Below are 57,671 nucleotides of genomic sequence, written 5' to 3' on the forward strand. Positions count from 1 at the left end.
CAGGATCTATGCACATAGTAATTTGTTTTTTATTTTTTAGATATTTTTTTTCTTTTAGAGTTAGTTCTTTTACTTTTACATCTGGAGTTATAAAAAACCATTTTTGCTTTAGTCTTATTCTTTCATGATGAGAGATAGTTGATAATCCTTTGTTTAAAATACTTATGGCTTTTGGCCAATCTTTTCTTATGCTAAAAACCAAGTCTAATTTATGTTTAAGTGGATAAGCAAAGTCTAGGTAAGGAAGTCCCATTTTACTGAGCATATAACTTGTTGAGCCATTTCCAAAGGTAGCATCTGCTTCTCCATATATAACTTCATTTAGCATTTGTTTTATACTATTTTTAAATATAATTTTTGAATTTTTAAACTTTTTTGCGATTCTTGCATCAACAAGATTTCCTTTGTTTATAACAATAGTTTTGCCATCTAAATCTTTGTTAGATTTTATATTTTTAGGATTCCTATGTTTTACTAGTACCATTTTCTCTAAAGAAATATAAATATTTGAAAAATTAAACCATTTTTTTCTCTCTTGAGATACGGCTATAGTACTAAGACCATCAATTTCTTTGTTTTTTGCTTTTGTCTGCATCTCTGCCCAGTTTCCTGTAACTTGAATAAAGTTTGCTCCAGTAGCTTTATTTACGCGGTTTAAAATATCATTATCGTAGCCAACCATTTTACCATTTACATCTTTCATGATATAAGGATCCCAATTATCTCCAGTCCCTAAAACTATTGTAGGATGTTTTTTTAAAAAAGTTTTTTCTTTTTGTGTGAGAGATACTGTATGTGCATGGATAGAAATAATTAATAATAAAACAATAAAAATAATTTTTTTCATTATAAATTATTATATCATTTATTTAATGATTTATCTCTGAAATACATTATTTAAAACAAATAAATCTTTTGAGTTTTCTTCTAAGTTGTTTTGTATGTCAGAGAATTTTATTTATACTCTCTTACTTAGTTATAGCTTTTCCCAAAAAGTACCTTGAGCTGTATCCATAATACTAATTCCAAAAGCTAAAATCTCGTCACGAAGTTTGTCAGAGGCTTCAAAGTTTTTCTCTTTTTTGGCTTCATTTCTTAAAGTTATGAGTTCATCTATTTTTTGTTTAGTTTTTTCATCTATACCAAATTGAAAATATTCAAATGGATTTTTAACTCCAAAACCTAAAATTTCTTCAATAAAAAAGAGATTTGAAATAGTTTCTTTTTTTAGAAGTTTATGCTTTCCAACAGTGTCTAAAGCTTCGTTCGTGCTTGAAACAAACGCTTCTATAAGAGCAAGAGCAGAAGACACATTCATGTCATCGCTTAGAGCTTTTAGTAAAGCTTCTTTAAATGGAGTAGCATCTGTGTTGTAAGAGAGTCCAAAAAGTCTCTTTTTAAGTCTGTATATTTTGTCAAGTCTCTTTTTAGCACTAGCTAAGTCTTCAGTATTGAAGTTGAAATTACTTCTGTAGTGAGTGCTTAAAAGATAAAAGCGTAAAACTTCCCCATCATACTCTTTTAGTGCATCTTTTAAGAAGAAGCTGTTTCCTAAACTTTTAGACATTTTTTCGCCATTAATGTTTACAAAACCATTATGCATCCAGTAGTTTGCAAGTGCGTGATTAGTTCCGCATCTAGTCTGTGCAGCTTCGTTTTCATGGTGAGGGAAAAGTAAGTCAGCCCCACCGCCATGAATATCAACTGCAAAAGGAGCATCTGTAGATGCTAGATGTTTCTCTATCATTGCTGAACACTCTAGATGCCAACCAGGACGACCTTTTCCAAAGGGAGAGTTAAAAGTTATACTTCCATCTTTTACACTCTTCCAAAGAGCAAAATCAGCACTATTTTTTTTACTTGTTGAACTTTGAATTCTTTGTTGTTTGTCCTCTTCATCTTGAACTCTAGCAGAAAGCTTTAGGTATTGGTTATCGCTTGAAGTATCGAAGTATACATCACCTTCTGGAGTGGTATAAGCATGATTTGTATCTATGAGTTTTTGTATAAGTTTATACATAGCATCTAGACTTTGTGTAGCCTTAGGTTCTATATCTGGTCGAGCAACTCCTATGGCTTGCATCTCTTTGTGAAATGCATTTGTATAAAAATCAGTTATCTCTTTTATATCTTTCTTTTGTTCTATGGCCTTTTTGATGATTTTATCATCTATATCTGTAATATTTCTAGCATAAGTGACATCGAAACCATTTGCTTTAAAAATGCGAGTTAAAAGGTCAAAAACTAAAGCACTTTTTGCATGACCTAGATGTGCATCATCATAAACAGTTGGTCCACAAACATAAAGAGAAATTTTTCCCTCTTGCATTGGAGTAAACTTTCGTTTTATTTTTTGTACTGAATCGTATATATACATTTAAGTTTTTCCTATATATTTTGTAAATATTTATTATTTTATCAAAATTTTAGTGAATTTTACTTAAGTTTTATTTCTTTCACTTTTTAACTTTAATTCCTTTTATAGCATTAAGAAGTATACCGACTGTTGTACCATTATGCAAAACAGCTGTTGTAATAGGATTAATATACCCCATGGTAGCTGAGGCTAAAATAGCACTGTTTGCAGCTACTGTAATATTGAAATTTGATTTTATAAGTTTCATAGTATCTTGTGCTAATTCTAAAGCATTACTAATACAAGCAATATCATCTTTAAGTAAAGAAATATCAGCAGATGCTTTTGCAATCTGAGCACCTTTACTCATACTTATGCCAACATTTGCTTCAACTAAAGCAGGTGCATCATTTATTCCATCTCCAACAAAAACAACTTTCTTGCCATTAGCGACCAGTTCTTTTACAATGTCTGCTTTTTGAGTAGGAAGAAGTTGGGCAAAAACTGTATCAATTCCGATTTCTTTAGCTACTTCATCTGCTTTTTGTTGCTTATCTCCAGTTAGCATAATAATTTCTTTAATTCCTAACTTGTGAAGTTTATCAATAGTTGTTTTAGTATTATGCCGAACTGTATCTATCATTGTTATCATACCGAGAAGTTTATAATCATATCCGATACAAAGGATAGTTTTACCTTCATCTTCATGTTTTTGTATAGTAGGAATATGACCATTGAAGTCTATACCTTCATCATCTTCTAAGAAGTGTTGAGAGCCTATATGGACTTTCTTACCAGCCACTTCAGTGATTACTCCATGTGCAACAATAAATTCTACTTCTTCATGATGAATATGTTCAAATGATTGCTCATTTGCGGCTCTTACTACGGCTTCTGCAACAGGATGAAAGTAATGCTCCTCTGTTGAAGCTGCAAGTGATAAAATTTTATTTTCATCCCATTCATCATTAAAGGATATTACATCTGAAACATATAACTCCCCTTTAGTAAGTGTGCCTGTTTTGTCAAATATAACCGTATCTGCTTCACTTAAATTTTCTAATGCTTGAGCATTTTTAATCATAATGCCATTTTTTCCAGCTTTATGAAGAGAACTTTTAAATGCAACAGGGGTAGCAAGTTTTAAAGCACAAGAATAATCAGCTTGTAATACAGCAGCAACTCTCTCCCAGTCTTTAGTAGTAATATATGCAAAAGCACTCAATCCTAGTGTTAAAGGAACTAGCTTATCTGCTAGTTTTAGAGCCTTAAGTGCAGAAGAAGATTTAGATGAGAGTGACTCTTCTATATATTTAGTAACTTGAGCAGCCGAGGTATCATCTCCGACATGTTCAGCCCAAATTTTTATTCGTCCCTCTTCCACTATCGTTCCAGCCATTACTCTATCGCCATAGGCTTTAGTGACAGATACGCTTTCTCCTGTCATACTAGATTGATTTATCAATGCTTCGCCTTGTATGATATGCCCATCAACACTTATCATATCTCCAACAGCGACAATAACAATATCACCTATTTTCACAAGCTTATAACTAATTTTTTCTTCAATTCCATTTTTTTCAATCCAGACCTCTTCTACATTAGGACGAATTAGTTCACGAAGTAAGTTATCAGAGCGATCGGATGTACTTTCTTCTATATATTCACCAGCTTCAAGTAAAAGACTTGTAAAATTAGCTGCAGTGTAATCTTTTCTTAAAAGAGATACTCCGACAGCTAAGGATTCTAAAACATGAGAAGTAATTCCATTTTTGTATAAATCTTTTAATCCTGATATCATCATTGGTGTGTTAGTCGCTATGCTTAGCGGTGCATTAACAATATTTGGTAGAATAAAACCAGCACCAGTAACACTAGCTATAGTTATAAGCCCTTGTTTGGAAATATGAACTTCACCTCTCTCAACTCTACAACTTGAATCACACTTAGTTGTTTTGAAATCAGTTATAATTTTTTCAATTTCTTTTTGAATTTGAGAGTTGGTTATTTCTATTATTAAACTTTTTGCTCTAATATTTACTCTAGCATTTTTAACACCTTCACACTTTTGAATACTTTCTATTAATGGTCTTGCATCATTTTTAGATGATATATCAAATATCTTGTATCTTAATCGGTTTGGGAGTTTATGAACTAAATTAAATTTATTCATTAAGCTTCTTTTGCTGCTTCATGTTCTGCTTTGGCATCTTCGAAACGCTCTTTCATTTCATCCATTCCACCAGTGATAACATCACCCATAGACACCATACCTTTAAAGATAGTTTTTTGAACATTCTCATTTGTTAGTATATAGGTAGCTGCTGCACCAATTAAAAGACCTGCTAATACTTCTGAAGTGCTAAATCCCATGCTGTTTTTATTTAAATATGGGTTTTGATTATTCATATTATTTGAGTTTTGCATCTGCTTGTTTGCTCTATTACCTCTGTTACTCATATTACCTTGAATATTGCTATTATTCATATATGGATTACTATCGTTTGTTTGGTATTTTTTCATTATTTCTCTCCATCAGTAATAAGTTTATTTTTTTGATATATTGCGCTTTTTTCTATCGTATATATAGCTCCTGCACCTAAAACTAAAGAACCAATAGTCTGAAAAAATGATTTTCTAGGATCACCTAGATTATTTGCAACTGATATAGCAGTTGCAGTTGCAATTCCACCAATAAGAGAGTCTTTTAGTGTATCTCTTATGGCCTCGGTTTTATCTTTTTCATTCTCTTTAACTTTTTTTGCATTACCTATTGCAGAGATAACTCCAACAGCAACAGCACCACTTACTCCATGACCAACTACATGTCTTGGAGTACCTGTTTGTACAGTAAAGTTACTTATCATTAGCAACTTCTTTTTTAGTTGTTGCTTTTTTGGTGGTAGTCTTACTTACTTTAGCAGTAGCTGTTTTTCGTGCATCTTTTTTTTCTTGATTTTTTTCTTTTATAGTTTCTACTGTAGATTTTACAGTATCAACAGTTGTTATTGCTACTTCATTAACAGCTTCTGCACCACTCTTTACGCTATCTGTTACAACACTAACGAAAGTTTTTTCTTTATTTTTTCTTTTTATATAAAGTGTTACGCCTGCGCCTATTGCTGCGCCTATTAAATATGGTATCATGATTTATCCTTATCATTAAAAATTTTATCAAATACATCTTTTGATGCATCTGAACTTAGTGCCATCGCTATTGCAGCACCTGCTGCCATGCCTAACATCATATCTCTGCTTCCCAAAGAAGCAAGTGTTTGTGTGATTTTAGTACTGTCTATTTCACCCTTCATTAAACCTTGAACCATATTATATATATCATGGTGTTGAGGATTGTTCTCTTGATTACTTTGAGAGCATGCTTGAAAAGCAGGTAGATGATTATTATAAGAAGCTGCTTGTTCTCTATAAAAGACATCTCTTATATCATCTTGTGTAACAAAAGGTAAAAGATTGTCATACATCTCTATGTTTGCCATTTCAGCATCTGCTCCATCTTGACAACATTCAGCTAGGCTAGAGCCTATTTGAATTTTGTCATACCAATCATTTATTGGTGGCGTAACATCATAGTTTTTACATAGTTGCTCTAATGCAGTGTAGTGTCTTACCTCTGCTTGAACAATGTTTGAAAAAGGTATAACTGAGCCATAAGTATCTATGACTTTTTGGTAATAAGCATTTGCTTTATACTCATCATAACAAGCGATGCGTAATAACTGTTCTACAACATTAGCATTCACATCTACTTGTTGAGATAGTAGTTGTTCTTCATCTGGATTCATTAATCCTCCTTAATTTGAGATTGTAGTTTATTGATTAACTCAATGTTCTCATCTATGTTTACACCATCTATAATATCATTCCAAATAGTTGGTGCAAAAATTGAAGCATCATAAAGTATAGTAGCTGTTGCCATTATTTTATTAACTTTCACATCTTTTAGTCCATCAATATATTTAGGTAAAGAGTGAATATCATCAAGTGATATATTTTTAACTTCATCTAAAATTGCCTTATCGATTTTAACTCTTAATCTACCAGGCGTATGATGGATTTTAGAAAAATATGAGGATATTTTCAATATATCTTCAGTTTTAATCATCTACTGTCCTTTATTTCTTTATAATAGTAGTGTATTTATTAGATACATTTTATAATTTTTACTAATTATCAATATCACATTTCTCACATAAGCCATAAAGTGCTATATCTAGTTTATTAGTTTTAAAATTCTTTTTAATTGCTAGACTATCAATAAGCTCAATTAATTCAGAGTCAGAAAATTCTACATGTTCACAGCATCTTGAACAAATAAGATGATAATGGTCATTTCCTCTAGTAAGCTCATAAAAAATATTTTTATTAGATGTTTGCTTTGTGATTATTTTATATGATAGAAGAAGTTTTAAAGTTGAATAAACTGATTGTTTAGATGCTTTTACTTGATTCAAAATTTCTTCAATACTAAGATGCCCACTTTTAAAAAAAGCTCTTAAAATATCTTGTCGAATAGGTGTACATTTTAATTTGTCACTTTTTAGCATTGAACAAAAAAGATCAATGTATCGTTCAGTACTTTCAAGAGGCATCTATGCTACTTGTGTTTAAAGTGACGAAAACGATTGATTTCTCCTTTAGCAGAGTCCATCACTATTTTTAATACTAAGGCATCGTCAACCCAACCCATTAATGGGATAAAATCAGGTACAACATCAGTAGGAAGTACAACATAAGCCAAGGCTCCACCGACACTAAGCATAGTTGTTGATTGAAGCTTAAAGCTACTATCAGTCATCATTGAAAAAAGTAGCTTGAAATCACTGTACCAAGATTTATTTTCATGTTGTTGTACAGCAACAGCAGTTTGATTTGCATTATATGTGTTAGAAAGTTCGGAAATAGAATCTAAATCAGGAGGATTGGAACTCATAATGATTACCTTTATCAAAATATAATAGAAGTATAGTACAATATTAAAGCTTAAGATATATTGAGAGTTGTTATCAGTATCATATATATTTAGTATTTAAAATAAATTTATATTTCCACAAAAATTGTGGAAATATAGTTAATCAATAAAATATGGTGTAATTTGTTTTACCCAAGTACTGACGCGTTCATCACTTAAATCGGATTGGTTGTCCTCATCAAGTGCCAAGCCAATAAATTTGCCATCTCTTATAGCATTTGATTCATCGTGTTCATAACCATCTGTTGACCATGAACCTACAACTGTAGCCTCTTGTTTAACAACTTCATCATATAAAGTTCCCATAGCATCTACAAAATTATCACAATATTCTTCTTGATCACCAAGACCAAAAAATGCAACAGTTTTTGAAGAGAAATCAGTTGCAGAAATATTAGAAAAGAAATCTTCCCAATCATCTTGAAGATCTCCTTCTCCCCATGTAGAAGTTCCCATAATTATAAACTTATATTGCTCCATTGCATTGTCTGTACAATCTGCTACATTATGTAGCTCTATTTGGGCTTCTGACATTTTATCTTTAATCAAAGAAGCTATATCTTGTGTATTTCCAGTTGAGCTAGCATAAAATACTCCTATTTTTGACATTGTTTAATCCTTTTATTTTTATTTCTATTACAAAATGTAAATGAATATGGAATCATCTTCAGTTGATTTGATGATTCTCCTTTAACCAGTATATGGCGCTTAAAATTATTTGTCTTTGGATAAACCAAATAGCATTTATCAATCTCCTCATTATTTAATTGTGCAAAACCATCATTTATATCTTTATATCTTTTATGTAGGTTTTTTGGGTCGATATGTTTCCATCTAGGGTATAGTCTTGTTCGTATTCCATCTTGGTCTATATGAATATATGGAGCATCAAGGGAAACAGTTTTATTTTTCTCTTGTTTAATACGACGATAAATAGTCTTCGTAAATATTTCGTTCAAATCAAGCATCATTTCAATTTCTTTGCCATTAAAGATTAGTTGAATTAAATCTGAGGCTGGATGTGCATAGTTAAAGAAGGCGTGAAAATCTGATTTACAGTGCGTATGTTTAGCAAAATATTTCATTTTAAGATTTTTACTATGTTTAAAGTAATTATTAAAAAGTATAGAATCATGAGCATAAATACGAACTATTTTTTGGCTTTTCTCAGGTTTTAGCTTGTTAATTTGAAAAAATGATTCTATTTTGTTATCAAACATAGAAAGAAGATTGTTTTCAAATAGAAGTGCTTTTTTAAGAGAAAATTGTGCTTCCTTACAAAGAAATTCATTTATCATAGTACAAAACATTTTTCGTTGGGATTGCTTGTCATTAACTTGATAAGTTTTTGGTAAAATCTCTTTAGTTTTATTTTTATACTGCGTAAAGCCTATTTTTCTCACAGCTAATCCTTAGTTGATAATTAATATCACAATTGTATGCTAATAAGTCTTAATAGTATATTAATAATCATTATCATAATAAATTAAGCTTCATTTTTGTATTATTTCTTTAAAAATGGAGTTTGGATGCATCTGAACAATAATATTATTACAACAATAATGGCTAATGGAGATTATGGAATTTGTTACGAGCCAATTATTTGCGTAGAAGATATGCAGATAATTGGCTACGAAGCCTTAAGTAGATTTAAATTTTTTGAAAGATTAGTATCTCCTGATGACTTTTTTAAAAGCATTCATAGTGATAAAGAACTTTTTTTTTATGTGGAAACAATTTTAAAAAAATTTCAGTTAGACAATAGACCATGTGATAAAAAGCTTTTTTTAAATTTAGATCCGGATGTAGCCATTGATTCTAATCATATAGCTTTTTGGGTTAAATTATTTAATACAAGTGAAAAAATTATTATAGAAATTATAGAAAATTCTGATGAAGAAAGTGCAGAAGATATTGAATATTTTATGGACTGGTTAGATGAGTATAATATTCATTATGCTTATGATGACTATGCAAAACCAAATAGTATGTTTTTTACTTCTCTCTTGCACAGAGCAGATACTATAAAATTAGATATAGATTTTCTAAGAACTATTAAAGAAAATAATGCTTACATAGAAATTGCGAAAGGTGTAGTTAATTATGCTAAATTAACACAAAAACATACAGTTTTAGAAGGGGTTGAAACTAAGTCAGATTTAGAGTTGGCAAAAGAAATAGGTGTAGATTTTGTTCAGGGTTATTTATTTAAACAAGAATTTATTACAGTATGGAAAAATTAGATTTAAAGTAAATTTTTTTAGGCTGAATAATTATTTTTTCTTATAGTTTAATAAATAATCATCAACCATTTTTAACTTCAAGCTTTTGCTTAATCCTCTGTGGATTTTAATGAGTATTTTCAATGGAGAAAAAGTTCCACCATCGAGAGTATTTGTTGTGTTTGGAATCTTGAAATTTATACTACCCCAATATGTCAAGACAACTTTTTCAAAAATCTAATTCCCTAAATACCTGTTACCCTATGCTACATTTTCACTAGATTTAGTGTAATTCTCATCATTGATTTTTAAACTATCATAATAAACATTCATAGGTTTTTTATATTTCAATGTCTCATGAAATCTTCTATGATTATAAAATTCTATATAATCCTTAACATCACTTTTGAGAATTGATACTCTCTCATATTCATTGAGGTATATTTTTTCAACTTTAGCACTTCTCCAGAACCTCTCAATACAAATATTATCTGTTGCTCTACCTTTACCATCCATAGAGATAATTATGTCATTATCTTTTAATGTTTGAGTGTGGATACAGCTTGTATATTGTGACCCTTGATCAGTATTAAATATCTCAGGCTTACCATAGAGTGCGAGTGCTTCATCTAGTACACCCATGACTAAATCTGTATCCATTGTGTTGGATATTCGCCAAGATAATATTGCTTTAGAATACCAATCAATTATGGCAGCCATATAGACCATACCACCTTTAATTTTAATATAGGTTATATCTGTTGACCATACTTGGTTTGCTCTTACGATATCTAATCCTCTTATTTTGTAAGAGTATTTATGATGTTGCTTGTCCGCCCAGCTTGTATTTGGTGGTCTTACAGCTAAAACAGCCTGTAAACCTAACTCTCTACGGTATGCCAGCACTGTGTTGGGACTGACACGAAAACCATCCTCTAGTAGTTGATGATACACTTTCATATAGCCATAGCTTGGTATCTCTTCAAATACTTTTTCTATATGTTTTTTAATATACTACCCCAATATGTCAAGACAACTTTTTCAAAAATCTAATTCCCTAAATACCTGTTACCCTATGCTACATTTTCACTAGATTTAGTGTAATTCTCATCATTTATTTTTAAACTATCATAATAAACATTCATAGGTTTTTTATATTTCAATGTCTCATGAAATCTTCTGTGATTATAAAATTCTATATAATCCTTAACATCACTTTTGAGAATTGATACTCTCTCATATTCATTGAGGTATATTTTTTCAACTTTAGCACTTCTCCAGAATCTCTCGATACAGATATTATCTGTTGCTCTTCCTTTACCATCCATAGAGATAATTATGTCATTATCTTTTAATGTTTGAGTGTGGATACAGCTTGTATATTGTGACCCTTGATCAGTATTAAATATCTCAGGCTTACCATAGAGTGCGAGTGCTTCATCTAGTACACCCATGACTAAATCTGTATCCATTGTGTTGGATATTCGCCAAGATAATATTGCTTTAGAATACCAATCAATTATGGCAGCCATATAGACCATACCACCTTTAATTTTAATATAGGTTATATCTGTTGACCATACTTGGTTTGCTCTTACGATATCTAATCCTCTTATTTTGTAAGAGTATTTATGATGTTGCTTGTCCGCCCAGCTTGTATTTGGTGGTCTTACAGCTAAAACAGCCTGTAAACCTAACTCTCTACGGTATGCCAGCACTGTGTTGGGACTGACACGAAAACCATCCTCTAGTAGTTGATGATACACTTTCATATAGCCATAGCTTGGTATCTCTTCAAATACTTTTTCTATATGTTTTTTAATTACATTTTTAGCAAGATTTACCATTGGTGCATAGAACAAATTACTTCTGTTATAGTTAATAAGATTACATTGTTTTACAACTGATAATGCCTTATTTTCATCTCTATCAATCAACTCCTTTTTATAGCTAGAGTCCAAGCTGCTTAACTTTCCCACCGCCCAGTCCTTCTCTACTGTTAGTTGACCTACAACCTTTGCATATTCATCAAGTTTAGCTTGTAATCTTACATTCTCTTCTTTGTACTCTTTAATTACTTTTGCAGGTTCCATCGCAACTTCTGCATTTTCCAAAAATATCTTCTTCCAATTTTGTAAGTTTTTTGGTGTGATATTATTTACACTTGCTATTTCATTTAGTGTCTTATCTTCTTTTAAAACTTCTAAAACTAACTTTGTCTTGAATTCTGCTGTATATGTTGTTCTTTTTCGACTCATAAGATTACCTTCTATTTTTATTGTTTAATTTTACTCTTTTAAGAATTAAACTTTAGAAATAGTTGTTTGATTTTCTTGGGGTAGTATATTTTTATATTTATTTCTTGTAAAAAGATATGAAAGATTAGCTCTTAAACTTCTATATGCAGCTCTAACTTTTTGATGAGTGTAATATGATTTACCAGTATCATTATTGATACTTTTTTCTTCTATAAAATTTTTATATGTTTCATACCATTCATCAAGCTTTTTAGTAAATTTTTTTTCATTAGTTTGAGTGAGTCGATACATGATTTTCTTCAAATCTTTTCCAGCTTGTAGTCTTGGTCTTTTAGTTATATATCTTCTCACAGTCTTTGCCTGATGGAAGTGACACATTTGTAGTGGAAAGTCTTTAAAAACCTTTTGTAAGCCTCTTTTGCCATCTATTGTGACTGATAGAACTGTATAGCCAAGCTCTAAAAGTTGATTGAGTAATAGTTTATAGTCAGCTGATAGTTCACTTTGAATATGTTTGGATAAAAGTATCTCTTTGGTAATGTCATCTTTAAAAACTAGCGTTCCAAGTTTATCTTTGCGTTTGCCATAAAAAGTAGCATCACAGATAAGAACTATCGCTCTAGGTTTATGATATTTTATATTTGGTTCATATTCAAATATTTGCTTCTGAACCCATCGAGAACTTTTCTTATATTCCTCTGCTAAATCACTTAGTGTTTGTCTCTTATAAATATACTTTTTAAAAATAATTTCTTGTAATTTATCTGGTCGTCTTTTTGATGAAAAATAACTATTACAACTTGAGCATTTATATCTCTGAATTCCACCTAATTTACCATTTTTTTTAGTCTTTTTTGATGTACAGTGTGGACAGATTTTTGCATTTTTTTACAGCTCATTGTAAATAAAACCTTTTTAACCATTACTATACAGTAGTTTCAAGCACTTTTCAGCCTAAAAAATTTTACTTTAAATCAAAAATTAAGGCTTTACTCTTTTGAAGATATTAGATAATAATTATCTTCTCCCAAAAATCTTCCCTTAAATGTTTCAAATACTTTTTTAATTGGTTTTTTAGAAGTTATTTCATAATATGCACGACTTTGTTTATAGTAAGTGGAACTATCTTTATAATAGTTGTCAAAGACTGTTGTGTTTAAGTTATTTTTTAATATATTTATAGACCTATTACTAAATATTATTCTGTCAGTAGTTTTTATCTTTGATATTATTTGCTCAATTGGTGATATATTTACTCGGTATGATAAAGTATATGTTAGATTAAAGCAGACAAGTATGTATAGCATTAGTTTTTGATTTTGTAAGATAGTGGATAAGAGTATATTTGCTATGAAAACAAGAGGAACTAAGTGTCTTGTATTATCTGGATTTTGTGCTAATAAAATCCATAATAAATATGAAAAAAAAAGAATGTATAAAAGTGAATATTTTTCTTTGTGTTTTAGAAAAAAGGTTTTAAAGAAAAAGATTAAAAAGGTAAAAGGAAAGTTTTCTATTATAAAAATTCTATTTAGCCATGACAATTCACTATATTGTCCTGTCCCCCAAATGCCAAAATGTCCTATAATAAATCTTTTTGCTTCGTAAAAATATAGCATCCCATTTGATAGATAAATGAAAATTAGAAATAAAATAGCTGTGAAGATATAAGGTATGAGAACATCTTTTATAGAATCTTTTTTATAAAAATATAAATATGCTAAACCAGCTAAATAGAAAATTAAATAAGATGGACGGGCAAAAAAAGCCACTGCTAATATAATTCCTGATAGTTTATACTTTTGTACTTCTAAAAGGTATAAGGATAAAAAGAAAAAGAATAATCCTACACTCTCACTTAACATACTTAAAGATATATTTAGTAAATATACTGAACTAATGCTTAGTAGAAAAGTAAAAAAAGCTACCTTTATATTTTTAATAGTTTTAACATATAAGAATAAAATTATAGGTAGTAAAATTCCTGCTCCAGCACTTAAGGCAAATAATGAATATTTATGATTATCAAAAAAAAAGTTTAAAGCTTTTCCTAAAATTATAATAGTTGGATAGCCAGGAAATTGCGGAGAAAAATCTACGACAGAAAAGTTTAAAATTCCATTTGCTAAAAATAGAGAGTCATCATTAAAGTATGATGGAGGATATGAGAATATAAATAGACCATAGATAAGAGTAACTATGGCTATTGAGATATTATAAAAACTGAATGACTTCAATTATAATTTTTTGATTTTTGATATAGTCATTTTTGTTTGCAGGTTTACTTCCAACACCAAAAAGTCCAGGATTTCCTATGGCCCTAATACAATTATTTATAGCGGACTCTAATCTTTTGTTAGTTTTATTATCTAAACTTACTGCTAAGAGATTATAAAACTTTTTAGCTTTTAGTACCATCACTTTTGCTACATTATAAGTTTTAATGTTTTGTAAACCACCGTCTATTCTTCTTTGTATTTCAGCGGCTAAGGATAGTTCAAGATACTTCATCGTCTTTTTTTTATCTTTATTTTGTATTGATATCTCTAAACCATTGTAGAGTGATGGAATAAATTCTTTTGTAAGATATTTATAATTTTTTTCATTTTCTTTAAATATCTTCAATGCTTCTTTGAAATTATCTTCATTCAGAGCTTTTGTTATTTGCTCTTTTGCATCTATTGTTGGCTCTTTTCCTGCTGCTGCATAAGAGTACGCTTGTAAATTAGTTATAGCAAAAAGCATAACCATTATTAGTATTGTTTTTTTCATTTTATTCTCCTATATTATTTGTTTCGATAACAATTTTTTCATTTCTGTGATTGTATATTTGTTCTTTTGTTATATTTTTACCTAATACTAAATCAGCTGCCATTAGTCCAGTTTCCATCGCAGTATCAAGAAAAATATATCTAAAAGTACCCTGTCTTCCTGCCATTATTAGGTTTTTGAATTTATTTAAATACTTTATGGTTTCATCTCTTTTTTTATTATAATTGATATCCATCATAGTATAAGCATGTTGTGTTGTAAAAGAAAAATAATCAATTATCTTATCTTCAACATCAAAATTTAGTTTTTTTAAATCTTTTTTTACTATCTCTAAAAGTTTCTCATCGTTCATTTTCCAAATTTCATCATCTTTATTGCATGGAATTTCAAGCATAATAGAACTTTCACCAGATGGAGCCATAAAAGGTGACCTTCTCTTTGGTTCTTGTATCCTTGTAGGAAGTAAGTTATAGTCACTTACATACTGCCAAGTATGAGGTGAAAAATCTTTAATACTAAGCCCTAAACATAAAAATCTTAAACTTCTAAACCCTAAACCTGAATTAAATCTAAGTTTAGTTGACATTTCATTTAGTGGCATTGTAGAGATGATTTTGTTTGCTTTGAAAGTATGATTAGTTGTTCGGATAGTATCTATATTATTATCCATAACTACAAAACTTAAGACTTCTTCATTTACAAATATTTTACCACCAAGTTTTTCAAACTCTTCTGCCATTTTAAGTGGTAGTTGACCAAAGCCATACTTTGGATATCTATAACTTTTTGCATAAGTTCTAGCAGTTTTTTTACTTTTTGCAAATAGTTTTTTAACTACATCTTTTAAATCTATCAATGATATTCTTTGTCCTGCCCAGTCGGCACTTAAAAGCTCTGGTTTGATTCCCCAAAGTTTTTTAGTATATGGAGCAAAAAAATGTTCATATAATGATTTTCCAAATCTTGAACTTATCCAAGTTTTAAAGTTTGTGTCATCTCTTGGAGTGATTTTAAGTATTATTTTTATAGTATCAAAAGAAGCACCGATTAAAAGTTTTATAGGTGCTACTCTCAAAAGATTTTTAAGATTTAAAGGGTACTCATAAACTCTATTTTGGTGTAATATCACTGAACTTCTTTGAGATGTTAGTAAGTCATCATCAAGTATCTCCTCAACAAAATTTAAAAGTTTTTGATTGTTTGTTATAAATCTATGACCACCATAATCAAACCTAAACTCTTTGTCACCTACTTTTAATACTTCTGTTTTACATTGTCCACCAACAGTTGACTCTTTTTCTAAAATTGTAACTGATTTGCCACTTTTAATTAGCTCAATGCCAGCAATTAATCCTGCGACACCGCCACCAATTATAACTATATCACTATTTTGCACTGTAAGTTTTTCTCCATAAATAAATAGCACCTACCATATAAGCACTCCATGAAAGCAGGTGAAGTAGGGTGGGTGATGAGTTGTAGCCAAATAAAGCTCTTAAAAATGTTCCAAATAAACCTCTGTCATCGAGTATGCTTGAGATATCATAAACCATAGGCACAAAAGTAGGGAGCAGTTCACTCGCTTGCATCATAGAAACTGCACTACCAAAAAGTCCACCTGCTATGATAAGTATAAGTAGTCCAGTCCATTTAAAAAATTCTCTAAGAGGTATGTTTTTTGCACCTTTCATAATTAGATAGACTAATATAACAGATAAAACAAGTCCTAAACCACCACCTATAGCACCATCTTGCATCGTGATATTTTGACTTAAGCTTAAACTTGAGAAAAATAATACAGTTTCAAAGCCTTCTCGTAATACGGCAAGAAATGCTAAAAAAACCATTCCTAAGATATTTCCAGTAGTTACAAGATTATTTAAATTTTCTTCAATTTCACCTTTAATATTTTTTGATTGATTCGCCATCCAAACAACCATGTATGATAAAACAATTGTTGCAAAAAGTAAAATACCTATCATTAAATAGTGTTTTAAATTTGCATCATCAATCCCAAGTAATACTACTTGAAAAATATAAGCGATAATAAGAGATACTATTACTCCTAGTGTTACTCCAAGATAAATATATTTATTATATTTAGTGGCTTGTAATTTTCCTAGATAAGAAATGATGATTCCTACTATTAAAAACGCTTCTAGTCCTTCTCTAAATGTGATTAAAAAACTTGCTAACATTAATTAAATTCCTTTATGATTTTTTCTAGTTCAATAACTGGTGGATTTGGTAATTTTGGATATGCTTTTCGTACAGCATCTGTTACCCATTGCGGATATACTCTAAAGTTTAACTTGACTTCTACAGTTAATGGGTACTTTAGTGATTTGATATTTGGTATGTCATAACTCTCAACTCTTGTTTCTCCCGCGGGAATTCTGCTATCACTTAAAAGTTTTTTATATTTCCAAAATAAAAGTCCAACAGGTTTGCCATCTTCATCTCCAAAAACCTTCATGAAAGGTCTTGCATCAGAACCTAGGTTTCCATCTTCTTTTAATTTTCCACTTTCAAAAATAATATTTGAGTTTCTATCTTTAAGTGTTATATCAAGCCATAGCTCCCTAAAATCTGCAACACCTGTAGGAAGATGATGACCAGCACCAACATTTGTAACAAATACTTTTACTTGGTTGTCTTTTATGTCAACTCCAAGTTTTGCTGAAGTTCTTAGTAGTTGTATTGTTTGGTCTTCATGTACTTTGTTTTTGAGTCCTGATAAGAAATGATTTGAACCACTAAAATAATGTACTTTTACATCTTTTTTTATTTTTCCGCCATCAGTTGAACGACCAACCAACGGTGAATATTTACCATCACTCATATTAGTCATATGACAATCTATACAAGTTCTATGTAAAGTTGGATCATCTGGATTGTTAAATGGTGAGTTTTGCCACTCTTTATAGGTTGATACTATCTTACTACCTTTACCAGGAGAAAATTCATCATGACAACTAGCGCAATAAACAGGATCTTTATATATCGGTTTCATATAACTCTCTAAATGTTCTTTTGGTTTAGAATTTATAAATTTCTCACTTAGCCACTGTCCTATGTCTGAATCACTATCTTCTAAAGCGTACTTCCGTCGCTCGGTTAGGTTTAATGTATATGCAGCATTCCCACCAGCATCTTCAATTTTTGTAATTCTGTGACAAGCTACACAGCTAACACCTTCTTCAAGTTTTGTATTTCCGTATTTTTTTAGTTCATCTATTAATGTAGTCGCACCACTTTGAAAAAGATTTTCCATTGTGTCGGTAGTATGAGAGAGCCCTGTGGTTACACCAGATGGATTATGACAACTCATGCACCATTTTCTAAAGCCCTCTCCTTCAACTTGTGCAGCTACATTTTCAAGTACCATGTAGTATGGGTTTGTTCCTACTAAATTTTTATGATTTGAATCTGCCCATTGATTGAAAATTTCATTATGGCAAGACTTACATTTTGCAGAATTTGTCCAATCCTCTACATGGTATTCTTCTACATCATCTTCAAGTTTTATCCAAGAAGACAAGTATCGTAGGTTCTCTTTACTTGTTACATATTTATGTAAATTTTTCATCTTTTTTTCTAGTTCTTTACCCATGTTTTTAGGGTCAACTAAAGGTAGTTTTGCTTTTTTGTCAAACCCCATTCCACCTTGTGCATCTGTTGCAAATCTTATATAGTCAGCTAATGGTGCTTTTGATACAAACCCATCTAGTCTGTCATGTCCAACATTTGCTTTTTTACTTTTGTCTTTTAATTTTGTAGCTTCAAAAAGATATCCATTTGTAAAATTAAATCCTTCAAAATGACAAGAGTTACAGCTCATCCAAAAATCTCCAGTCATAGGTGTAGATTTATGAGTGTTTGTATTTGCATTGTTAAATAACATCTTTCCTTGTCGTAAATCTTTTTCCAATGGATCATTCATAACAAGCTGTGCAAATTTGTCTTTTTTCAAAGTTACTCTTGCAAAAGGATGTTCGCCACCACTATCTAATAGTGTCATGTCAAGTCTTGAAGCATTTTGAATATATAGATTGTCGTTTATTGGGTTAGATAGTATATATTTTGGGTTTGTATTGTTAGGGTATGCTCTATATATTTGTGTAACTTTTGCCCCATTGCCTTTTCTTTTACCTCTTTTTCTATGAAGTTTTTTATTTTTTCTACCGCTACTTCTTCCTATATTAAAAACCATTACATCTTCACTGCCGCTTAGTGTAACAAAAGCTTTAGTTCCATCTTTATTAAAGGCTATATCAAAAGGGTTTGACACAATCATTGTTTTATTATCATTAGTAAGTATATTTATCTCTTTAAAGAGATTTTTTCGTTTTTTATCTAACTCTTTTTCATCGCCTTTTTTTAATGAGATAATAGAAATTGTTGGGAAAACTGTTGACTGAAATTGAAATGGATGGTCAAAATTCCATAAAATGTGTGGAATCCAAGCTTCACTTCCATCCGGTTTTATCTTTATGTTATCTAGATATTTTGGCAGTCCTTGTGATATAAACTCATCATCATTTTTTGTGGATTGTAAGGAAATACTTTTTAGTTTTATAAATGTTCTACTATCATAGATACTCACTTCACCTATCATCGCATGAGTTACTAAAAGCCTACCATCATCAGTCAGAGCCATTCCTCTTGGTGTTTTTGCAGTTTTTAATGTTTTAATAATTTTAAAATTTTTATCATCTATAATTAAAAGCTCATTATCCTCAAAAATAGTTACAAAAAAGTATCTATTTTTTTTATCATAAATTATGGCGTAAGGTCTATTTTTTGTTTTAATAGTTTTAATAATTTTATTTTTTTTGTTTAAAAATATTATTTTATTTTGCTTGTAATTTGTAATGCCATATACAGATTCATCATCATTAAAGGCAATAGTTCTTACATCTTCTCCGAGAATTTTTTCGAATATTCTTTTTCCTGTTTGAGCGTCTATTTTAGTTACGCTTCCTCCATCACCGTTTGCACTATAAATATACTTGTTATCATTTGTTAAATATAAAGCTGAACTACTAACTGATGAATATAGATAAGCTGGAAAAAGTAGTCCTAAAATAAACAGACTAACAGCAATAGATTGTAGCTTAGCTCTGTTTTGGGCTGATTTCTTTTTTCTTCGTTTATTTGCTCTTGAAAAAGCAGTGTGATACCATAGAAAAAATAGTAAAACAAATGAACCGTAAAGATGGACTAAAAACGCGTAGTTACCAATAGTGTCACCACCACGATTTCCAATAAAAAATAGATACCCACCACTTAAAATTATGAGAAAAAGTGTCAGACCAAGTATCATACCATTCGTAGCATTTCTTCTATTAGCCAATATATTGTTTCTATACTTATATAGATGCATATTTACAAACGGAATAATAAGAAGAACAGATACAAAAACAGAACTTATAATATGGATAACTTGTAGCGTTGTAAAATATTCCCATTGTAAATTTATGATATCCCATTGGAGAATACCTGTAAAAAACATAACTATGACTGATATCTCTATATAGATACTCTTCAAACACAATCCTTTTATAAATAATAAATAATAATCAATATCAATTATATTAAAAGAATGTTTATTTTCTACTTAAAATATTGAAAATCACTATCAAAATATGCTATTAAGTCAAAGATACAAAAAATTCTTGTTCTGTATGAAAAGAATCATAGTCAAATACAATAAAAGGATATTGTTTTTTATTTACTTCTAGGTCTATATACAATTCATAATATTCACCTCTAAAAATAGCGTGATTTAATTTGGCTTTATACATACCTTTTTGTTTACTTAAAGATATTTGATTTAATCTATAACACTCTTCATCAATAAAATTTGCAATACCAAAAAATGAGGCTAGTGCTTTTGACTTAGGTTGATAGTAAATGTTTTGAGGTGTGTCATACTGGATAATCTCACCATTTTGGATAAATGCAATTTTATCACTTATAGCCATAGCCTCTTTGGGGTCATGTGTAACAAATATAGCAGTCTTAGCACTCTTTTTAATAAGTGCCAATAACTCCTTTTCTATTTGTGCTTTTAAGAGTGTGTCAACACTGGAAAAAGGTTCATCTAAAAGAATAATATCAGGGTCAGTTGCCAACACCCTTGCTAAACTAACTCGTTGTTGTTCTCCTCCACTTAACTCATGAGGATACTTCTTTTCATATCCTTTTAAGTCAATCATCTCTAGGAGTTCTTTAACTAATGACTTCTTTTCTTTTCTCTTTTTATCTTTAACGCCAAACAAAAGGTTTTTCTCTACATTTAAGTGAGGAAAAAGAGCATAGTTTTGAAAAACAAAACCAATATTGCGATCTTCTGGTTGGGTATTTGTCTTTTTGTCAAAAATAGTCTCACCATTAATATGCAACGAACCACTCTTTGCACTCTCAAAACCTGCTATAACATTAAGCAGAGTCGATTTTCCACTTCCACTTTTTCCAAGTATGGAAATAATCTGACCTTGTTCAATCTCTAAGTTAATATCTTTGAGTACAGGTTTATCAAAACTCTTATTTAACTGTTTTAACTCTAAAATCATTTCTCGGCCTTTAATATTATAATACTTAAGGGAATAATTGAAATCACTATAATACTTAGGGCGTATATAGATGCTTCTTGTAACATTTGTGCATTAGCTAGGGTATATGTCTTAGTTGCCAATGTTTCGTAGTTAAATGGGCGTAAAACTAAAGTTATAGGCAATTCTTTTATGGCAGAGATAAAGACCAATATAAAACCAAACAGAAGAGCATTTCTCATTAAAGGAAGTTCAACCTTAAACATGGTTTTAAAATAGTTGTAGCCTAGTGATCTAGACGCATTGTTTAGGTTAATACTTACTCTTTCTAAGTTTGACTCAACACTATATATACCTATGGCAGTAAAACGAACTATGTAACCAAATATAAGAGCGAACAGTGAACCGCTTAAGAATAAAGTAGTTGTAAAATAGTGCTCTATTAACCATTTGTCAATATCTGCAAATAGTATAATAATACCTATAACAATAACAGCACCTGGCATAGTAAAGCCGAGTGAGATGATTTTGCTAAGGTACTTATTTATAGTGATTGGGTAAATACGAGCTGTATAACTAATAAAAAAAGCTAATACCATAATGATAAAAGCACTTAAACCTGAAGAAAAGAAACTGTTTGAAAGAATATTTAAAAACTTTTCATCTAACATGTTAGAAGCATATTCAAATGAATAGACCCCAATCCAAATAAGAGGAATAATAAAGCCAAAAATAACAGGCATAGAGATAAAAAAGTAGGTTAAGTAGAGTTTGTAACCTTTTAAAGTTAGCTTTTTAACTTTTGTATTTGAGTTTTCTATTTTATATTTGGCTTTACCTCTACTATATTTTTCTATGCTTAAAACAGTTAAAACCATTATCATCGCAATTACAGCCATATATGCAGCACTCCCCGAGTCATGTAAGCCAAACCATGTATTAAATATAGCTACTGTTAGGGTCTTGATATTATAGTACTCAGTTACACCATACTCACTAATAGTCTCCATGACAACTAGTGCGAGAGAACCAATAATAGCAGGACGAGACAGAGGAAGAATAATTTTAAAAAATAATTTTTTTCGAGAACTGCCTAAGCTCAGGGCAGGGTTTAGCAGAGCACTTTTACTTTTTTCAAATGAAGCTTTTACAATTAAATAAACATAAGGGTAGAGTGCTAAACTCATAAAAATAATGACAGAGTAAATATTTAAAACATTAAAATACTCTTTTATTCCAATAGAGCGTAAAAAAAGATGAAAATAATTAAAGTAGCCAAATATATCAGAATAAATATAACCCATGATATAGGTAGGAATCATAAAAGGTAAAGCTAAAGCAAATACAAAAAAACTAACAAACTTAAAATGATAAAATGTAGTTATATATGCAGTTCCTACCCCTAAAATAAGTGTTAAAAAGCCCACACTAAAAACCAGTATCAAAGTATCGGTTATATACCCTAGCAGCACTGTTTCTTTTAGATGCTGCATAGTATTTGTTTCACTGCCAAAAGAGTGATTTATTACAAATATAATAGGTAGCAGAATAATAAAAGTTAAGATATAACTAAAAGATGACCAACGATTAATCAAGTTACTGCCACCCAACCTCATTAAATATTTTTACTGCCTTAGCATTGTTCTGACCGAGTTTATAAAGCTCAATATCATCTTCTTTAAAACTACCCCATGATTGTAATAGTTTTGAAGGGCTTACATTTTTATTAACAGGATACTCATAGTTAAGTGATGAAAAGACTTTTTGCGACTCCTCTGAACATAAAAATTCTATAAACTTTATAGCATTATCTCTATTTTTTGCATATTTTGTCACACCAATACCGGAGATGTTTATATGTGCACCTCTCTCATTCTCACCTTGATTTGGAAAAAATATTCCTATGTTTTTGGCAACTTCTCTATCGCTAAACTTATCAGAATTAAGCAAGTTACCAACATAGTAGGTATTTACAATAGCGATGTCAGCTATTCCAGCAGCTAAAGCTCTCATTTGGTCACGATCACTACCAGTTGGTTTTCTAGCAAAGTTTTCCTTTATACCTTTTGCCCAAGCCTTAGCCTCTTTTTCACCTTTGTGAGCGATGATAGATGCTAGTAAAGACTGGTTGTAAATATTAGTAGAGCTTCGTGTTAAAATAGAACCCTTGTACTCTTTACTGGATAAGGCTTCATAAGTTGATAATGACTTAGGATCAACAGTGTTTACATTGTACACAATAACTCTCGCACGCTTAGTCACACCAAACCAATAGCCTTCCTTATCTCTCAAATTAGAAGGTATAACTTCTTCTAAAAATTTCGACTTTATGGGTTGAAGCAGACCTTTTTCTTTAGCATAGTAAAGTCTACCAACATCTACTGTTAACAAAAGATCAGCGGGAGAGTATTTTCCCTCTTCTTCTAACCTTTTCATTATTTGATCAGCGTTGGCTTTAACTACATTAACTTTAATACCAGTTTTCTCTGTAAACTTTTTAAATAAAATTTCATCAGACGGATAGTGTCTATGTGAGTAAATATTTACTTCATTTGCATTTAATGAAATAACTAATACAACTATACTTAAAATTATTTTTACCATTTTTTTTCCTTTTAATTATGTTTTTATCTCAAGAGCAATAAATCTGTTACGCTTTTAAATTTATTTTGAGTACTTACTCCAAGTTTCATATATTTAATATTTTCAGAGTGTTTTATAGTTGAAAACAACAAGTCCCAAATACCTAAAACACCACCAAAATTATAATGACAGAATTTTACTGAATGGTGTATTTGATGTTGAAATGGTGAAAGGAATATTTTTTCAATCCATTTGAAATATTTCAACTTAATATGTGAATGTCTTAGATTTGAGCCTAAAATATTAAATACAAATACAAAAATATTAACACCTAACACATCAATAATATTTAATTGCTCACTAAAAAAGAAAATAAATATACCAACTACTATACCGATGGATAGGCTAAAACCAAATCCAAATAAAATATTTTCTATTGGGTGAACTCTATAAAATGTTATAGGCGTTAAAACCTTTGCACTATGATGTACTTTGTGAAACTCCCATAACAATGGAACTGTATGTAAAAAACGGTGTATCCAATAGAGTGTAAAGTCTCTCACTATAAATAAACTTACTGTAAAAAGAAGTATAATTTCGGGATAGATTAATCCTTCGTATGAAGAAAATACAAAATAATCATTCAACAGTGCTTGTGTAAATAAAGCAACATTATTTATACCGACTATCAATAGAGGAAGAACCAACCAAACTTTAATAAAAAATGAAACAGCAAAAAATTTATAATCTAAAGTAGCACTTGGATGCAACCATAACTTTTTACTTAAATTTATTTTTTTCTCTTTGGGATTTAATATTAGATATACAGATGCAATAAATAGAGTGGTTAATATATAAATCCAATAAATTCTATGATTTGGATTTATAAAATATTCTAAAAAATATAAGTCACTCATTATTTAGCCATCCTCACTGTTATTATCCGCCATATATTTGAGGTGAATAGGTATATCCAGAATTGATAACATTTTTACCTGAACCTTTAATTTCTGGTTTCTCTCTTATTAAATCATATTGTTCGCAACTTTTTGCATATCCTCTTTTGCAAGCGTACGCATAGAAGTTTTTTGCTCTTTTAATATCTCTATCAATACCATCCGCACCACGCTTATATATAGTTCCCAAATAATGACAAGCTTTAAGATATCTTTTTTTACAAGCTCTAACAAATAGTTTTTTTGCTTTTTTAGGATTTTCTTTTATACCATCACCAGTGAAGTAAAGAACACCTAAGTTTATACATCCGTTCATACTTCCATTATCACACGTTTTTTTATATTGAGTTGATTTTTCATTAACCTGGTTAGCTGATGAATTTACACTTAATATCAATAGCATAATTATAATAATACGAGTCATTTTTAGTCCATTTTAATATTTAAAGAACCATAATTTTAACTAAGATACTAATGAGAACAGCTTAAATTAACAGTTCTTAGTCTATTCTCAGTTGATGTTTTTGAAGTCTTGTGTATTTTAAGTTTTTATCGTAGTAGTTATTTATATTATCAAGACCAACAATTAAAACTTTTTCTTTTGTTAGTCTTTCTATTAAGTGTTAACTGACGTAACAGGCGGTGCCTGTTACTAATATTAAGTAGTTTATTTATTTTGACAGCTTAACTTTTGCTGCCATTGTCATAGCTGTATTGTTACCTGTAATTGAGGTAACATTATCTTTATCACTATTATTATCGCTTTTGTTTGCTGCATCTACAAACTCACCAGTGTCAAGTAACCATTCTGAAAGTTGAGCACCTTGTGTTGTAGAGTTTCCATTAATAACCAACTGGAACCATCTTGTAAATCTATCTGTAAGGTTTTTAAGTTCTAGTGATGGTTCACTCTCGCTACCAGTGTTTTTAAGATGTTGCATTGCATCTCTTAGTCCACCACTTGTTGCACCAATAGAATAAGGTGTGTACTCTTTAGAAGCATCTACATAAGTACCAATATCTTTATCATACATATTTTTTTCAATTGCTACCATAAGTGCTCTTGCTTCTTTTCTGTACTTTTTGTTATGAGTTGTTAAGTATGCTGATGTAAGACCTCTTACTACTGCAAACTGTGTGCCAATTGATTTAGTCTTTACTACACCTTTATTTAATATATAGCCATCATAATAAAGACCATCTCTGCACTTAAGATTGCTTATTAAGAAATTTGCTTGTGTCTTTATAAGTCTAATTGCTTTTTTACCTTCTGCTGTTTCAAGAGATGCTGCTCCTTCTCCTGAGCCATAACCAACTGGAAGTGCATCCGTAACTCTTTGAAAAATTCTTAAAGCTTCCATTGAATAAGCTGCATCAAAAGTTGTAACTCTTGCTCCTTGTTTTCCATCATATCTATCTACAAGTGTTCCAGCTTTTTTGTTAAAGTGTAAAGTTGACATATTTTGAAATAACATATTAGATAAGTTACTCGCTACTGAGAAAGCATCATCACTCTTAATATTATTTTTTGTGTTAGCATCTGTATTCTTAGAAGGTGCTTTTTTGAATGGGTCACCATCAAACACGCTTGAAAATGCTGGGTTTTGATTTTTATTGTTCTTTCTTTGGTCACTAAATGCATAAAATTCACTCATTGGCCATAGTACACCCCAAGTATCTCTTAAACTTGAGTGAGACTCAATAACTTTTAAAGTTTTAACTGATTTCGTTCCATTTCGTTTACCCTCAGTAACTGCTACTTTGTTAGCAAACCAAATTGGATTTTTCTTAGCATTATATTTAGGAGTTATTGTTACACCTAATTTTTGACCATTAAAACCAAGTTTTTCTTGCATATAAAGGATTCTTTCATGAGAAAGTTCAGTTAATATAGCACCATTCACACCATCAGCTGAAGATACACCAAGTGTATGTTTTCCATCGTGATCCATAGTAGAGCTTGAAGCTTCTACTTCTTCATCTGTTAGGGTTACATGCATGCTGCCTAAGAAATCTTGAGCCCACATAATATCTTTAAGTAAAGCACCACCAAAAGCTGCTGGATTAAAAGTTTTATCCATACCACTTTCTTTCCAAGCTAGAGTTTTATAATCTCTTAAATAAGCAGGAACAGCAGTTTTTATTTTTTTCTCTTTTCCGTGTCTAAATACTACAACTTCATCACTATTTACAGTAGTAGTATCAACTTTTGAAGCAAATTCTGGAAGACCAGAGATATACGGAAGGGCAGTAGGGTGCATATTTAAAGGAATGATTTCTGGATCATTTCCTGTGACTTTAGCAAAATGTGTGAACCTTTTTGCCAAAGATTGCATATTCCCACCTCTTTGTTTATTTAGTAGTCCATTCACTAAATGTGGTCCCATTTTTGACTGATAGTTGATAGCATACATAGCTTCCTCGCTATACTCATAACTTTCAATACCTGTTGTGTAGTCAAATTCAGTAGGTTCATTTATTGCATTTGGATCTAATGTATCAAGGTCAAGTCCTAATGCCTCAGCTAATGGTTCACCAGAGAGTTCAAATTCAGTATAAGCGAACATTGCTCCAGCAGTTTTAAATGTTTTATCTAAAACAGTAGTTTTAGTATTTGCATATGGGGTAGCCATTGCTAAAGAAGCTACCGCTAAAGAAGCTACTATAGATAATGTTAATTTTTTTTGTTTCATCATTTTAATACCTTTATTTTATAAATTTATTTAATACACAGACTTAATCAAAAGTGTCAAGATTTTTGATTAAGTAAATGTGTAAAAGAAGAATATATGCCCCGAAGGGCATGGTTTTAGAAATTGTAGTTCATTACTAGTTGCATACGATTATTATCAAAATCTGTTTTAGCAGAAGATTCTTTATCCTCTCCTATAACATAAACAAATGCTACATCAGCTTCCCCTTCATTGAATTCATATTCTAAACCTACATCTATTTCAGTTACATGAGCTTTTGCTCCTCCAGAAACAGCGTTAGCCTGATAATCTCCATAAACACCAAATATGTTTACACCAGCAATCTCGTAAGCAGCACCAATAGTGTACGAGCTACCATCACTAACACTACCATCATGAAGAGTACCTGCTGTCATAGTATCGATGTTAGTATATGAAGAACCACCACCAAATCCTTCAAAAATTTGTTTTCCATCTTTAACGCTTACGCTATCATAAGCTACCGATAAAGTTGCACCATAAATTCCAGCTTCAACCATAGCCCCTACAATACTTCCTTCAATTGTACTAGGTACACCAGCTACAATATCTTTTTCACTTTCACTAAGATATTGAGCAGCTACAACAATCTCAATATCGTCGCTAATTGCAATAGTTCCAGTTACATCTGCATATATTGCTGAAGCAGCTTTTGTTACATCATAGTACCAAGCACTAGCTTCAATAATATCATTTGAATATGTTACAGCACCCACATAAGTACCATCTTCGCCAGTTTTTGTCCATCTACGATTTGTTACATTATCGTAACCATCATCAACACCTTGCCAACTTAATACACTTCCCGCAATAAAAGATAGACCTAAATCTTTTAGCGTATAAGAAGCAATATATGCCTCAAAAGTGTGTGGAGTCATTTTAATATCATCACTATCTGCTAGTGGAGTATCTATAAGTTGACGACCACCACGAAAGTTAAAACCTTCGTAATTAAAATTAAGATAAGACTCTGCTAATTCTGTATATTGACGATTATCTGAAGTTAGTTCGTTAGTGAATGTATTATCATTAACATCGCCACTTAGGACAGGTAAAGAGTGAGAAGTATACATTGCAGCACCTAGGCTAAGACCTTTAATAGCTGCAGTCTCAAACTTTAATTGACCACCAATAGCAGCTGCTGATGTATCTTTAGCATCAGTAACCTCTGTATTATTAGCAGCATAACCTAGACGGATTTGCCCACTTGCCGTACCCTTGCTAAACATTTCTTGAATGCTATTAGCTTCTTTTGACTCTTCTGCAAATGCTGATGTGCTAATTGCTAGTGCGGCTACTAAACTTAATCTAATTAATTTATTCATTTTTTCCCTTTTTGATTATAATTTTGAAAATTAATATCATAATTGTACAAAGTAAAACTTATTATTTATTTAAAATGGTAACCATTATCATTTATATTTTTAAATTGCATTCATTACATATTTTATGAATAGTAATAAATTCTGCATCTGTAAACTCTTTTAATTCAACACTTTCATTTATTGGTAGTTTTGTGACTCTAGTGCAAGTAGTGCAGATGCAAAATAGCATCGGAGTATTTTCTTTAAGATAGTAGTAGGCTCTTTTAAAGTCATCTTGTATGACTATAACCAATTTGCATTCAATAAAAAAATTTAAATGCCTATATATAGTATTTTGAGAAAGTTTTTTTGGATATGAGGTAGAAAGTTCTTTGATGATTTGAGATACATTTAAGCATTCATCACTATTCATTAATAAAATATAAATTGCTTCTCTAACTCTTGAATGATTTGCTCGGTTTCTCTTTATGCAATTATTTAGATTATTTATACTCATCTTACCTCATTCAAATATTTTTTTAAGTAAAACTTAAAACATTATTGAATGATAATTTATTTATACTTAGTTCTCTATTAAATTAATAATTGTTATCATAATCAATTATCCTCTTAATATGATATATTTGCATGAGAAAATGATTTGAAGTGGCACTTGAATAATATTTAAGTGGATATAACCAAGAGCTATAAAGCCCTCAATTACGAGATTCAGCTACTGAGCTACAGCTATTTCTAAAGGAGTTGATTCCCAGATGCCGTGCTTTGTACAGTAAGCATGAGCTACTAGTTTTAGTCTTTTACCCATTGGTCTAATGTTAAAAGTTACTTGTGTATTAGATTTTTCATTTCCTAAAGTTCCAGAAATAAAAGAAGCTCCAGCTAATTTTGTTTCACCGTTAAAAAGACTGATACTTTCTATGTAGTGATCAAAATCATCTGGATGAGTGTATTCGTTACCCATTTTAACAATTACTGAAAGTATTTTACCTTTTTTGGCTGAACCTTCAACTGTAATAAACGGAGAGTGACGGTCGATGAAATCTTTTTTAGCTTCTCTTTCTACTGTATCAATATCTACATATTTGTTAATCTTTGGCATTTTTTTTCCTTGTATTTTTTAATTTATATAGTATTGTAGCTATATAATTATTTACATAAAAGATAAATCAGAGTTTATTTATCTTATTTAAGAAATATTTTATAAAAGCACTCTTTAACCAAAAAATAGATAAAATCGCAATAATTTAATAAAAGAGTAAAAATATGCTAAAAACGCTACTAATTGAGATAGGTGTTGAAGAACTACCTGCTGTTCCACTTTTAAAAGAACTTAAAAATATTGAAAAAAAATATGCTGATATTTTAGAAAAAAATTCACTGCTTTGTGAGTTTGAATTTTATTATACTCCTCGCCGCTTAGTAATATGGCATCGAGAATTTAAGAGTGTCCAAGAAGATAGTGAAGAAGAGTTTTTTGGTGCGCCTATGGCAGTTGCCTATAAGGATGGTGAACCTACACCCGCTGCTAATGGTTTTGCAAAAAAATGCGGAGTACAACTTAGTGAGATAGGTACAAAACAAAAGGGCAATAAAGATGTCCTTTACTATAAAAAAGATGTTAAGGGTAAAGAGTCATGTGATCTCTTAGAAGGCATTATAAGTGAATGGATAAAAAGCCTAAGCTTTGGTAAGTCTATGAGATGGGGAAGTCTTAGTGAAAGTTTTATAAGACCTATTCGCTGGGTAAATGTTATGCTTGATGATAAGCTTGTAGATTTAGAACTTTTTGGAGTTAAGTCTTCAAAAGTTACTTTTGTTCATCGTATAAGCAATTTTGAATCATTAGAAGTTAAAGGTTCAAAAGAATACTTTGAAATCTTAAAAAATGGTGGTGTTACACTTTTTTGTGAAGATAGAATGGTGCAAATTTTAAATGATTTTAAAGCTATTGAAACAGACAATGGTGTAAATATTGAAGTTGATGATGATTTACTTGATGAAGTAGTTGCAATTACAGAAAATCCAACAGCACTATTAGGCTCGTTTGATAAAGAGTTTTTAAGACTTCCTCCAGAAGTTATCATAACTTCAATGAAAGAGCATCAAAGATATTTTCCTGTTTTTAAAGATGGAAAACTAATTAACAAGTTTGTAGTTGTATCAAATGCCCTTACTGATGATTTTTCAAAAGTCATAGAAGGCAATGAGAGAGTTCTTCGTCCTCGTTTAGCAGATGGACTTTTCTTTTTTGATAATGACTTAAAAAATGGACTAAGCACAGATGGACTAGAAAAAGTTGCATTTTTTAAAGGTCTTGGAAGTGTTAAAGATAAGATAGACAGAGAAGCAAAAATAGCAAACACTCTTTTTGATATCTATAAGATAGATGCTAAGAAAGAAGATTTAAGTAGAGCAATCAACTTAGCAAAAGCTGATTTAATGAGTGAAATGGTTTATGAGTTTACAGAACTTCAAGGTCTTATGGGTGGTTATTATGCACAAGAAGCTGAGGAAAGTGAAGCGGTTATAACAGCAATAAAAGAGCAGTATTTACCAGATGGAGAAGATAGTGAACTTCCTTCAACTCCTTTAAGTGCCATAGTTGCTATGAGTATAAAACTAGACACGCTGCTGGCTCTTTTTAGTGTAAATCAAATCCCAACGGGTTCTCGTGACCCTTTTGCACTTCGTCGCGCGGTAAATGGAATCATAAGAATTACTGCGGAACATAACTTAGAGTTTGATATATCAAAAACATTAAAAGAGTTAGCATCTGGATACGCATCTATAGATATGCAAAAGTTAGAAAACTTTTTCTTAGAGCGTGTTAAGCAATACTACAAAGTAAATCCATCTGTTGTTGAAGCAGTTTTAGCATCTAAAGAAAGAGAGTTAGTTGCTATTTCTAAAAAAATACAAGCACTAGATGCCATAGTAAATAGTGAAGGTTTTTCTGAAGCATTTTCGACATTTAAGCGTGTTGCAAATATAACTAAAGATATAGATTTATCTAAGGAGTTATCAGTAGATGTAAAACTATTCCAAGAAAAAGCAGAAGAAGAATTATATACAAAATATAATAGAGTTAATGATTGTAAATATAACTCTTATGAAGAAGAACTAGATGCACTTTTAGGTTTAAAACCAAATCTTGATAAGTTTTTTGATGATGTAATGGTAAATGTTGAAGATGAAAATCTTAAAAATAATAGAAAATATTTAGTAGCATCTATATATAAAAGTATATTGAAAATTGCAGATATTAAAGAAGTAAGTGTTTAATTTAGTAGATTTTAACTACACAAATGAAGAAGATAAAAAACTAACAGAGCTTTTTTTATCGACTTCAACCTCCACAAAAAAGTACATTTTAGGTATAAATAAACTTACCAAGTCTATCTTAAAGTATGTAGAAGTTGATGGTATTATAGATGACTTTAGCAGAGTTCAACGCTCCCGTAAAAAGTCTGTTCTTAGTATCGATGATGTTAAAAAAGACTCTATAATTCTTTCAGTTTCAACTGGAAGTCCATTAGAAGTAAAAAATACTCTAGATGCTAAGGGCTTTAGTAACTTTAATTATTTGTCATTTTACAGATACTCAATGCTTGATTTAGCTGAACCTCCTTTTATACTTGACTTTGAAGAGAACTTTAAAAACCATCACAAAGAGTATGCTTACTTGTATAACTTACTTGAAGATGTGAGATCTCAAGAAGTTTTTACTAAAGTGCTTAACTTTAAAATTTCATTTGACTTTGAGTTTATGCAGGGCTTTACAAATAACCATGACGAACAGTATTTTGATAAAGATATAATTCCAAATATAAAAAATATATGTTTTGTAGATGGCGGTGCTTATGTCGGTGATACTCTTCCAAATATCATAAAAAACTTTCCTGATTTTAAAAAGATTTATGCCATAGAACCAAATAATTTGCATATAAATATAGCAAAAAGAAATTTTTCAGATACAAAAGGCATAGAGTTTATAAACTGTGGTTTGGGAGCTAAGCAAGAATTAGGTTCAACAAATGAAGATAATAATCAAAATAATTGTGACCATAACTATCAAGCAACTAATATAAATACAATCGATAATATAGTAAAAGAAAAAGTTGATTTTATAAAGCTAGACATTGAAGGTGCAGAACAAGATGCGATAGATGGTTCTAGAGAGATTATTAAGAAGTATAAACCCATTTTAGCTATTTGCATCTATCATAAAGCGGAGGACTGGTATAAAATTCCTCAAAAAGTTTTAGATATAGAGAGTGAGTATAAGGTTTATTTGCGGCACTATATGGAAGGGATATTTGAGAGTGTTCTTTATTTTATACCAAAAAAAAGATAAAATAAAATACCAACTGAAAAGGTAGAGAATGAAAAAATTATTATATATACTATTTACTATACTCCTAAGTACGAATATATTTGCAAATACTGAAGTGGAAGAATCTATAGTTAAAATATATACAGTATCAAAGACACCCAACTATATGACACCATGGAACTCTACTATAAGAAGGTCTCATGGATCAGGCAGTATTATAAATGGAAAAGGGAAAAGAATACTTACTAATGCTCATATAGTTGCAAATCAAACATTTATAGAAGTGAAGCGATATGGTTCATCTAAACGATATGAAGCAAAAGTGGATTATATTTCTCATCAAGCTGACTTGGCGATACTCACAGTTCTTGATGAATCATTTTTTAAAGGCGCTAAAAGTTTAACATTTGGCGAGTTGCCAACTATACGACAAGAGGTTACAGTTTATGGTTTTCCAATGGGTGGAGATAGTCTAAGTGCGAGTACTGGCATAGTTTCGCGAATAGAACATAATATGTATGCCCATTCTAAAGAGATATTTTTGTCTATTCAGATAGATGCCGCAGTAAATCCTGGAAATAGTGGAGGACCTGCTATAAGCGATGGAAAGATAGTTGGTGTAGTCATGCAGCAGATATCACGCTCTCAAAATCTTGGTTATTTAGTTCCTGCCGAAATAGTTAAACACTTTTTAGCTGATATAAAAGATGGAAAGTATGATGGTTTTCCTCATCTAGGAGTAAGTTCTCAAAAACTGGAAAATGAAGCACTAAGAAGTGTAAATGAGATGGATAAAGATACAACAGGTGTTTTAATAATAGATGTGGCAGAAAAATCACCTGCTTATGACAAAATCAAACCAGGTGATGTACTTCTTAGCGTAGATAATAATAAGATAGAAAATGATGGGACAGTAGAGTTTAGACATCATCAATTCACATCTTACAAATACTATATAGATAAGAAACAACTTGGTGAGAAAATTTCTATGCGTGTACTGAGAAATGGAGTGAAAAAAGAACTCTCAATAAAGCTTAACAATATAGCAAATGATAACCTTTTAGTAGATACAGTTATTTATGACAAGATGCCAAGATACTACATATATGGTGGTTATGTTTTCTCTCCACTGAGTAGAAATCTACTCCAAAATAGTCGTTCCACACTTCTTAGCCTTAGAGAAGCAGCATCTAAATGGGCAACAGAAGATAAAGATGATGTTGTTTTACTTTTGAAGGTTCTTGCATCTGATATAAGCAGAGGAGATCATGATTTTTCTCTTTGGATAATAGATAGAGTAAATTCTAAAAAGTTTAAAAATTTCAAAGAGTTTGTGAAAATACTTAAAGAGTTTGAAGGTAAGTACCTTGTTTTAGAAAATGAAGATGGTGTTAAAGTAGCTATATGCAGAGAAAAGGCTTTAAAAATTGAAAATACAATCTTAAAAAGGTATAGTATTGAAAATAATGAAAGATTTTAGATGTATGACTTAGCAATAATTGGTGCAGGAATAAACGGTGCAAGTGTAGCTTATGAGTTTGCTAAGGTTGGGAAAAAAGTTGTTATCTTTGATATGGAGGGAATTGCTAATGGGGGAAGTGGTGCTGCTGGTGCTTTTATAGCTCCTAAGTTTTCTAAAGAAGGTGAGTTAAAAGAACTTTTAAATGATGCCTTTGTTTACAGCATGGAATTTTATGAGAAAAAATTTCCACATCTTCTTAAAAAAACAAAACTTTTTCATAGTGCAACAGATGCAAAATCATCAAAAATACTTGCAAAATATAAAGAAAAAACTTCTTTGAAGCTACAAGTTGCATCTGAGACTTTTTTAAATACTTTAACTCCTTATGCAAAAGAGTATGGATATATTTGTATAGATGCTGGAGTAGTAAATGCTAAGGCTATGTGTAGTGCAATGTGTAAAAGTGCTAGGTTTGTAGAGCAAAAAGTAGAATCTATAGTTTATGATGAAGCATATTGGGTTATAAATGAGATATATAGTGCTAAAAATGTTTTACTTGCAACAGGTGCTTATGAGTCAATTATAAAAGAACCATATATAAAGTTAAGTGGTGTGTGGGGGCATCGCATTGATATTGAAACTTCAAGTGAAAATCCTTGCAGTATTCATCAAGATGTTTCTATATCTCCAAGCTTTAATGGCGAATTAGCTATCGGTGCGACACATAATGTTCACTATCATCCGCAAAAGTCTACTACTCCTTATGATTTGCAAGAAGGTAGAGCAGAATTACTTAGTAAAGCTGGTAAAACTATTAAACTGAAAGACATTAAAGTTTTGAGAGATTTTACAGGTCTTCGTTCTGGTTCTTATGATTACATGCCTATTGTTGGTGGATTAGTTATGTCTAAAGAAACATTAGCTAGTAAAAATATTAGATATGAAGTAGAGAGTTCAAATACACAAAACTACACCTACTATCCAAACTTATACATGATAAATGGAAATGGTGGTTATGGTTTTGTTTTAGCTCCATATATAGCAAAAATATTAAGTGAGCATATCTTAGAAGCTAAAGAGATAAGTAAAAGATTAAGCCCAAATAGGTTTTTTACTAGATGGGCTAAAAAATTATTTTAATTTTTGAATAGTTGGAGGGTAAGTTCTAAAAGAGTCTTTAAATGAGTTTATTCTTTTTTCTCGTATTTTACCTGCGGCTAAAGGAGAAAGAAAGTAAGCTATATCTATACACTCATCAGCATCATAGTTTTTATCATGTGTAAAATATACTTCTTTACCTAGTTTTACTGCTTGAATCGCAATATTTTTAGCATAATTTATTATCTCTTTATGATGTTTGTCATATTTGTGTCCGCTTCCAAAATAAACAAACTTACCATTTAGACTCATAGTTAAATAATCATGATAGTTTAGCTCTTTATCATAACGAGTAAATTGAGTAGAATAGTATCTATCTAAATCAGAATCTAACTCTTCTAGTATAGGAGTTGGCTCAATGTTGGCTTTGTTAAGATTAAAAAGGTACTTAATTTCTATAAGTTTACCTCTATATCCATCTCTGATTGATTTTGAAAAAATATTTATAGTGTCATTGAAGTTTAATTCTTTAAATTCACCATCATAATCAAAACCTTGCTCACTTAATGCTGAGTTGTTATCATAGCCTACTGGACTAATAGTCGGGTTATATAAAAATATAGTCCCAGCAACACTTTTACTCTTTTTTTTGAGCATTCTTTTTAAATCATTAATGTCGATTTTTATATCTTCTCTACTCTCATCTTTTTCATTGATATAGATGTAATGTTTAGTTAAATACTCGTGGTCAAAGTTTGTTGAAAAAATTCCAAATGTTTGCATATATATTTCCTCGTATAATTAGTGGAATTGTACCTATAATATTAAACATAAGCAAGTATATATCTAGTTTGTATGGGATAGTTGATATTGTTAGTTATTCTTTAGTGTAGAGTTTATTTATAAGCACTTTCCCGAGTTGTTATATGTATGATTAAAATAACTAACTTTTCTTCAAATTTTTTATATATAGCTATCTCATATTCAGAAGAAAACTTTCTATAAAATCTTTTAAAGAATCAAGAATAAAAATCTCCAAATGTTTAGCTACTTTTTTAAAATATATTTTATTTATCAGGTTCTGTTTTACTGTTATCCTTCATAATAGCTTTTACAACTACACCAATTACAGTAGAAACAAGAGCTAAAGAAATATATTCTAAATCAATATAAGCAAAACTAATTGCAGACAAAATAAGAAAAACAACTAAAGCAGTAGAATAATGAATAGCTTTTTTTGAAAGTTCATTCTGTGCATAAATAGAAAGCTCATCATTCTCTTGTTCTCTGGCAACAGCCTCGAAATACATGCTAACTTCTTTTTCTTCTACATCTACACTTTTCTCCATTATTGAAAAAAGCCTATCTACATACTCTGGATTTATTGATTCTAACTTTTCTATTTCTGAAGCAGATATTGGGGCAACGGAATGTGTATGTTCATGCTTTCCAGCTACAAGATGAAGGTTCCGAGTAGTCACCTTATCAACTTTTTGTCGTTTTATACTTTTCCTAAGACTTTTATTACTCACTTAAAGCCTCATCAGCAATCATTCTAACTCTATTTGAAGAACGCTGAATAACACTATGTCTCATTCTTGCTTTAGCAATACGAATTTCTTTTTTCGCATCAAGAGATTTAATTCTCTTGATTAAAATCTTTTTATTTGAATTGAACATAATCTCTGTTCCATTAAATACTAGTTCTAAAACTTCTGACATGACAACTCCTTTTAAGTTTATTAAGATTAATGCAAGTATACCATACAAAAAATGTAATAGTATAACAGATGTACAACAAATTTATCTAAAAGAACTTAAATATATCGACAAATATGTCAATTATATAAATAATTTTATATTTAAAGTAAAAGAATTACAGTTCTTTTTTTGCACATATAGTCATGATTCTAAAGAAAAAAAGATATTATTTTGTACCTTAAGGGTAATGTTTTTTTCGAATTTTATACTACCCCAATATGTCAAGACAACTTTTTCAAAAATCTAATTCCCTAAATACCTGTTACCCTATGCTACATTTTCACTAGATTTAGTGTAATTCTCATCATTTATTTTTAAACTATCATTATACTACCCCAAGAAAATCAAACAACTATTTCTAAAGTTTTACTCTTTTAAGAATTAAACTTTAGAAATAGTTGAACCCTCTGAACAATCAAGCAATTTAACTTAACCTCCTTCAAACCAATAATTAGCTAAAATAGATATACTAAGAAGCTAAGTTTGAGGGATAAATATGCAACTAAGTTTTTTTGACCATGCCATGAAATACCAAGGTGGTAAGAAGAGTATGAAGTTTCTAAATGAGATGAAAGAGATTATTCCATTTGAAGCAATTGAGAAAATACTTATAGAGAAAAATGTATATAAACCTAACAAAGGTAAGACAGGAAGACCATCTATCATTGCAAAGATATTAGTAGGCTCACTCTTCTTGCAGAATTGGTATGGATTGTCAGATCCAATGACACGTGTGACAGTTTCCTTACCAGAAACTGTAGAAGAGCTTATACATGACCGTATAAGCTTTAGAAAGTTTCTTGATATTAAAGATGAAGACACTATTCCAGATGAGACTACAATTTGTAAATTTAGAAACAAACTTATAAAAGAAGAGCTGCTAGGTTCAATATTTGAAGAAGTAAAAAAGATGATGGAATCTAAAAGACTTATACTCAATGAGGGAACTCTTATAGACGCTACTCTCATCCACTCAAGCGAACCAAAGAGAAAAAAAGATGACAAGGGTAAAGTTATTTCAAATAAAGCCCATGATTCTGATGCAACCTATACTTCAAAAAGAGGTCGTAAACATCATGGATTAAAGATGCATATAGCAACTGATACAAACGGTATCATCAAAAAAGTAATAGCTACAACTGCATCAACTCATGATAGTACTCAATTCGATGAACTTACTCAAGATGAAGATAAAGCTATCTTTGCAGATAGCGGCTATATGCAAAAGGCAAGAAAAGTGGCACTAAGAGCAAAAGGTATTTTTGCTGGTATAGTTGAAAGACGAGTAAGAGGTCAATCGAAACTAAGACCTAAACAATCAAGAAATAATACAAGATTCTCAAAGATAAGATGTCTCGTGGAATTACCATTCGCATTTATAAAACAACATATGAACTTCAGAAAAACCAGATATCGGGGAATAGATAAAAATCAACAACACTTTTTTATGTTGGCTGCTTGTTATAATCTGAGACGGACACCTGCACTGGTAAGGGCTAGGAACTGATACAAAAGGAACAAAATAAGGTTCTAACATGCTAATAAATAGTAGAAATATAGAAAAACAAGACAGAAACTCACTTCAAAATTGAAAGAGAATTTTTAAAATGATAGAATATTAGTATAAAGAAGAATCATCTGGCTTGTTCAGAGGGTTCAGTTGTTTGATTTTCTTGGGGTAGTATATTTCTCATTATACACAAAAATAAAACTATAACCATTTTGTAACCATAAGCACTCTAAATCATAGTAAAGTTATTACAAATATGTCCTAAATCCCTTAATCAGCGTGTTTCTTAAATTCTACTATAATTCTTCGCATGATTTACATAGCTTTTTTATTTTTTACATTTTTGATTTTAATTTATGCTTTTTATGAGTGGCAATATCATATGATTTTTACTCCAACCTTGCATAGAGAGAGTGAGCTTGACGATAAATTTGAGATGCTTAGTATAAACAATGAAGATGGAATTGAGCTTGAAGGTGTTGTTTTTACTCCAAAAGAGTTTAAAAATACGATGCTCTTTTTTGGTGGTCGTTCACACGATGTAGTAGGTTTGATTAAAAAACTATCACTTACTTACCCAACACTTAGGATTATCTCTTTTAACTACCGTTCTTATGGAAAAAGTGAGGGTGTAGCAAGTGAGAAAAATCTTTTTAAAGATTCACTTCAAATCGCTTCATTAACTCAAAAGTATTATGGTGATTTTTATATTTTAGGATTTTCTTTAGGTTCAAGTGTTGCCTCTTATGTTGCGAGTAAACACAAGAATTTGGGAGTTATTTTAGTTGGCTCTTTTGATTCCATCGCATCTGTCGCAAAAGAAAAGTTCGTACAAAGAGGTGTTTTTCCTATGATTGATTTGAGTAATGTTTTTAGATACAAATTTAGAAACTATGAACATGTTCAAAGTATAGATGCCAAGACTTATCTTTTTGTAAGTCGTGATGATGAAACAACATATATCCAAAATGCTAGAAATCTAAAAAATTATATTAAAAATTTAGCTCTTTACAAAGAAGTAGATGGATTAAGCCACAAAGAGTTACTTTGGGATGAGAAAGTAGTAGAAGAAATTAATGGAGTAATTAGATGAATGAAGTAGGATTTTTTTTAAAGAAGTTGGTTTCTTTTTTTATAGAGCCTTACGGAATGATTCTTTTACTATTTATCTTTTGGTATCTATTTTTAAAGATGAAGAAAAAAAACTTATCAACTGCTTCTTTATATCTTGCTTTTACTTTTATGTTTTTATTCTCTTACCCACCATTTTCAAATTTTTTAATCAGTAACCTAGAAGATATGCAAACAAAATATGATTATAAACGAGAGGCAAAATATATTCATGTTTTAGGAAGTGGACACAATACAGATGCTACGCAACCTCTCTCTTCACAAATCAGACCAACAGGCTTAACTAGGGTGATTGAAGGTGTTATAATTCACAAGCATTTAAAAGACTCGAAGCTTATTTTTACAGGTTATGCTAGAAAAACAGATACTTCAAATGCTTTAATGCATGCAAAAATAGCAATGGAACTTGGAGTAAATAAAGAAAATATTATAGTTGGAAGTGAGCCAAAGGATACAAAAGAAGAGGCTCTTTTTAGTAAAGATATAGTAAAAAATTCTTCTCTTATTTTAGTTACATCTGCAAGTCACATGCCTCGTGCCATAAGCCTTTTTAAAAATACTGGAATTGACGCTATATCAGCATCTACAGATTTTCAAAAAAGAGATGACATAAGTTTTTTTATGCTTCCGAGTATTGATTCTTTTGAAAATTCTCAAATAGCTATTCATGAATATTATGGTATTTTGTGGAATAAATTAAGAAGTTAATAGTAAAATTCTATAATATTTTTTATACTTTAAATAAAGAGAGTTTATTTATGTTTTTAAAACTTCCCAAAATTTTAAGATTTTTACTTGTTTTTATACCTTCTTTGACATTTCTTTATGTTTTTATGAGAGTTGTTTTTTATATAGTTTTTTCTGACCCATCTTCTCCTCTGATTTTCAATGATTATGCTCAAGCTATGTGGCTAGGTTTTAGGTTCGATTTAAGAATGGTTATTTTGATGATTGTACCTCTTTTCTTTTTGGGAGGTATTAAGTGGCTTAGTCCATTTAATGGAGGCTTTTTTAAATATTTTTGGCTTGTCTATCTAGGTTTAGTATTTGCTTTTTATTTTTTATTTTACACTATTGACTTTGGACATTTTGCATATCTTCATACAAGGGTAGATTTTACAGCTATAAGATTTTTAGAAAATTTAGATATTTCGACTCAAATGGTTTGGGAGAGTTACCCAGTTGTTTGGATATCTTTGGGTGTATTTTTAGTAAATATAATTTTTATATTTTTCACATATAGGTTAATAGTTGATATCGAAGAACAAAGAAAGATAAAAATATCTATAAATCAAGGTATAGTTTTTGGTTTTGTGGCATTTATAATTCTTCTTGTTGGAGGTTATAGTAAGTTTTCGCAGTATCCTCTTAGGTGGAGTGAAGCAGCTTTTTCAAAACATGCTTTTGCTACTCAACTAACTTACAACCCTATACACTATTTTTTTGATACTTGGAAAAATGGAAGAGTATCTTACGATAAAAAAGAAGTTAAAAAATACTACTCTTTGATGAGTGATTTTTTGGGTGTAAAAGATAAAGATGAAGAAAGTTTAAACTTTAAAAGAGAAATAACTCCAAAACACATAATAGGTAAAAAACCAAATATTGTTATAGTTATTTTAGAATCTTTTGCTTCATATAAATCTAGTGTATCAAATAATCCTATAGACCCTTCTCCTGTTATGAATGATTTAGCTAAAAATGGGTACTTCTTTAAAAACTATTTTACTCCATCAACTGGAACTGCCCGTTCTATCTATACTACAGTTACAAGTCTTCCAGATGTGGAACTAAAAGGTACATCTTCTCGTAATCCTCTTATAGTTGATCAGCATAGTATTGCTCAAGATTTTAAAGGGTATGAGAAGTCTTATTTCATCGGTGGCTCAGCTTCATGGGGAAATATTCGTGGTATGCTAACTCAATCAATGACAAACTTAAAGCTTTATGAAGAAGGAGATTACTCATCACCTCGTAATGATGTTTGGGGTATTTCAGACATAGACCTTTTTCGTGAAGCAAATAAGGTACTAGTAAAAGAAAAAGAGCCATTTTTTAGTGTGATTCAAACTTCAGGAAATCATAGACCATATACTATTCCAAATGATAGTTATGGTTTTAAAGTTAGAGATGATATAAGTGAAGAAGAAGTTGTGAAGTATGGTTTTCAATCTGTAAAGGAGTATAATTCATTTAGATTTATGGACTACTGCGTTGGTCATTATATGGAACTTGCAAGAAAAAGTGAATACTACAAAAATACTATCTTTATCTTTTGGGGAGACCACGGCATCCATGGAAGAACAGGTGAGCATACTTTTGTTGGAGAGAGTAATTCAAACCTAGGTTTAGGCTCACACAGAGTCCCTTTTGTAATCTACTCACCACTTATAAAAGAGCCAAAAGTATATGACACCGTCTTAAGTGAAATAGATGCACTCCCAACAATTGCATCTATGGCAAACATCTCATATACTGCAACAACTCTAGGTCGAGATGTCTTTGATGAAGAATTTGACAATAGTAGATATGCTTTTACAATCCAGCATAGTTCAAACCCTACAATTGGTTTAGTTGGAGAAAAATACTACTTTAGAACAAAAGCAGATGGAACAAATGAGGCTCTTTTTGATATATATAGTGATTCCCCACTAGAAGATCATTCAGACCAAAATGAAGAGTTACTACAAAAGATGAAAGATTTAACTTTTGGCATCTATGAAACTGCTAAATATATTCCTTATTTTAATAAACAAGCAGATGTTAAAAAGTAGTTAGTATTTTATTTTAGAGAGATAAAGCCCGTTGCTTGGTGCGGGTTTTATCTTAAAGTCTTTTTCGCAGTTGAGTAGAGCTATTATTTTAGATGCATCTAGTTTTAATAACGCTCCGACCATTAATCTAATTTGACTTCTTAAAAATCCATTCGCTTCAAAATTTAAGACAATATACTTCTTATGTTTATATACAGATGCTTTGTAGATAACTCTTATATTGCTTTTTGTATCACTTCCTGTTTTTTTAAAGTTTGAAAAATCATGTTCACCTAAAAAAAGTTTTATATTTTTTTGTATTTCATCAAAATTTATAGAGTTTAAAAATGTAATATAGTTTTCTTCAAAAGGGTTACTTTTTGACTCTTTCATTATGTAGCGATAAACTCTTCTTTTAGCACTATATCTTGCATGAAATTGCTCATTTACCTTTATGATATTTTTTACTTTTATACTTGGTGGTAGCATCTCATTTAAAACTTTTTTTAGTTTTTTTAAATCTGTCCAAAATGCAGGTAAATCAATATGACATACTTGTCCAGTTGCATGAACTCCTTTATCTGTTCTTCCAGATGCTATGATTTTAGAGTCTATACTAAGTTGTAAAAGAACTTTTTGTAAATTACCTAATATGGTGTTGTTTGAGCTTTTTTGAGTTTGTGAGCCTAAAAAATGAGTGCCATCATAAGACAAGGTTAATGCACAACGCATCTATAACTTAAAACCTATCTAAAATTGTTTTTTTATACATATAGTATGTTCCTGTTAACCAACTAATTATAACAAATGGAATAGTGTAGTAAACTAAAGTTTTTTGTAGTCCTAGAGTTGCTCCATAAAAAATTAAAATGCCTAAAAATAGGTATAAATATATTCTTCCTTTCTGATGACGAACATGAACTATACCAATACTCGCAACTAGAAAAAGACTTATAAGAGGAAAAAGACTCAAAAGAACATCAGTAATCATCATATGAGTTTTACTTTCTTTTCTCTCATCTGATAGCCAATATTCAATAGGTGAACGATATGTTGCAAGGTCAGTTGCCATAGTATCATTTATATACATGACTTCAAAATCAATTTGTGATAGTTTTTTTGTGGAATAACTATAGCCTTTTCCATCGGTAAGCTTTAATCTTAAAATCCCTGAATCATTAATGATTTGAGCTTTTTTTGCATTGATAATAATCTCTTCTTTTTTATTTTTGTTAAATAAAATAACATTGGAGTAAGTTTCATTACCATTATCTTTGTCAATATAAAGTAACCAGTCACCAAAACTATGTCCAAACTCAGATGCACTCAGATTAAACTTAGCTTCACTTTTTTTATAGGAGACAAAGTTACTTGAAAGTGTAGTAGAGTGTGGAAAAAGTATAAAAAAATTAAACATTAAAAGTACAGATAGTAAAGCTGCTGGTTTTAAAAATGTTTTTAATATAAAACTAGGGTGGATCCCAAGAGAAAAAAGAACAACCATTTCATTATCTGTTGAGAGTTTAAACAAAGATAGAGTCGCAGCAATAAAAAATGTAATAGGCAAGGTATAAAATAAAATTTCTGGTAAAACAAAGGTGTAGAGTTTTAACATATCTAAGATGCTTAGTTGTATAACTGCTGTATATGTCGCAAGTTTAATCATAAAGATAACAGATGCGATGGCAAAAAGAGGCATAAACATTGATAAAAAAATCATAAAAAGATTGTTGAGCATATATTTTCTAAGTCTATCCATGATTAATAATTAGCCTCGATATATGAAAGTATTGGTGAATCGTAAATATAAACTATAAAAGTTGCTAGTGCTAAAAATGGCACAAAAGGAACTCTTTGTTCTTGGGCTGATTTGTTAAGTAGAAGTAGCATTACCGGCAAGGCTAAAATAGCAGATAAAAAGACAGCGACTAGAGTTAGTTTAGCACCAAGTAAAGCCCCCATAGTTGCAGCTACCATTATGTCACCTTCTCCCATTGCTTCTATAAATGGTGTTCTGTCATAATGTTTATTCCACGGAGTTTTTGTCTTTAGTCCTGCTCGGTAACTACTAGAGGTTAAGTAGTAAGAAAGTGCAAACCTTAACAGTGTAAAACCACCAGCAAAAAGAAGAGCATTTTGAAAGTTTAGAAAAACTCCATTTAGGTTCCATGCTCCAAAAATTGCAAAAAACATAGCCAAAAGGTTTAAAGAATCTGGAACCATTTTATATTTAAAATCAATTATAGAAAGAGCTAAGAGCATTAAAAAACTAAAACCTATTAAAAGTAAAGGAAGAGATAAAGTATATTTAGTAGCTAATATTAAAAATATTAGACCAGATATAAACTCTATAATTGGATATTGTGAGGAAATTTTAGTTTTACAAAAAGAGCATTTTCCTCTTAAGAAAATCCAAGAAAATATAGGAATATTGTGCCAAGGTTTGAGTGAATTCAAGCATTCTGGACAATGAGATGCGCCAAAAACTACACTCTCATCTTTTGGAATTCTTAAAATTAAAACATTAATAAATGAGCCTATTAAAGTACCAAGTATAAAAGCAAAAAGTGTTTCCATTATTTTAAACCTCCAAAACGGCGTTCAATTTTTGTAAATTTTTTTATGATTTTCTCTAAGTCTTCTTTTGTAAAATCAGGCCAAAGTGTGTCAATGAAGAATAGTTCTGCATAAGCTGCCTGCCAAAGTAAGAAGTTAGAAAGCCTATGGTCACCACCTGTTCGTATAAGTAAATCAACACAGTGTTTACAATCCAGTTCATTACTAAGCATTGCCTCTGTAATGTTTTCTTCGTTGCTTTTTAGTTTGTTTATCGCTCGTACTATCTCATCTTGTGCACCATAGTTTAAAGCTAAAGATTGAACTAAACCATCGCAATGAGCAGTTTTTTCTTTTACCTCATTTATGGTTTTTTGTAAAGATTTTGAAAAAGCTCTTATGTCGCCAATTGGTTCAAATCTAACATTATTTTTTAGATAAACACTCAGTTCATTTTTTAAATACCTCTCTAGTAGTTTCATTAAAAACTCAACTTCCAAGCGAGGTCTTTTCCAGTTTTCAGTTGAAAACGCATAAAGTGTTAATCGTTCTATATCAGGATTATTTGAGCAGTAAGTTGTAATGTTTTTAACAACTTTAGCACCTTCTTCATGCCCCTTTACTCTTTTTTTGTCTTGAAGTTCAGCCCAACGACCATTTCCATCCATGATGATGGCTATATGTTTTGCACTATTCATTTATAGATTTTTCGCATGTGAAATTATATCAAAAGATAGACTTAGCTTATCATTACTTGGTAAAATTTCTTTTCTTTGAGGAGTTATAAATTCAATTGTATTTGTATCACTACCAAAACTTGATGAGTCTTTTAAAATATTTAAACAAACTGCATCTACATCTTTTTTATCTATCATTTTTGAAGCATTTTTCATGGCTGTATCTTTATCCATTTCTGCTTTAAACCCAACAGTTATGATGCCTTTTTTATCTATGGAGTTTAAGATGTCAATATTTTGAGTTAAACTAAGTTCAAACTCTTCTCCTAACATCTCTTTTTTTAGCTTTCCATCTTGAGAAAATTTAGGAATATAGTCACTAACGGCTGCTGCCATAAAGAGATAAGGCTCTTTTTGAATTAGATGAATTTGCTCATCTCTCATAAGAGTTGCTTTTGAAAGTTTTCCTTTTTTAGCGATGCGAATTGAGTCTGTTAAATACTCTAACATCTCATGCGAACTCTCAACATCAATAGTGTGGATACCTTTAGGAATATTCTCTTCAAACCTAGTTGCTATTAAGTTTACATCAGCACCTCTGCAATAAAGTGCAGTTGCTAAAGATGATGCCATCTTACCACTTGAAAAGTTTGAAAGATATCGAACATCATCTATCTTTTCAATTGTTCCACCACCAGTAACTATAACTCTTCTATCATCCCAAAACTCTTCTCTTAACAGTTCTCTTGCACTCTGCCAAAATATATCAAGAGGTTCAGCCATCGCTCCATCACCAAGAGTTTTACAAGCCAACTCTTTTACTTGAGTATCTACTACTTCATAGTTAGCAATAGCGAGCATTTTAATATTACCTTTTGTGATAGGGTTTTGTAACATATTTGTATTTGCAGACGGTGCTATGATTTTTGTGCTTGGGAATGCTAAAGCGCATTGTAACAGCATATTGTCAGCTATAGCATTTGCAAGTTTTGCGATTGTGTTTGCAGTTGCAGGAGCGATTATAAATATATCTGCCCACTGAGTTGTTTTTATGTGATTGTGGTCATCTACCCAAGACTCACTTGTATCATCCAAAACCTTTTTTGAAGTTAGAACTTCAAAGCTAAGTGGAGTAACAAACTTTTTAGCTGCTTCACTCATTACAACTTTAACCTCTGCACCAGCCTTTATAAAAAGTCTTGTAAGTTCAAGTGATTTATAAACAGCAATAGAACCTGTTACACCTAGAAGTATTTTTTTATCTTTAAGTAAGTCAGATGGAATAATCATAAAATCACCTCTTTACTTGATTTTACCAAAAAATTTATAATAAAAATCTTTGATAGTTCTTAATTTAGTACGACTTAAAACTAATGAGCCTTTTTTTACTGTTCCTGTGGTAACTGTTGTTCCTGCTGCGACCATTACATCATCTTCAAGCGTTACAGGTGCTACAAGATGGGAATCACTACCTACAAATACATTCTTGCCTATAATTGTTTTATGTTTGTTGATGCCATCATAGTTACAAGTAATAAATCCTGCACCGATATTTGTACCTTCATCAATCAAAGCATCACCAATATAGCTTAGATGCCCAGCTTTTACACCTTTAAGAGAGCTTTTTTTAACTTCTACAAAGTTTCCTATGTGAGAATCTTCTATATATGAAGCAGGGCGAAGGTGTGCAAGAGGACCAACATCAGAATTTTTAACTATCGAGTCTTCTATAACACTATTTGCTTTGATATGTGAGTTTTTTATGAGGGTTTCACCAGTTAAGCGACAACCATTCTCAACTATACACTCACCTTCAAATGTTACACTATTTTCTATATAGATGCTAGAAGGTAGTTGCATATTCACACCACTCATCATCAATTTTGATTTTATAGCGTCTTGCATAATTACTTCTGCAGCAGCTAAATCTACTCTTGAGTTTACGCCTTTAAATTGTTCCTCATTTACTAGTAGAGGTACAATATTGGCTTCGTCTTTTCTTGCCATTGAAATAACATCTGTTAAATAGTACTCTTCTTGTGCATTGTCATTACTAAGTAGTGGAATATACTTTTCTAAAATATCGTTGCTAAAAGCATAGATGCCAGCATTTACAGTTGTTATTTTAAGTTCATCTCTAGATGCATCTTTTTGTTCAACTATACTTTGAACTTGTCCATCTTGTATAACTACGCGACCATAACCATCTGGGTCTTGCAAATCAAATATTGACATTATTATCTGTGCATCTGTGTCAAGGAAACCTTGCAAAGAACTTGCTCTTATAAGTGGCATATCTCCATTTAAAACTAAAACTTTTTCATTTTTAGCCTTAACATTCATCATAGCACCACCAGTTCCTGGGAACTTTATAGCATCTTGAGTAACGAAGTTAATATCTTTAAAAAAAGATTCCATTTTCTGTATAACAGCTTCTTTTTGGTGTGCAACAACAACTGTTATGTCATTTGAAATTTCTAGTGAAGATTTTATAATGTGATAAAGCATAGGTTTTCCACTTATATTATGGAGTACCTTTGCAGTCCCTGATTTCATTCTACTACCTTTACCAGCAGCCAAAATTACTATACTTATTTTATCTTTACTCATCTGTTTCCTTCACATTTTGTATTGTCTTTTTTGATGATAAACTCATCTTTAATCTCTCCATCAATAGTTAAAAATTTTGAACTAAGTGTGTTTGGTGTAATTTCGAGCATAATTGAACCCATGAGTTCAAATGCGAAAGGTAGAGCAGGGTGTTTTAATTCTGCCCCGTCTAGTTTAGAAGAAGAGCCACATACTTGATAAATTGTACCACTATTTTTTGTTGCTTGTAAAGGTTTTGTATAGCAAGAATTATTATCTTGCACTAGATGCTCTTTTGCATTAAAAGTATCACTTGTTTGTATATGATTTACCATAAGCTTTGAGCGTTCGTAGTCATGTGAATGCCCGCTTAAAACTAAATCAACACCAAACTCATCAAAGATAGGAACAAGATTTTCTCTTATTTTTGTAAGACGACCGCCACTATCAGAAGTATCATCAGAATCATGTCCTCCATCTGTGTATGGTGGAGTATGTATTACGACAATAACCCAAGGTTTTTTGTTTGCTTTTAAATCTTTTCTTAACCACTTAGAAAGTTTAGAATTTACATCAAATCTTTGTGACTCACCGTCAAGCATTATGAGGTGTAGATTAGCATTGTCGATAGAGTAAAAGTGTTCACTTCCACTAGCAACTCCGCCACTTTCAGCATTTGTGGGAAAATCCCAAATATTATAAAATGCCCATCTTCTAGCATCATGATTACCTATTACCGCCCAAGGAACAAGTTTTTTTACAAGTTTTTTATATGGTTCAAAAAGTTTTTCATTGTATTGCTTTTGAGTACCACTTCTGTATGCGTTATCTCCTAAAAGCAACCACATATCAAGTTTATCTACATCATTATCTATGGTTTTAAGCATTTCTTGATAGACTTTTTGTTGGTTTTCACCTGCTTCTCCACTATCTCCAATCACCCATAATAGTTGCTTGTCGGAGTTTTTACAAAGTGTTTTAAAACTTCTATTAGTATTGTCAATTTCTAGTGTTTTTGATATAACTTTGTAGTAGTATTTTGTACACTCATTTAAACCTGAGATAGTCATAGAGTGTTTATTCGTTTTTTTTGCATCTATGATGTTTTTATCAAGAGTATCTTCAAAAAATCCGTATTCAACTTTTCCTATTTCATATTCGTTACTTTGCCATTTTATAGTCATAGAATTTTGTGTCTGCATAACCAAGTATGGTGCACGAGGAACGAAAACATAACTATCGTAAGTTACTACACCTAGTCTTCCTATGCCATATATGAGAACAATAGCAACTAAAAAAATTGCAATTCTTTTAAATATTTTCATTGATTTTCTCCTTAAATTTAGAGTATAAATATATAGTAGAAAAGCTACCAACTATAATACCTGCAAAAATATCACTTACAAAATGATCATTTGCCAAGATTCTACTTGAAACTATAATGAGTCCTGTGATTACTATCAAGTATAGATGACGAGGAAACAAAATAATCAGATAAGTAAAAACTGCCGCGACAGTTGTAGTATGTCCAGATGGAAAAGAGGAGTAAGTAGTTGGTGATTCTAAAACAGTAATAAAGTGATACTTCATTTTTTCTACCAAACCAAGGTCAAAATTTTGAAAAAGTAAAAATCCATAATCATCACTATCGCCTCTCATACCCCAAGGTCGTATTCGTCCAAAAAGTTGTTTTAAAACTAAACTTATAAGACCTGAAAAAATATTTATATATAGTAAAAATAGAAATCTTTGCTCAAATAATTTGTTCTTTTTGAAATACTTAAAAAATATAAATCCAATAATTGCAGTTCCTATATACCAATGTGATTCGCCAAGTATGCTGATTGTATCGCCAATATGCTCATAGCTTGGAATATTTGCTAAAAAATACTCAGCAACACTTTTATCTACAAAAAAGTAGGATAAAAAGATAAGTGCTGTGAGAATTAAAAAGTAAATCATTTAAGACCTTGATAATTTGTACACTTAACTAAGTCAATAGTATCTGGTTTCGTTTCATCTAGTAAAACATTAAAACTCTTTAATTTCTCTACGCTATCGCATTTCATATAGCTGTTTGTATCTTTATGCAGTATGTTTATGTCTATAACAATTAAATCTTTTCCTATGGGAGAGCCTTTTTCCCAGATATCAAACTGATCATCTCTTGAGTCAATTAAAAAAACTTTAGATCGATATTTATCATTGTAAAAGATTGCGCGAGATGCTAATGTCCAGTGAGTTACTGCTAAGGCTTCATCATCTGTAATGGCTTTATTTGCTTCTTTTAAAATATTTTCAAAACCATAAATATCGATTTGTAGTGAGTTTTCATCTGGAAGAGGTATGAGTTTTGTTCCAACTTCTAAGTAGATAAGTGAAGATAGAATTAGTCCAATTGCAATACTAAATTTTAGATATTTTTTAAACTTGTTTGAGAGTTCATAAAAATAGTAAGCTCCTAAAGGAATGAAAAGCATATAAAAAAGTGCACTCCAGTGAGGTAGGGCAGTTTTATAAAGAGCAGAATAAGTGAAAAATGAAAATAATACTAAGCCAAAAAGAGCTGATAAAAAGAGATAAGAGTTTTTTGATCTCAGAGATTTATAAAGTCCAAAAAATGCCAAAGGAAAAAGAAAAGGATTATAAGCGACAAATTGTCCAACTAAAGATGTTGTAAATCCATCCCAATTTATACTTTTAGCACCGACAACATGATTGCTTTGGTAGATAAGACTTGCAAAATCTGTTTGTACATTCCAGTAAATCACAGGAGAAACAATCAGTAAAGCAAGAAAAGCAGATGGAATAACATTTGGTGAAAATAAAATATCAAATCTTCTTCTGATGATAAAATATAAAATAATAGGAATTAAAAATAAAATAGCAGTATATTTTGCTAAACCAGCAAGACCTAAAAAAAGACCAAGTAAAAGCCATGAACGATGAGTTCCTTTTTCTTCAATTGCAATAACACAATATATTATTGGAATTAGTAGTAAAAAGAGTAGAGTGTCTGGCATTGTCATTAAAAATAGAGCGTTAAAAAGAAAAGAAGCGTGAAGAGCTAAAATGGCTATAAAGCTTCTTTTTGAGTCTTTATCAATTTGAAATATAAGAAAATAGATAAAGATAGAAGTAAAAAAACCAATAGTTATGGCACTTACTCTTGCTCCAAACTCATTTAAACCAAAGATAGAAGTAAAGATATACTGAACCCAACCAACAAGAGGAGGATGGTCATAATAACTCCAATCAAGATTTAAGGCATAGATAACATAATGTGCTTCATCTGCTCCAAGCCCCAAGTGTGGAGCTAAAAGTAGTCTTATTATTGCAACTAAAGCAATAAAAGCAAAAAAAGGAGAGTGTGCTTTAAGAGAGTTCATCAAGCTTTGGTTTGAGTGTATTAAATACCCACTCAGGAGTTATGATTTTTATACATTGGTTATCCCAACAAGGTGTTTTTCTGTGGTTTGAAGCACTAACACATGGACTACAAGACATTCCTGCATAGATAGGTGTTGTTGGACCTAATGAGCCGTAAAGAGCAGGTGTTTCAGGTCCAAATAAAACAAAAGTATGCATATCAGTTATAGATGCAAAGTGAGCAGGTCCTGAATCATTTGTAAGCATAAATTTACTCACACTATAAAGAGCTGGAAGTTGTAAAAACTTAACAGCACTTGCAAAGTTTATACATCTTTTATCTCCTACATAGTCTGCTAAAAGTTGCGCTCCAGCTTTTTCTGAAGGTGCTCCTGTTAAAAGAATAACAACATTTTTGTTCTCTTGTAAAATCATCTTTATAACATCACCGTAGTTCTCTTTATCCCATCTTCTTTGAGGAAGTAGGTCAGATGCATTTGAGTTTACTAAAATTACTGAATTTTTATCTTTGTCAAATCCTTCATACATATTAGAAATTGTTGAGATGATACTTTCTTTTTGATTTTCATTTATTTGTGCTTTTGCAATTACAGTTTCTTCATCAGGAATAATTCTTTTCAAAAAAGGAAGTTCTTCTTTTTCACTCAAAAGAGCATCTACTAAAGCGATGAAGTTTTTAGCGATATGTTGATGAGCATTATATGCAACTTTTTTAGTTAAAAAGTCTCCTCTATAAAGTCCTTCGTTGTGAAAAGAGTGGAAACCTACAATATTAACAGCACCACAAGTTGCACTCAGAAGTGCTGTAAAGCGAGAAAAAAGTTCTAAATCTATTACAGAATCAATTTTATTTTTTCTACACCATTTTAAAAAGTTTATTGCACTTAGAGCAAGGTTTGGAATGCTACTCTCATCAATAGTAAAGATATTTTCTTCTTTAACAGTTCCTAGAAGTTGAAGACTCACTTTATTTTTAGAAAAGATTACAAAAAATAGTTCACCCTCTATGTTTGATTGAAGCTTTCTCATAGCGGGATCAACGATAATAGCACTTCCCATTTCTGAAAGCTCAATAAGAAGAACATTTTTAGGCTTTATTTTTTTAAGTGGTTTGAAAAATTCAATAGTTTTTTTAATAATAGTGCCTAGAAATGTAAGTGGTACACCAGCGTAATGGTCGATGTTTCTCATAGTATCTACATTCATAAAATTCCTTTAGTTTGTTTTATTTTTAAGTTGCTTTTTTACTTTTTATCCATTGGTAAGAACCTGGAAAAGAAGCGATAATTAGAAGTATTCCATATAAAATACTCATAGCTAATATCTTAGTTTCATCTGCTCCAACTAGCATAAATATACCAATCATAGCACCTTCTCTTATTCCCCAACCAGCAAGAGAAATCGGTATGATTGTCAGTAGAAAAACAGGAGGTACTGCTATTAGAAAAGTTTGTATGCTCATGTTAATATTTATACTGTCTGCAAGTGCAAAAATCACTAAAACGGAGAGTAGATGCACACAAACTGAGATGCTGATGTGTTTGTATAAAAGAGTTCTATCCCCGTAAAGAGTATTTAATCTTCTAGCAAGTCTATAAAAAAGGTCTAAGCCTTTGTACTTGGAAAGAAAAGTAATCTTATCAAGGTGAAATAAAAGAGCAAATCCAGCAATACCAGAAGCTGAAATAAAAATGACCAATAGTGAAAAATCTTTCTCAAAAGTTCCAAAAAATAGTATAGATGCTACGAGGTTTAAAACAAGTAAACCAACAAGTCCAACAACTCTATCTACAAACACGCCATAAAAAGCATCTTTTTTCTCATAACCTTTTCTTGTTAAGTCTATGATTCTTACTGCATCTCCACCGATACTACTTGGCAATACTTGATTGAAAAATGCACCTTTAAAATAACTATTTACATAAAAAGATAGTTTTTCTCTAAAGACAAGTAGTTTACTAATAGCTCTCCATCTATATGCGGCTAAATAGGTACTAGCAAGTTGAAGAAGTAAAGCAATTAGTATAGTTCCACCGTGACTTTTAGCCAATACATTTTTTAATTCATTAAAGTCAATATATTGAAATAGGTAGTAAAATATAATAATAGTAATTAAAAGTTTTATAATGTTTTTCATAAATAACCAGATTTCTTAAATTGTTTGTATTTTATCTAAAAAAAGATTAAATTTGTTTAATGGCACCATTTTTTATGAGGTATTTGTAGTCTGCTATCTCTAGCATCTGAGTGTCTCCACTACTGTCACCATAGGCATAAATGCTATCATAGTCACTAATGTTTAAGTGTTTATTTATCCTGTTTAATTTCTCGATTCCATGACAATTTTTTGTAGCAAATTTTGCTGTAAATTTTTCATTTTCAAAAAGTAACTCTGTTGATATTAACTCAACTTTTTCTTTTTTGCACCAAGCATCTAACCAACATTTCATAGATGCTGAAACTATTATAACTCTATCGCCATTTTTTATATGCTTTTGAAATCTTTTATATGTGTTTTGTCTAAGTATTTTATCCAGCTCGCTTAGAGAAAATTTTTCAGCCATTGTTTTAAAAGTTTTTTCATCAATATCGTTAAAAAACATCTTAAAAAGTATTTCTTTTGCCTTGTAGTTTTTTATGATTTTTAATTGCCAAAGTAAAAAAAAAGGGCTGAATTTTATAAGAGTTAAGTAATACTTTGTATTTCCAACAGCATACTTGAAAAACTCTCCAAGTGAATCCTTTGTAGTTAGTGTTCCATCAAAATCAAAAAGAGCTAAATTCAATCTCTTTTTCCATTATAATATTTATCTAAAAAGTAACACTTACCAATAGGCAACCACTTAGGAATAGTATAAAATCTTTTCTTTTGAAGCTCTAGATGCTCTTTTTTATAACTAGCATAGTCAAATCCACTACACTTTGCCATGTGAAATTTTGCACCCTTTATATCAAACTCTTCGATAGATACTTTTGCACAAACTCCACTTAACTCATGTTCTTCTATCCCATGATTATCAAAGAGATAAATATCTTTTGTCTCTAGACTTCGAACATCAAGTAGTTTGTCATCCATACGACCAAATTTAGAGTCGTTAAAAAGCATTTTTATATCTCGATTACAACTATATGAGAGCATAGAAGCTGTTGTGTAACCTAAAGTGAAAAATTCTTCATCAGAGTATTGCTCAAACTTTTCACAAAGTAGCTCAGGCGAAGTAGCGTAGATAATATCTGAGTAATATTTTTGCTCTTTTAGTAAAGAAGTTGGAATACTTAAAGCTATAAATAAAATAGCAATATGAACAAAAGTGAAAATATAGTTGTACTTAAATAGTTTTTTAAGATAAACATCATCAAGAAAACTAAAGAGTAAAAATAGATAAGGAACAAAAAGAATAAACCAGTGAATACCAAGCTCGTTTTTAAGTGCAACCATAAAAAATACTATAAATATAAGGATTAAAATAGATGCTATTAGCTTCATCAAATCGTTGTTTTTAAAGTTCTTTCTGCTTTTATAAAGAAAGTAAAATCCCCAAGGAGTTACTAAATATGTTAGATTCAAAAAGAAGTTACCAAGAGTTTCTAAGTTGTATTCACTTTGCGTTCTCGCAAAGAAGTTAAACATGATGTTATTCCAGCAACTGTTATAGTTAAAGTATAGGTTTTGGGCTATTGCTAAAAGAACTATAACAGAGATGATTAGAACATTTTTTATGGCTTTAGTTTTATACTTTATAAAAACAAAAATCAGTAAAGATATAAGTAAAAAAGCAGCAAAATATTTACTTAAAAATGCGAAACCTAAAAATAGACCTGAGAGGAGGGCATAGAGTATTTTTTTTTCTTTTTCAAAAGAATAAAGCAGAAAAAAGACTCCAAGTGTACCAAAAAGCAAAAGTGCTACATCGTTTGTAAATAGAGAGATTAAAATATCAACAGGAGATGCTAAAAAGAGCAAACCAATATAAAAAGCTCTTTTTTGCTCCATATATAACTCTGCGATTTTATAAATTAGATAGGTAACTATAAAGGTAGTAACAACAGAAAAAAGTCTATAAAAAATATAGTTATCACTAACAAAACTCATAAGATAAATAAGCCAACCAACCATCGGAGGATGGTCGTAGTAACCCATGCTAAGTGTGTTTCCCCACTTTATAAAGTAAGCTTCATCCCCAGTTAATGGAACTAAAGAAAGTAAAATGATTTTAAATATAAATATAAGAAAAACAATTTTAATCTCTTTGGAATAGAGTTTTGTCATTAAATTAGATGCTCATTTTTTTAAATATAAACTCTGGAATATGTTTTATAATAAGCATAATATATCGCCACATCCATTTTGTGTAAAGTGTATTTTTCCCACTTTGTTGAGCTGAAAAAATATCATCAGCTACTTCTTGTGGTTGTGCTGTTAGTTTTTCTGGTAGGTCTAAGCCTTCTGTCATTTTAGTTGCTACAAATCCAGGCTTAACTGTTAATACTGACACACCACTCTCATGAAGTCTGTTTCTCATTCCATTTAAGTAAGTGCTAAAAGCAGCTTTTGCACTTCCGTAGATATAGTTTGTTTTTCTTCCTCTATCGCCTGCAACAGAACTAACACCAACTATAAAACCGCGTCTTTGTTTTTCAAAATCATTGGCTACTATATTTAAAAAACTAACTGCTCCGGTATAGTTTACATTGATAGTATTTAACGATTTGCTCCAATCTTCTTGAGCTTCATCTTGATCTGCCATAAACCCAGCTACATAAATAACGCCAAGTGGTTTTTCTTCCAAATTTTCATAGATTTTTTCATGTGTTTTATACTTAGTTACATCAAGGTCAACAAGTTTTACTTCTACGCCTGAGCGAACCTTTATATCTGTTGCTAATTCTTCTAATTCACTGGCATCTCTTGCACTTAGGTATAAATCGTAACCATTTTTTGCATAAACTCTTGCTACTTCTTTTGCTATATCACTCTTTGCACCAACTATAAAAACATAACTCATAATCCCAACCTTTTACTTTGCACAGAGTTGAACTTTTCATCCATCTTATGCTTTTTTCTTAAACTTCTAAATATTTCTATATCTTTATATCCTGCTTCAAAAGTATCTTTTGAAACTCTTACATCTTTTGTTAGATAGATGCGACCTTCATATTTTAAAACGATTTTATCTAGAGCATCTAGGAGTTCAAAAAGCCCCTTTTCTATCTTAAAATCAAGTGCTAAAGAGTAACCTTCTCTTGGAAATGATAAGTAATTTTTATTTGCTTTGCCGTAGAGTTTTAAAACTGCTAAAAACGAGCCTTTTCCACTATCTGATATGGTTTGTAAAATCTCTTTAAGTCCATCATAGCTTTTCTCTTTTGGAAGAATAAATTGATACTGAGTAAAACCATTTTTACCGTAAATTCTATTCCAATTTTTTATGCTGTCAAGCGGATAAAAAAATGAGTCAATTCCAACTTTTTGTTTTGATACACCATTTGGTGCTTTGTTGTAGTAAAGCCAGTTAAAAGCTCTTACACTTAAGTTGTTTAATGCAAATGATGGAAAGTTAAATGGGATGTTTAATCTATTTTTTTCTTTATATTTTAGTTTGCCATCATCACAAAAATCACCAACCATAAGTAAACATTTACCTATATTCTCTCCACTT

General features: G+C 30.7%; 57 protein-coding genes (2 of these 57 running past the window's edge). 9 read left to right on the top strand and 48 right to left on the bottom strand.

Annotated elements, in window-relative coordinates:
* The 12 genes from MOV42_RS06225 to MOV42_RS06280 form a co-directional block, all read right to left on the bottom strand.
* Nucleotides 1–847 carry the 5' portion of a diguanylate cyclase gene (locus MOV42_RS06225; protein ID WP_324172913.1) on the bottom strand. The gene continues 1,586 nt to the left of window position 1, outside the view, so 847 of the gene's 2,433 nt are visible here — the first part of the coding sequence; its start codon is at nucleotides 845–847; its stop codon lies off the left edge, out of view.
* A gap of 129 nt (nucleotides 848–976) precedes the next feature.
* A complete protein-coding gene (cysS, locus tag MOV42_RS06230; protein WP_324172914.1) occupies nucleotides 977–2,377 on the bottom strand; it encodes a cysteine--tRNA ligase in 1,401 nt (466 codons plus the stop codon).
* A 79-nt stretch (nucleotides 2,378–2,456) separates the two neighbouring features.
* A complete protein-coding gene (locus MOV42_RS06235) occupies nucleotides 2,457–4,529 on the bottom strand; it encodes a heavy metal translocating P-type ATPase (RefSeq protein WP_324172915.1) in 2,073 nt (690 codons plus the stop codon).
* Nucleotides 4,529–4,879 (bottom strand): YtxH domain-containing protein, encoded by a 351-nt coding sequence (locus MOV42_RS06240; RefSeq protein ID WP_324172916.1) that lies wholly within the window; start codon nucleotides 4,877–4,879, stop codon nucleotides 4,529–4,531. Before MOV42_RS06240 ends, MOV42_RS06235 begins: the two co-directional genes overlap by 1 nt.
* Nucleotides 4,879–5,223 (bottom strand): hypothetical protein, encoded by a 345-nt coding sequence (locus MOV42_RS06245; RefSeq protein ID WP_324172917.1) that lies wholly within the window; start codon nucleotides 5,221–5,223, stop codon nucleotides 4,879–4,881. Before MOV42_RS06245 ends, MOV42_RS06240 begins: the two co-directional genes overlap by 1 nt.
* The gene (locus MOV42_RS06250) at nucleotides 5,213–5,503 is read right to left on the bottom strand and encodes a hypothetical protein (RefSeq protein WP_324172918.1); all 291 of its coding nucleotides are present in this window, start codon (nucleotides 5,501–5,503) and stop codon (nucleotides 5,213–5,215) included. The genes MOV42_RS06245 and MOV42_RS06250 overlap by 11 nt, the downstream gene beginning before the upstream one ends.
* Entirely contained in the window at nucleotides 5,500–6,159 is a 660-nt protein-coding gene (locus tag MOV42_RS06255; protein WP_324172919.1) for a DUF2202 domain-containing protein, read from the bottom strand. Before MOV42_RS06255 ends, MOV42_RS06250 begins: the two co-directional genes overlap by 4 nt.
* A complete protein-coding gene (locus MOV42_RS06260; protein WP_324172920.1) occupies nucleotides 6,159–6,479 on the bottom strand; it encodes a hypothetical protein in 321 nt (106 codons plus the stop codon). Before MOV42_RS06260 ends, MOV42_RS06255 begins: the two co-directional genes overlap by 1 nt.
* 61 nt (nucleotides 6,480–6,540) lie before the next feature.
* A complete protein-coding gene (locus tag MOV42_RS06265; RefSeq protein WP_324172921.1) occupies nucleotides 6,541–6,966 on the bottom strand; it encodes a Fur family transcriptional regulator in 426 nt (141 codons plus the stop codon).
* Between the two features lie 5 nt (nucleotides 6,967–6,971).
* Nucleotides 6,972–7,307, bottom strand: a complete 336-nt coding sequence (locus tag MOV42_RS06270; RefSeq protein WP_324172922.1) for a YkvA family protein — start codon at nucleotides 7,305–7,307, stop codon at nucleotides 6,972–6,974.
* Between the two features lie 138 nt (nucleotides 7,308–7,445).
* Complete coding sequence (locus tag MOV42_RS06275) at nucleotides 7,446–7,955, bottom strand: flavodoxin (RefSeq protein WP_324172923.1); 510 nt, start codon at nucleotides 7,953–7,955, stop codon at nucleotides 7,446–7,448.
* Nucleotides 7,943–8,749: a hypothetical protein gene (locus tag MOV42_RS06280; protein WP_324172924.1), complete on the bottom strand. Its 807-nt coding sequence runs from the start codon at nucleotides 8,747–8,749 to the stop codon at nucleotides 7,943–7,945. The genes MOV42_RS06275 and MOV42_RS06280 overlap by 13 nt, the downstream gene beginning before the upstream one ends.
* Before the next feature lie 126 nt (nucleotides 8,750–8,875).
* Between MOV42_RS06280 and MOV42_RS06285 the strand changes: the two genes are divergently transcribed.
* Entirely contained in the window at nucleotides 8,876–9,589 is a 714-nt protein-coding gene (locus MOV42_RS06285; protein WP_324172925.1) for an EAL domain-containing protein, read from the top strand.
* Nucleotides 9,590–9,619: 30 nt separating this feature from the next.
* Here MOV42_RS06285 and MOV42_RS06290 read toward each other — a convergent pair whose 3' ends face one another.
* The 18 genes from MOV42_RS06290 to MOV42_RS06375 all read right to left on the bottom strand — a co-directional run bounded on the left by MOV42_RS06290 (nucleotide 9,620) and on the right by MOV42_RS06375 (nucleotide 29,850).
* Nucleotides 9,620–9,787 (bottom strand): hypothetical protein, encoded by a 168-nt coding sequence (locus tag MOV42_RS06290; RefSeq protein ID WP_324172926.1) that lies wholly within the window; start codon nucleotides 9,785–9,787, stop codon nucleotides 9,620–9,622.
* 42 nt (nucleotides 9,788–9,829) lie between these two features.
* Nucleotides 9,830–10,579: an IS3 family transposase gene (locus tag MOV42_RS06295; RefSeq protein WP_324173006.1), complete on the bottom strand. Its 750-nt coding sequence runs from the start codon at nucleotides 10,577–10,579 to the stop codon at nucleotides 9,830–9,832.
* A 62-nt stretch (nucleotides 10,580–10,641) separates the two neighbouring features.
* A complete protein-coding gene (locus MOV42_RS06300; protein ID WP_324171567.1) occupies nucleotides 10,642–11,826 on the bottom strand; it encodes an IS3 family transposase in 1,185 nt (394 codons plus the stop codon).
* 45 nt (nucleotides 11,827–11,871) lie between these two features.
* The gene (locus MOV42_RS14000) at nucleotides 11,872–12,702 is read right to left on the bottom strand and encodes an IS256 family transposase, variant Zn-binding type (RefSeq protein ID WP_416385450.1); all 831 of its coding nucleotides are present in this window, start codon (nucleotides 12,700–12,702) and stop codon (nucleotides 11,872–11,874) included.
* Nucleotides 12,703–12,815: 113 nt separating this feature from the next.
* Entirely contained in the window at nucleotides 12,816–14,063 is a 1,248-nt protein-coding gene (locus MOV42_RS06310) for a hypothetical protein (RefSeq protein ID WP_324172928.1), read from the bottom strand.
* Entirely contained in the window at nucleotides 14,041–14,598 is a 558-nt protein-coding gene (locus tag MOV42_RS06315; RefSeq protein WP_324172929.1) for a hypothetical protein, read from the bottom strand. The genes MOV42_RS06310 and MOV42_RS06315 overlap by 23 nt, the downstream gene beginning before the upstream one ends.
* A 1-nt stretch (nucleotide 14,599) precedes the next feature.
* Nucleotides 14,600–15,994, bottom strand: a complete 1,395-nt coding sequence (locus MOV42_RS06320) for an FAD-dependent oxidoreductase (RefSeq protein WP_324172930.1) — start codon at nucleotides 15,992–15,994, stop codon at nucleotides 14,600–14,602.
* A complete protein-coding gene (locus MOV42_RS06325; protein ID WP_324172931.1) occupies nucleotides 15,984–16,796 on the bottom strand; it encodes an FTR1 family iron permease in 813 nt (270 codons plus the stop codon). Before MOV42_RS06325 ends, MOV42_RS06320 begins: the two co-directional genes overlap by 11 nt.
* Complete coding sequence (locus tag MOV42_RS06330; RefSeq protein WP_324172932.1) at nucleotides 16,796–20,149, bottom strand: multiheme c-type cytochrome; 3,354 nt, start codon at nucleotides 20,147–20,149, stop codon at nucleotides 16,796–16,798. The genes MOV42_RS06325 and MOV42_RS06330 overlap by 1 nt, the downstream gene beginning before the upstream one ends.
* Before the next feature lie 103 nt (nucleotides 20,150–20,252).
* Entirely contained in the window at nucleotides 20,253–21,176 is a 924-nt protein-coding gene (locus MOV42_RS06335; protein WP_324172933.1) for an ABC transporter ATP-binding protein, read from the bottom strand.
* Complete coding sequence (locus MOV42_RS06340; RefSeq protein ID WP_324172934.1) at nucleotides 21,173–22,750, bottom strand: iron ABC transporter permease; 1,578 nt, start codon at nucleotides 22,748–22,750, stop codon at nucleotides 21,173–21,175. Before MOV42_RS06340 ends, MOV42_RS06335 begins: the two co-directional genes overlap by 4 nt.
* A gap of 1 nt (nucleotide 22,751) precedes the next feature.
* On the bottom strand, nucleotides 22,752–23,759 hold the full coding sequence (locus MOV42_RS06345) for a Fe(3+) ABC transporter substrate-binding protein (RefSeq protein ID WP_324172935.1): 1,008 nt from the start codon (nucleotides 23,757–23,759) through the stop codon (nucleotides 22,752–22,754).
* Nucleotides 23,760–23,782: 23 nt separating this feature from the next.
* Nucleotides 23,783–24,655: a sterol desaturase family protein gene (locus tag MOV42_RS06350; RefSeq protein ID WP_324172936.1), complete on the bottom strand. Its 873-nt coding sequence runs from the start codon at nucleotides 24,653–24,655 to the stop codon at nucleotides 23,783–23,785.
* Between the two features lie 22 nt (nucleotides 24,656–24,677).
* A complete protein-coding gene (locus MOV42_RS06355; protein WP_324172937.1) occupies nucleotides 24,678–25,118 on the bottom strand; it encodes a tetratricopeptide repeat protein in 441 nt (146 codons plus the stop codon).
* 247 nt (nucleotides 25,119–25,365) lie between these two features.
* Entirely contained in the window at nucleotides 25,366–27,390 is a 2,025-nt protein-coding gene (locus MOV42_RS06360; protein WP_324172938.1) for a hypothetical protein, read from the bottom strand.
* Nucleotides 27,391–27,503: 113 nt separating this feature from the next.
* Nucleotides 27,504–28,751 carry a hypothetical protein gene (locus tag MOV42_RS06365; RefSeq protein WP_324172939.1) on the bottom strand — a complete coding sequence of 416 codons (1,248 nt, stop codon included), beginning with the start codon at nucleotides 28,749–28,751 and terminating at the stop codon, nucleotides 27,504–27,506.
* Between the two features lie 91 nt (nucleotides 28,752–28,842).
* Nucleotides 28,843–29,247, bottom strand: coding sequence for a transcriptional repressor (locus MOV42_RS06370; RefSeq protein ID WP_324172940.1), 405 nt, complete (start codon nucleotides 29,245–29,247; stop codon nucleotides 28,843–28,845).
* Between the two features lie 216 nt (nucleotides 29,248–29,463).
* Nucleotides 29,464–29,850 carry a class II SORL domain-containing protein gene (locus MOV42_RS06375; RefSeq protein WP_324172941.1) on the bottom strand — a complete coding sequence of 129 codons (387 nt, stop codon included), beginning with the start codon at nucleotides 29,848–29,850 and terminating at the stop codon, nucleotides 29,464–29,466.
* 164 nt (nucleotides 29,851–30,014) lie between these two features.
* Here MOV42_RS06375 and glyS point away from each other — a divergent pair, with 164 nt between their 5' ends.
* From glyS to MOV42_RS06395, 4 genes are read left to right on the top strand one after another with little or no spacing between them, the layout of a single operon-like run.
* Nucleotides 30,015–32,033, top strand: coding sequence for a glycine--tRNA ligase subunit beta (gene glyS, locus MOV42_RS06380; protein ID WP_324172942.1), 2,019 nt, complete (start codon nucleotides 30,015–30,017; stop codon nucleotides 32,031–32,033).
* Nucleotides 32,026–33,105 (top strand): FkbM family methyltransferase, encoded by a 1,080-nt coding sequence (locus MOV42_RS06385; protein WP_324172943.1) that lies wholly within the window; start codon nucleotides 32,026–32,028, stop codon nucleotides 33,103–33,105. The genes glyS and MOV42_RS06385 overlap by 8 nt, the downstream gene beginning before the upstream one ends.
* A gap of 28 nt (nucleotides 33,106–33,133) precedes the next feature.
* Nucleotides 33,134–34,564 (top strand): S1C family serine protease, encoded by a 1,431-nt coding sequence (locus MOV42_RS06390; protein WP_324172944.1) that lies wholly within the window; start codon nucleotides 33,134–33,136, stop codon nucleotides 34,562–34,564.
* Entirely contained in the window at nucleotides 34,565–35,686 is a 1,122-nt protein-coding gene (locus MOV42_RS06395; protein WP_324172945.1) for an FAD-dependent oxidoreductase, read from the top strand.
* Here MOV42_RS06395 and MOV42_RS06400 read toward each other — a convergent pair.
* The 3 genes from MOV42_RS06400 to MOV42_RS06410 all read right to left on the bottom strand — a co-directional run bounded on the left by MOV42_RS06400 (nucleotide 35,678) and on the right by MOV42_RS06410 (nucleotide 37,366).
* Nucleotides 35,678–36,427 (bottom strand): hypothetical protein, encoded by a 750-nt coding sequence (locus MOV42_RS06400; protein ID WP_324172946.1) that lies wholly within the window; start codon nucleotides 36,425–36,427, stop codon nucleotides 35,678–35,680. The genes MOV42_RS06395 and MOV42_RS06400 overlap by 9 nt on opposite strands.
* 284 nt (nucleotides 36,428–36,711) lie before the next feature.
* Nucleotides 36,712–37,176: a hypothetical protein gene (locus tag MOV42_RS06405; protein WP_324172947.1), complete on the bottom strand. Its 465-nt coding sequence runs from the start codon at nucleotides 37,174–37,176 to the stop codon at nucleotides 36,712–36,714.
* On the bottom strand, nucleotides 37,169–37,366 hold the full coding sequence (locus MOV42_RS06410; protein WP_324172948.1) for a hypothetical protein: 198 nt from the start codon (nucleotides 37,364–37,366) through the stop codon (nucleotides 37,169–37,171). Before MOV42_RS06410 ends, MOV42_RS06405 begins: the two co-directional genes overlap by 8 nt.
* Before the next feature lie 535 nt (nucleotides 37,367–37,901).
* On the opposite strand from MOV42_RS06410, the gene MOV42_RS06415 reads away from it, so the two are divergent.
* The 4 genes from MOV42_RS06415 to MOV42_RS06430 all read left to right on the top strand — a co-directional run bounded on the left by MOV42_RS06415 (nucleotide 37,902) and on the right by MOV42_RS06430 (nucleotide 42,820).
* The gene (locus MOV42_RS06415) at nucleotides 37,902–38,912 is read left to right on the top strand and encodes an IS5 family transposase (protein WP_324172949.1); all 1,011 of its coding nucleotides are present in this window, start codon (nucleotides 37,902–37,904) and stop codon (nucleotides 38,910–38,912) included.
* Between the two features lie 313 nt (nucleotides 38,913–39,225).
* Entirely contained in the window at nucleotides 39,226–40,008 is a 783-nt protein-coding gene (locus tag MOV42_RS06420) for an alpha/beta hydrolase (protein ID WP_324172950.1), read from the top strand.
* Nucleotides 40,005–40,754, top strand: a complete 750-nt coding sequence (locus MOV42_RS06425) for a YdcF family protein (RefSeq protein ID WP_324172951.1) — start codon at nucleotides 40,005–40,007, stop codon at nucleotides 40,752–40,754. Before MOV42_RS06420 ends, MOV42_RS06425 begins: the two co-directional genes overlap by 4 nt.
* 50 nt (nucleotides 40,755–40,804) lie before the next feature.
* On the top strand, nucleotides 40,805–42,820 hold the full coding sequence (locus tag MOV42_RS06430) for an LTA synthase family protein (protein WP_324172952.1): 2,016 nt from the start codon (nucleotides 40,805–40,807) through the stop codon (nucleotides 42,818–42,820).
* Here MOV42_RS06430 and truA read toward each other — a convergent pair whose 3' ends face one another.
* The 15 genes in view from truA to MOV42_RS06505 are tightly spaced (at most 46 nt apart) and all read right to left on the bottom strand, a layout consistent with a single transcriptional unit that may run on beyond the window.
* Nucleotides 42,821–43,531, bottom strand: coding sequence for a tRNA pseudouridine(38-40) synthase TruA (gene truA, locus MOV42_RS06435; RefSeq protein ID WP_324172953.1), 711 nt, complete (start codon nucleotides 43,529–43,531; stop codon nucleotides 42,821–42,823). It lies immediately after the preceding gene.
* Nucleotides 43,532–43,538: 7 nt separating this feature from the next.
* On the bottom strand, nucleotides 43,539–44,558 hold the full coding sequence (locus MOV42_RS06440) for an LptF/LptG family permease (RefSeq protein WP_324172954.1): 1,020 nt from the start codon (nucleotides 44,556–44,558) through the stop codon (nucleotides 43,539–43,541).
* A gap of 2 nt (nucleotides 44,559–44,560) precedes the next feature.
* Nucleotides 44,561–45,376, bottom strand: a complete 816-nt coding sequence (locus MOV42_RS06445; protein WP_324172955.1) for a prepilin peptidase — start codon at nucleotides 45,374–45,376, stop codon at nucleotides 44,561–44,563.
* On the bottom strand, nucleotides 45,376–46,053 hold the full coding sequence (locus tag MOV42_RS06450; RefSeq protein WP_324172956.1) for a di-trans,poly-cis-decaprenylcistransferase: 678 nt from the start codon (nucleotides 46,051–46,053) through the stop codon (nucleotides 45,376–45,378). Before MOV42_RS06450 ends, MOV42_RS06445 begins: the two co-directional genes overlap by 1 nt.
* Nucleotides 46,054–47,322 carry a bifunctional phosphopantothenoylcysteine decarboxylase/phosphopantothenate--cysteine ligase CoaBC gene (gene coaBC, locus MOV42_RS06455; protein WP_324172957.1) on the bottom strand — a complete coding sequence of 423 codons (1,269 nt, stop codon included), beginning with the start codon at nucleotides 47,320–47,322 and terminating at the stop codon, nucleotides 46,054–46,056.
* Between the two features lie 12 nt (nucleotides 47,323–47,334).
* A complete protein-coding gene (gene glmU, locus MOV42_RS06460; RefSeq protein WP_324172958.1) occupies nucleotides 47,335–48,642 on the bottom strand; it encodes a bifunctional UDP-N-acetylglucosamine diphosphorylase/glucosamine-1-phosphate N-acetyltransferase GlmU in 1,308 nt (435 codons plus the stop codon).
* Nucleotides 48,639–49,946 (bottom strand): metallophosphoesterase family protein, encoded by a 1,308-nt coding sequence (locus MOV42_RS06465; protein ID WP_324172959.1) that lies wholly within the window; start codon nucleotides 49,944–49,946, stop codon nucleotides 48,639–48,641. Before MOV42_RS06465 ends, glmU begins: the two co-directional genes overlap by 4 nt.
* Nucleotides 49,933–50,583, bottom strand: coding sequence for a phosphatase PAP2 family protein (locus MOV42_RS06470; RefSeq protein ID WP_324172960.1), 651 nt, complete (start codon nucleotides 50,581–50,583; stop codon nucleotides 49,933–49,935). The genes MOV42_RS06465 and MOV42_RS06470 overlap by 14 nt, the downstream gene beginning before the upstream one ends.
* Nucleotides 50,580–52,010, bottom strand: a complete 1,431-nt coding sequence (locus tag MOV42_RS06475; RefSeq protein ID WP_324172961.1) for an ArnT family glycosyltransferase — start codon at nucleotides 52,008–52,010, stop codon at nucleotides 50,580–50,582. Before MOV42_RS06475 ends, MOV42_RS06470 begins: the two co-directional genes overlap by 4 nt.
* The gene (locus tag MOV42_RS06480; RefSeq protein ID WP_324172962.1) at nucleotides 51,997–53,217 is read right to left on the bottom strand and encodes a glycosyltransferase family 9 protein; all 1,221 of its coding nucleotides are present in this window, start codon (nucleotides 53,215–53,217) and stop codon (nucleotides 51,997–51,999) included. Before MOV42_RS06480 ends, MOV42_RS06475 begins: the two co-directional genes overlap by 14 nt.
* Nucleotides 53,218–53,242: 25 nt before the next feature.
* A complete protein-coding gene (locus MOV42_RS06485; protein WP_324172963.1) occupies nucleotides 53,243–54,148 on the bottom strand; it encodes a lysylphosphatidylglycerol synthase transmembrane domain-containing protein in 906 nt (301 codons plus the stop codon).
* Nucleotides 54,149–54,194: 46 nt separating this feature from the next.
* On the bottom strand, nucleotides 54,195–54,797 hold the full coding sequence (locus tag MOV42_RS06490; RefSeq protein WP_324172964.1) for an HAD family hydrolase: 603 nt from the start codon (nucleotides 54,795–54,797) through the stop codon (nucleotides 54,195–54,197).
* Nucleotides 54,794–56,281 carry a glycosyltransferase family 39 protein gene (locus MOV42_RS06495; RefSeq protein ID WP_324172965.1) on the bottom strand — a complete coding sequence of 496 codons (1,488 nt, stop codon included), beginning with the start codon at nucleotides 56,279–56,281 and terminating at the stop codon, nucleotides 54,794–54,796. The genes MOV42_RS06490 and MOV42_RS06495 overlap by 4 nt, the downstream gene beginning before the upstream one ends.
* Before the next feature lie 4 nt (nucleotides 56,282–56,285).
* Nucleotides 56,286–57,017 carry an SDR family oxidoreductase gene (locus tag MOV42_RS06500; protein ID WP_324172966.1) on the bottom strand — a complete coding sequence of 244 codons (732 nt, stop codon included), beginning with the start codon at nucleotides 57,015–57,017 and terminating at the stop codon, nucleotides 56,286–56,288.
* A protein-coding gene (locus tag MOV42_RS06505; protein WP_324172967.1) for an FAD-binding oxidoreductase crosses the window boundary here: on the bottom strand, nucleotides 57,014–57,671 show its 3' portion. It continues 635 nt past the right edge of the window; the window shows 658 of its 1,293 coding nt (coding positions 636–1,293); its start codon lies off the right edge, out of view — the gene reads right to left on this strand; it ends in the stop codon at nucleotides 57,014–57,016. The genes MOV42_RS06500 and MOV42_RS06505 overlap by 4 nt, the downstream gene beginning before the upstream one ends.

This window comes from Sulfurimonas sp., from assembly GCF_029027405.1.
In the GTDB taxonomy this organism is placed as follows: domain Bacteria; phylum Campylobacterota; class Campylobacteria; order Campylobacterales; family Sulfurimonadaceae; genus Sulfurimonas.

Bases quoted from the DNA above. Each gene is read 5' to 3' on its own strand.
- MOV42_RS06360 (WP_324172938.1), bottom strand. From the start codon at position 27,390: ATGATGAAACAAAAAAAATTAACATTATCTATAGTAGCTTCTTTAGCG.
- glmU (WP_324172958.1), bottom strand. From the start codon at position 48,642: ATGAGTAAAGATAAAATAAGTATAGTAATTTTGGCTGCTGGTAAAGGT.
- truA (WP_324172953.1), bottom strand. From the start codon at position 43,531: ATGCGTTGTGCATTAACCTTGTCTTATGATGGCACTCATTTTTTAGGC.
- coaBC (WP_324172957.1), bottom strand. From the start codon at position 47,322: ATGATTATTCCATCTGACTTACTTAAAGATAAAAAAATACTTCTAGGT.
- glyS (WP_324172942.1), top strand. From the start codon at position 30,015: ATGCTAAAAACGCTACTAATTGAGATAGGTGTTGAAGAACTACCTGCT.
- MOV42_RS06240 (WP_324172916.1), bottom strand. From the start codon at position 4,879: ATGAAAAAATACCAAACAAACGATAGTAATCCATATATGAATAATAGC.
- MOV42_RS06325 (WP_324172931.1), bottom strand. From the start codon at position 16,796: ATGTTAGCAAGTTTTTTAATCACATTTAGAGAAGGACTAGAAGCGTTT.
- MOV42_RS06335 (WP_324172933.1), bottom strand. From the start codon at position 21,176: ATGATTTTAGAGTTAAAACAGTTAAATAAGAGTTTTGATAAACCTGTA.
- MOV42_RS06375 (WP_324172941.1), bottom strand. From the start codon at position 29,850: ATGCCAAAGATTAACAAATATGTAGATATTGATACAGTAGAAAGAGAA.
- MOV42_RS06485 (WP_324172963.1), bottom strand. From the start codon at position 54,148: ATGAAAAACATTATAAAACTTTTAATTACTATTATTATATTTTACTAC.
- MOV42_RS06275 (WP_324172923.1), bottom strand. From the start codon at position 7,955: ATGTCAAAAATAGGAGTATTTTATGCTAGCTCAACTGGAAATACACAA.
- MOV42_RS06425 (WP_324172951.1), top strand. From the start codon at position 40,005: ATGAATGAAGTAGGATTTTTTTTAAAGAAGTTGGTTTCTTTTTTTATA.
- MOV42_RS06445 (WP_324172955.1), bottom strand. From the start codon at position 45,376: ATGGAAACACTTTTTGCTTTTATACTTGGTACTTTAATAGGCTCATTT.
- MOV42_RS06350 (WP_324172936.1), bottom strand. From the start codon at position 24,655: ATGAGTGACTTATATTTTTTAGAATATTTTATAAATCCAAATCATAGA.
- MOV42_RS06430 (WP_324172952.1), top strand. From the start codon at position 40,805: ATGTTTTTAAAACTTCCCAAAATTTTAAGATTTTTACTTGTTTTTATA.
- MOV42_RS06250 (WP_324172918.1), bottom strand. From the start codon at position 5,503: ATGATACCATATTTAATAGGCGCAGCAATAGGCGCAGGCGTAACACTT.
- MOV42_RS06475 (WP_324172961.1), bottom strand. From the start codon at position 52,010: ATGAACTCTCTTAAAGCACACTCTCCTTTTTTTGCTTTTATTGCTTTA.
- MOV42_RS06410 (WP_324172948.1), bottom strand. From the start codon at position 37,366: ATGTCAGAAGTTTTAGAACTAGTATTTAATGGAACAGAGATTATGTTC.
- MOV42_RS06450 (WP_324172956.1), bottom strand. From the start codon at position 46,053: ATGAATAGTGCAAAACATATAGCCATCATCATGGATGGAAATGGTCGT.
- MOV42_RS06285 (WP_324172925.1), top strand. From the start codon at position 8,876: ATGCATCTGAACAATAATATTATTACAACAATAATGGCTAATGGAGAT.
- MOV42_RS06265 (WP_324172921.1), bottom strand. From the start codon at position 6,966: ATGCCTCTTGAAAGTACTGAACGATACATTGATCTTTTTTGTTCAATG.
- MOV42_RS06235 (WP_324172915.1), bottom strand. From the start codon at position 4,529: ATGAATAAATTTAATTTAGTTCATAAACTCCCAAACCGATTAAGATAC.
- MOV42_RS06480 (WP_324172962.1), bottom strand. From the start codon at position 53,217: ATGAATGTAGATACTATGAGAAACATCGACCATTACGCTGGTGTACCA.
- MOV42_RS06345 (WP_324172935.1), bottom strand. From the start codon at position 23,759: ATGGTAAAAATAATTTTAAGTATAGTTGTATTAGTTATTTCATTAAAT.
- MOV42_RS06390 (WP_324172944.1), top strand. From the start codon at position 33,134: ATGAAAAAATTATTATATATACTATTTACTATACTCCTAAGTACGAAT.
- MOV42_RS06315 (WP_324172929.1), bottom strand. From the start codon at position 14,598: ATGAAAAAAACAATACTAATAATGGTTATGCTTTTTGCTATAACTAAT.
- MOV42_RS06395 (WP_324172945.1), top strand. From the start codon at position 34,565: ATGTATGACTTAGCAATAATTGGTGCAGGAATAAACGGTGCAAGTGTA.
- MOV42_RS06365 (WP_324172939.1), bottom strand. From the start codon at position 28,751: ATGAATAAATTAATTAGATTAAGTTTAGTAGCCGCACTAGCAATTAGC.
- MOV42_RS06255 (WP_324172919.1), bottom strand. From the start codon at position 6,159: ATGAATCCAGATGAAGAACAACTACTATCTCAACAAGTAGATGTGAAT.
- MOV42_RS06440 (WP_324172954.1), bottom strand. From the start codon at position 44,558: ATGGATAGACTTAGAAAATATATGCTCAACAATCTTTTTATGATTTTT.
- MOV42_RS06245 (WP_324172917.1), bottom strand. From the start codon at position 5,223: ATGATAAGTAACTTTACTGTACAAACAGGTACTCCAAGACATGTAGTT.
- MOV42_RS06415 (WP_324172949.1), top strand. From the start codon at position 37,902: ATGCAACTAAGTTTTTTTGACCATGCCATGAAATACCAAGGTGGTAAG.
- MOV42_RS06300 (WP_324171567.1), bottom strand. From the start codon at position 11,826: ATGAGTCGAAAAAGAACAACATATACAGCAGAATTCAAGACAAAGTTA.
- MOV42_RS06260 (WP_324172920.1), bottom strand. From the start codon at position 6,479: ATGATTAAAACTGAAGATATATTGAAAATATCCTCATATTTTTCTAAA.
- MOV42_RS06470 (WP_324172960.1), bottom strand. From the start codon at position 50,583: ATGATTTACTTTTTAATTCTCACAGCACTTATCTTTTTATCCTACTTT.
- MOV42_RS06500 (WP_324172966.1), bottom strand. From the start codon at position 57,017: ATGAGTTATGTTTTTATAGTTGGTGCAAAGAGTGATATAGCAAAAGAA.
- MOV42_RS06420 (WP_324172950.1), top strand. From the start codon at position 39,226: ATGATTTACATAGCTTTTTTATTTTTTACATTTTTGATTTTAATTTAT.
- MOV42_RS06400 (WP_324172946.1), bottom strand. From the start codon at position 36,427: ATGCAAACATTTGGAATTTTTTCAACAAACTTTGACCACGAGTATTTA.
- MOV42_RS06370 (WP_324172940.1), bottom strand. From the start codon at position 29,247: ATGAGTATAAATAATCTAAATAATTGCATAAAGAGAAACCGAGCAAAT.
- MOV42_RS06270 (WP_324172922.1), bottom strand. From the start codon at position 7,307: ATGAGTTCCAATCCTCCTGATTTAGATTCTATTTCCGAACTTTCTAAC.
- MOV42_RS06355 (WP_324172937.1), bottom strand. From the start codon at position 25,118: ATGACTCGTATTATTATAATTATGCTATTGATATTAAGTGTAAATTCA.
- MOV42_RS06465 (WP_324172959.1), bottom strand. From the start codon at position 49,946: ATGAAAATATTTAAAAGAATTGCAATTTTTTTAGTTGCTATTGTTCTC.
- MOV42_RS06495 (WP_324172965.1), bottom strand. From the start codon at position 56,281: ATGACAAAACTCTATTCCAAAGAGATTAAAATTGTTTTTCTTATATTT.
- cysS (WP_324172914.1), bottom strand. From the start codon at position 2,377: ATGTATATATACGATTCAGTACAAAAAATAAAACGAAAGTTTACTCCA.